This is a genomic window from Paracoccus sp. MKU1, from assembly GCF_001447385.1.
Classification (GTDB): Bacteria; Pseudomonadota; Alphaproteobacteria; order Rhodobacterales; family Rhodobacteraceae; genus Paracoccus.
Window position 1 is genome coordinate 53,503 of sequence record NZ_LLWQ01000206.1, and the last position, 42,866, is coordinate 96,368.

The following is a 42,866-nucleotide window of genomic DNA, read 5'->3' on the forward strand; positions in this document are numbered from 1 at the left end:
TCGAGCCGCTGCCCGACGGCTCCTTCAAGGAGAGCGGAACTGGCGTGAACACCTGTCTGGTGGTGATCGACAAGGTGGCGTGAGTTGCAACAAGTTGCACCCTTATGCTAGAAATCGGTTGACCAACAATCAAGGATGTAGTATAAGGGTGTAACGAAAGGAGGATGCGGTGGCATACGGGTTTCAGATCAGGACGACGGCAGGGTTCGTGGACCTCGGAGATATTCGGTCTCCGCGCCGGGTCTATTCCCATATCGTTGGTGTCAATGACCACGTCACCAATCCCTACTCGTATACCGGCGCGTATAATGCCCCGGCGGGGCAGAATCTCACCAAAGCGAATAGCGTCGTCACCATTGAGGCGCTAGACAACAAGGAACCCCCTTTCTTCCAGCGTTTCTCGAATGGAACCGTGACGTGGCGGGGCGGGGACAATAACTCAAAAAACTTCCGCATCGACTACTGGAAATTCACCTGATGGCATACGGGTTTCTCATCAAGAACAAGAACAACGAAGTCGTCATAGATGATCAATCCGCCTCCCTTCAGGTCTGGAAACAGGTAACCTTGACCGGAACTGCGATAGGGGTCGGCTCATATAGATACGGGAAGACCAACAATAACTTCATGGGAATGCCGTTCATCTATCTGCCGGGAGTCGGGGACTGGGTGGCCTACGATCCGCAATATGGCTACATATCCAATAGGACCACCTTGCGTATCACCACCGCCCGCGCTGTCCGAGACATGAGCGGGGTTCCGGCAGAGCCATACGGGATGGAGGTATATGACCAGAACGGGTTGATTACGTTCAGCACCGCTCGGGATTTGGTTGCGGTAATCGACACCTATATGGTAGACCCCGGCAATATCGTAAACATCCCGACGACAGCCCGGGACTTCTATATCGGGACCGCCTCGCTGTCGTATGAGCAGTTTTCTAGCTCGTCCTTCTTTCAGGATGGGCACGGGATTGAGAGAACGTCCAACGGAATCAAATGCCGTTACGTAGACCTTGGAGACACCCTCGCGCCGTATGGGGAGCTAGAGCCATATCCCTTTTTGTGTCTCGGGGCCGTCATCGTTTGAGCCTTTAACCATACCAGAGGAGACTATCATGGTTAAATTCATCGCCGCCGCCCTTATCGCCATGGCCGCATCTGCGGCGAGCGCGGGCCAAAGCTACACCTGCGTCCCGGCCCCCGCCGAATGCAAGGTTACCTACACGGGCAGCGCCACGCCCGCAGTCGCTGCCGAGTATTTTCAGGACGCCCACGCGGCCATTCGTGAAGCGCGCGGCGTGAGCAAGCTGATCGGCGTCGTCAAATACGACATGGATCGCGGCATCGTGGTCCTGCACCGCGACGGCATCAGCCGGATCAACAGCATCAGCCGGGCCACCGTCTACAAGGTGATGAAGCTGTTCGATGACCGGAACCTGCACATCCGCGAGGTCCGGGTGACGGATCGCCATGCTCGGCAGGTCCACATGCGGATGTTCAACCATAACCGCAAGACGCGCGGCTTGGTCCGGTTCGAGGCGCTGAAAGACGTGGCCTTCCCGAAGCCTGACAACTATGTGCCAGCCGCCGCGAAGTGAAACCGGAGAACGGCGGCGAGAGCAGGCCCCGCTTCGGCGGGGCTTTTTCGTGCAACGGGGTGCAATGATCATACAATTGTGTTGACGCACAAACTAGAGCATGGTATATCTTGGGGGTCAGAGACAGGAGGCCACATGGCGCACATTGATACCACCGGATGGAAGCCCGAGCGGATTGGGCGGCTCAACAAGCTGCTGGATAAACTGATCCGCAGCGAAGGGCAGGTGAAGACCCAGAGGCAATGGATCGAAGACATGCCGGACGACGTCACCAAAGAGGTGATCGACGGCATGATCGACTACAACCGGACCCATTTCAATCGTCTGACCAGCGACCGGGCGCAGCGTGAATACATCGCGCGTCTGAAGGAAAAACGCAACTATGTCGTCGGAGACATGCTGGTTCCGAAGCTGGTGTTCGACGCCGTCCCGGGCGAGATCATCGCCGACGCGGACCGAAAGGGGGCAACCTGATGTTCACGCATCTCGGCCTTGTCGCGGTCCCGGTCCCCTTTCTCGGCATCGCCTATGTTTACGCGCCGCTGCTTGTATTCGTGCGGCTGTGCAACCCGTTGCAACCAAGAGGTATGAAATGAAGGTCTATTCCACTCGCGGGCGCGTGCGAGATCGCGCCGTGTTTCTCGCGGGAGCGATGGTCGTGGTCGGAATGGTGGCCGCCGTTCTGGTTCCTGCCATCGCCTACAACCGCAGCGAGGCTACGGTCACCGCCAAGGTGATCGACAAGGAGCGCATCGTGGAATCGGGTGGCAATGGCGGGGCCACCAGTCGCTATCTGATCTTCGCCGAGGGTGAGACCTTTCAGAACGTGGACAGCGTCTGGCATTGGAAATTCAACAGTTCCGACATCTACGGCGCGATCCGGCGCGAGCAGACCTGCACCTTCAAGGTGGTCGGCTGGCGCATCCCGCTTTTCAGCACATATCGCAACATCATCTCCGCAAGCTGCCAAGGGAGCACCGCATGAACCGCTACGTCCGGGAAAAGAAAGACCATGCCGCCGGGACCGTCACCGTGGAGGCCGTCAACAATGGCGAGGTGATCTGGTCGAAGGTCGTCGGGATCGGCTTCATGGATGAGAAACTGGCCGCGCTGTGCGACGCCCGGCAAGCCCTGCGCAATCTTCGGGTAGGGGGCGCGGATGACGGTGCAGCGGCGGCATAGTATCGTCACGGTCGAGGTGTTCAAGCACCGGCAGACGGATAAGGCGTGGCACGTCTCTCTTGATGGGGACAATGACAAAGCCGTCTGGATACCCAAGTCGCAGGGAGAGATCGAGCAGACCGGCATCGAGACGTGGGAGCTTCAGCTTCCGGAGTGGATCGCCAAGGAGCGCGGGCTTATATGAGCAGACGGGCAGGGCGGGGACTAGACCCGCCCTTTCTCGCACGCTAGACTTGTGCAAAGACACCTTGCAACGGGTTGCACCATGCCCAGCACCAGACCCGAAGTCCCGGACTTCTGCGACGTCAACGACAAGCAAATTTCACCCGACAGCCCTGACCACCACCCTTACACCGTCGTAATCACCTTCGAGGATGAGACCGATTGGGTAGACGATGACGGGATGCCAGTATCCGGCCCGACCGGAACCATGATCGTGCGCACCATGGGAACTGATCTGCGCGATGCGCTGGCAAACGCGGGCCGCAGCATCTTCGTCACCTTGGTTCGGGAATTCGAGGTCAACCCCGAGGGCTTGATCATCGCCTACGAGGCAGTTTTCCCGGGACACATCATCCCGTGCTTTCCGCCGCGCCCGGAAGACGAAGCTGATGTCTTCAAAGCGTTCCCGGCTGGGGTTGATCCCTACCTCTACGATCCGGGCAGCGATCCGTTCTTCTGTGAGAAACCGCATTGACATTCTGTAAAGCGCGGGCTACAGATGTCATATCGACGTCCCTCCCTGTTCGTCGCCAGCCCGAACCTCACGGTCTCCTCCTCCCTGTCTGATCGAGGTTCGGGCACCCTCCTACATAAGTGTTGACGAATAAAACAGCATCTTATAAGATGTCATCGTCAGAGACCGTCATATAGGAGAGACCCATGACGAAGCCGCTCGAAGCCATGCCCGCGCTAGGGTTGGTGGACCCGTTCATCCCCGAAAAGGATCGCTTCTCCTTCATCGACCTGAAGTGCATCGACTTCAACGACGACTTCCGGGTTAGCGGCAAGCTCATGCTGCACGATCAGGACGGGAACTCCCTCGGCGACTTCGTGTTGGAAGGGAAAATCGGCTGCATCAGCCTCGGCGAGGCGCTGCGGATGACGGCGCGCACGGATCGCTATGGTCTGTCCGTCGCGCTGCTGGAAGAGAAGATCAAGCGCGTTCATGGCGAAGAGGCAATCCGCAAGGCCGCTTTGACGGGCGGCTTCACCGTCTTCTGGGTCAAGAAATATGTGCCGAAGGTCACGTCCGCCGTCGAGAAGCAGGGCGCTTCGGCGACCCCGAACGCGCGCACCCGGCGACCCAAGACCAAGGAACCGACGCAATGACTGCCATCGACACATCCGCCGCCCAGTTCGGGCGTGTCTGTGCCGTCGTGGGGGAAGCTGCCGCCAAGCATCCCCCGGTCATTCCGACGCTGATCGAGGGCGTGTCCGAGGATCGTGACTCTCTGGTGGTCGGCATAGTCGAGGCGGCGCGCTGGCCTCTGAACGGCACCATCCGGTTGTCGCGTTCGGTTCGCTGGCGCGGCGTCACCTTCACCCAGACCTTGGAGGTAGCAGGCGGGCCGATCCTCTATGACGCTCCGCTCATGGATTTCCGCCGGGCGGCGCTTCCGCACTTCAACGAGGCTCTGGATCGACACTTCCCGGGCTGGGTGAAGGGGGCCGCAGCATGAAAAAGAGCACCGGGTTCAATGTTCTCGAAGGCGATTTTGTCGTCCTGTCCAGCAAGGGCGTGTTCCAGCAGGTTCCGGTATACGAATGGCAGGGCGGGCTGTTCGCCAAGGCCAAGGGCGGATACATCCGTCTGAACGCCGATGGCAGCACCTCGCATCCAGACGTCAGCCAGCGGTGCCTGTGCAGCGATGTCTCCCTGTTCAAGGATCGCTTCGGGCGGCTCTGCACCGATGCGTCCATGGGCGAAGCGGTGCGTGTCGGGAATGACGGCAAGATCGAGGCGCAGATCGCGCCAGTCCGCGCCCGGAAGGCCCTAACCGCCTGACAAGCTGATCCGGCGTTGCAACGGGTTGCAGGTGAGAGCTTGCAGCCCGTTTCCGTTTTCGCGCGTTGCGTGCGTCAGCTACATATCCTAGACTGGGGGCACACCTTCAAGCCAAGGATGGGCCAAATGGGGAAGACACGCGCAACCGACCGGGTCAGCAAGCGGGAGGCGCGTCCCTCGCGCTATCACGACAAGCAGATAGAACAGGGGGTTTTCGCCGAGGACAGCCAGTCCCCAAAGACCCTGAAACGGGTCGTGGCAAAAACGAATAACCAGATCGCCTATATGAGCGCCTTGAAGGGCAGGGCGCAGGTGATCTTCGTCTCCGGTCCGCCCGGAACCGGCAAGACCTACATGGCAGCCCACGTCGCCGCAGAGATGTTCGCCGCCAAGGACGTTCGCCGGATCATCCTCGCCCGCCCGAACGTGCCTGCCGGGCCGACCCTCGGTCTGTTCGCTGGCACGCTGGAAGAGAAGATCGCCCACTGGGCCGTGCCGCTGATCGAGGTGCTGACCGACGTGCTTGGTCGCTCCAAGGTGGAATACGCGCTGAAGAACAAGCAGATCGACATCGTCCCTTTCGAGACCATGCGCGGGCGGACTTTCGACAATGCTTTCGTCATCCTTGACGAGGGGCAGAACACCACGCCGGGCGAGATGGAGATGTTCTTGACCCGCCTCGGGGAGGGCTGCAAGGTGGTGGTCAACGGAGACATGGATCAGAAGGACATCTCCGGAATGTCGGGCCTCGCTCACGCGATCCGCGTCTCGAAAGAGTTCCAGATCGACGGCACCTGCCACGTCGCCTTCGGCATGGACGACATCGTGCGCTCCGGCATCTGCGGTGCGTTCACCCGGGCCTTCTGGTCTGTCCGTTCTCGGGGACCGGGGCCGTTCGGGAAGATGCAACCAGTTGCACCGATCCCGGTCTTCGACGCCGTATGAAGAAAAGTGTTGACTAACAATATAGGGTGTTGTATAAAGGTCTTGTCAGAGAGGACGAGACCATGAGGCATGACCAGAAGCGCCAGCCGATACCGGCGGCGACCAGAGCGGGGCGTATCGCCCAGAATAATCGGAGACAGGACAGGCCCGCCGCCTCCCTCTCTGACACGTCGGATTGGCGGGCCTTGGGCGCGGAGACGGGGAAACGGTTCTCCGCGCCCGATAATTCCCCCTTGGTGGACGTGGACTATTCGTCGCTTGAGGTCCGCGTTCTGGCGCGGATGGATGCCCGCCGCCGGGATGATAAACGCCATATCCTGAAAGCTCTCTACTCCGGGGGCGAGGGTCGCGCCACAGGAAGAAAACTCTCTAAGCCCGAACCGCAGGATTTGCCATGAGCATTATGATCAAACCCGACGACCTGTCCAAATACGAGTGCTTCAATATCTCGGACAGGCTTGGGAACCACGTCACGATCATGGTCAAAGGCGAGGTTCGCACATGGCGTTTGGATGGACAGACCAGTTTCACCATCAGCCTAAAAATTCTCGGGGACTTCGGATGCTATGAGCATTTCTGGTCTCACGCGGGGGGAGAGGGCGAAACGTGGTGGGGATGGCTCCACAGCACAGATCGGCATTATTTCATGCAGAAACTGGTCGGCAGCAGCGCGTGGGAGTTCGATTGGGATACCTCCATCAAGGAGACCATCCGCACGGTTCGGGAATGGCGCAAGGACGGCACCCTGTCCCGCTCGCAGGCACAGGAGGTCATGGATCAGATCAGGAACAGGGACCACGACACGATGGGCGCGGAAGGCTTCTGCCAGCTTCTCTCCGGGGTGACTTATGAGACCCCGTCCCGAGAGGAGCGCATCCGGAAGGAACGCGAGGATGCGAAGTGGAAACTGAAATGGGCCTTAACCGAGGGTTCGAGACGGGAAGCCCATGGGGCCTTGCGCCGCATCCGAGAGTTCGGCCCGATCAGCGACTTCCGCAGCGAATGCGCCTTCCCGGAATATTACGAGATGACTTGCACCCGTATGAAACCCCGTCTGGTTCAGTTCTGGGACACCATCTGGCGGCCCTTCATCGAACAGGCCAAGGCCACCGAAGGGTTCAAAAAGGAAGTCGCCGCCTAGTAGGGCTGCATAACAGAAACGGAAAGGAGCTTTTCGCATGAGCGAAGACGATCTGAATGCTAATGTCGATCAGAACGCGCTGGCGGTTATCAACATCGTGGACAAAGAGGGGGCCAATCCGCACATCGCGCACGAGGTCGATGGCAGCGTCATCCTACCGATCTTGAAATTGCAGATCGACGCCGAGGGGAAATCCGCCCTGCTGTATAGCCGGGACAAGGAAATTCACGTCATGTCCGAGGACGCCGACTTTGTCGGATACCTGCGGAACGCTTCGCAGTCCGGGCCGTTGAGCAAGTGCTTCGTCCGTCTCATCGACATGGAGTTCGAGTCCGACGGCAAGCGCGCCCGGGGTCAAGTGGTCGGGAAGGTCTATGCCGCTGATGACCCCATCTGGGAGGAATGATTGCAACGGGTTGCACGAGATTGTCATTGACAAACAATCTTGGGGTCGCTAAAGTCTAAGTGTCAGAGAGGGAAGGACGACACGATGGTAGACGCATCCCAGCACACGGATATGGAAGGTCTGGACCTGCGCCAGCGCCTCGCGGAAATCGACAAGACCCATGCCGAGATCAGCAAACTCCTTGCCGAGACCCGCAAGATCGCTCGCGAAGCGACGTGGGTTCCGGTCGTGGTCGGCAGCACCGCCATGACGGCAATAGCCGGTGTGATCGGCGCGGCTCTTGCGCTCACGCTCAAGCTGATCGGGAACTAGGGGAGGGCCGACAGGCCCTTTTCTTTTCCCCTATGTGTTGACAAACAATCTATAACATGGTATTAAGGTCTTGTCAGAGACCGCGCCAACAGGTGCCTTCAAGGAGGGGCAGATGGATCACGCCTTTTTCATTCTTGGTTGCAAGAAGGACAGCCCGGATCGCTTTTGGAACGAGAGCCAGCGTCGATGGGCGGATAAGCGAGCCGAAGCGACGCTCTACGCCCGTCAGGACGAAGCCATCCGCGCGTCGCGCAAGGTGCATCGCAACGGCGAGGCGGCACCCGGCGTCGCCGTCCGCATCAAATACCTGAAGGTCGAGGGGGTGCCCCGTGCTGATTAAGGCGTTACTGATCGACCCCTTCCACGGGGAAGACGAACCTATGATCCGGGAAATCGAGATCGAGAACGATCTGAAGGCGATCTACGCTGCGCTTAGCCATCCGCTGCACCCGGTCAGCGGCATAGCGGTGGTTCGTGGCCCGGCAGGGCACCACATCTTTGTGGACGACGAGGGGCTGTTCAAAGACCCAAAATATTGGTTCGAGGTTCAGGGCTTCCCGCAGGCTCTGGCCGGTCGCGGGCTGGTTACCAGAACCGATGGCAGAGGGGAGACGGTGTCCGCCACCATCCCGGCCAGTGTTCTGGCCCAGACCGTGCGGCGCTATGTCGTGAGGGGGAAGAACGGTGATCGCTAGAGATCGGATCGGAGCCGTGATCGCGCAATCCCCTCGCATCGCCTCTCTACCACGAGACCGACGCGGGCTGCCCATCCCCTACGTTGTCTTCCGGGATGACGCTGGGAACCCGGACTTCATCGTCAATGACATTCGCCGAGTTCTGGAATGCCTGTCCAAGGGCCTGTGCGGCGTCTGTGGGCAGGGAATGGACCGGGACGATGTCTGGATGATCGGCGGGCCGGGATCAGCACTGGACCCGCGCGGGATGTATAACGACGGTCCGGTGCATCACGAATGCGGAGCCGCTTCGCTGCGCATGTGCCCTTACCTCGCTATCCGGCGGCACAAGGGCATGAAGCCCGTTGCCAAGCAATCTGTGCTGTCCAAGATGGTCGAGGACGGAAAGGCGCTCGGGTTTGTTGACCCGACCATGGACCCGAACAAACCGGAGAGTTTCATCCTCGGTCGCGTTGATGGCCTCGCCGCCGTAGGGAGCCAGCATGATTTTCGGCTTATTCCGAACCGTCCCTTCATAGAGATCGAGGAGTGGGCTGGTGGAACGGTGATCCAGCAAGCTCGCCTCGGACAGGTTGGCATGGACGCGATCATGGAAGCATATCGCCTTGACGGTGAGCGGCGGATGAAATCGCGCGGCGAGACGATCTTCAATCTCGCGCCTTTCCAGCTTCTCGCATGGAGTGGCGGTCTGTCGGGTGAATTTCCTTGGACCTGACTCCATTACAAATGTGTTGACGAATAAATTGGAATTTCATATACTGATCTTGTCAGAGAGGAAGGCAGATCATGGATTGCAACTTGTTTCAGATTGCGGATGACCGCGACGAAGAGGGAGGCCACGAGGTCTTCGACTTCAGCCACCCGGAAGATGTCATGTTCGAGGTGGTTGAATATGACCCCCTCTGGAAGAAGTTCGGCTGGAAAAATTTCAAGGTGGACGGGACATTGATTGTCAGCGATGCCGATGTCGTTGGAGCCGCGAGCTACGAGAATAGCTACGGCGGCTTTCTGGACTACACCGTCGAGAGTCTTGCCGATTGCCCGCGCCGTGAAGGGATTTTCGTGCTGGAAGACGTCACCGCGATCTATCGTCGTGGCGATGGCTGGACCACCGACGACGACATGGACTTCGATGCGGGGATCACCCGCCCGGCGACCATCGAAGAGATCGTATCCGACTGGTGCGGGTCCGCTTTCGACTTCTGGGCATCCGAGCGGGAGAACGTGGCGTGAAACCGACCAGAACCCCACGCTGCGAGCACGGCAACAGACACACCAAGGAAACCACGGGTGGGATCGTGACGTCGCGAGTGCCGATGAAGCCATGCAAACCTGTGCTCTGCATCGAATGCCCGCTGCGCCGTGACGCTGCACCCGGTTACCTCGGCGGCTACACGCCGGAAATGTATCTGGACGCGATGCACTCCCCCGCTTCCATCGCCTGCCACATGTCGCCCGGGTTTCAGGACCGCGACGTGAGTCGTCAGCATCATTGCACAGGTGTTGCCGCCTATCGGGCGAATGTCGGTCACATCGCACAGGTCGGAGGCGTTCCCACGCACGCGCACCTGTCCACCCAGATCGCCGGGCAAGCCCCGGACGTTCCGGAGAACGTCTTCTCCTCCCCCGAAGAATTCGTCTCCTATCACATGCCCCATCAGACAGGAGAGCCGCAATGATCATCGCGGGCGCAATCCTTTATGTGCTTCTGGTCCTCCCGCTTTCGGCCTTCATCCATGGCATCGGGGTCATGGCCCTGCGGCCAGCACAGTGCCCTCCGTCTCGCACCATGCGCGGGGCAGGGTGGTTCGCATCAACGTGGCACTACCCACTGGCTGCCGCATGGCCGGTGACATTGCCCCTGACCTACCTTCTGGCGCTGACGGTGATCGTCCGAGAGACCCGCGCCAACATGAAGAAATCCCGTTAACCGTCCGACAGGACATCACCCCAGAGGAGACGCAATGCGACCCCAAGCACTCAACGCCGATGACTACCAGATCGAAGACCGCCCGGACGAAGGGAGGGTCGTGCTGTTCAAGCCGGAAGACGAAGAGCCGCTTTTCAAGGTGGAGATGGCGCACCTCGACGGCCTTGATGACGATCAGACCCGTGGCGTTTTCGAGGCCATGATCGACGCCCTGAATACCGGCGTGCAGATCGGCTACAACGTCGGCATCAACGACGGTGTCGAACACGCCAAGGATATGGTGGCGGGCACACTCGGTCTCGCGAGCGCCCGCGACATCCAGCGTGTCGAAGGCAAGCTCGACCAGCTTCTTCCGCAGCCGGAGCCGCCCAAGGAGGTGACCCCGGCCAACAACCCGACGCCGGTGCGCAGACGCTCGAACCGCAGGGGCAAGAAGTAAGCAGGCAAGGGCACCCTCAAGACTATTGACGTTGAATCTGTATTGAGGTAGGTTGAAGTCCTCCTGACAGTCGATCATCGGGTCGATGGGTGTGCCTAAGTCTCTGACAGGATTGGGAATACAGGAGAGGGTGCAATCCGGTGCAACGGGTTGCACCTTTTTTCTTGCCCAGTCGAAAACTATTGACGAATAATATAAGAAGTGTTATTTAAGAGGCGTTGGAGGATGATCTGATGCCTACAGGTGTAAACCCGACCACACTAGACCAAGCCGCCATGGAAAGATACCAGCAGCTAATCGACGAATTGCTCGCTGGTGGGGCAGGGGGCTTCGATCTGCTGCAAGACAATGACTCGCCTTATTGGATTGCAGCCGTGCCGGGAAACGGCGGGCCAGTGGCGCTGTTCGCGATGGGATGGTGGCTGGACCGAGTCACGATCAATGAGATCATGGTCTTACCAGAGCACCGGAGAAGGGGCATCGCCCGGCGCATTCTCTCGGAAATCCTTGCCAAAACAGACGCTTTGCGACTTACGGTTGAGCTAACCGTGGACCCGCTTGACTCCGGGTCCGGAGGCCCGAGCCGCGACGATCTGTCGCGTTTCTACGCAACTCTTGGGTTTGTCCGGATAGCACCGGGAAGCGATAGAATGCTGCGACGACAACCGCCTATCGGCAACTCCTCCAATGTGCCGTGAACCTGACCAGTTCGGAAAGACCTGCGACCCTGATAACGCCGCATGGATTGCCGAATAAAATCGTCAGTCGTTTACCGTTCAGGGTTGACTGCGACTCTCTTTAGAGGGTAGTTAGGTTAACGTCAGAGACCTGTATTAGTTCCTACACATTGAGAGGCACCCCAATGCAAATCGCGTTGTGTTTCAAGCCACGCACGGCCCATGCGAAACTTCCCACCTATGAGACGGAAGGGGCCGCAGGCTTCGACCTCTCTTTCGACAGCGAAACTACCGAGACGGTCTTTCCGGGGAAGCGTCGTCTCTTGGGCACCGGGGTCTACGTCGGGTTGCCAGTTGGTTACGAGCTTCAGGTCCGCCCGCGCTCCGGTCGAGCCATGAAGGAAGGTCTCACGGTTCTGAACAGCCCCGGAACAATCGACAGCGACTATCGCGGAGAGGTCAAGGTTCTGATCATCAACCATGGCGAAGAGCCGGTGGTGATCCATCCCGGAGACCGCATCGCGCAAGGCGTTGTCTCCATGGTCCCGAGGCTGCCGATGGTTCTGGTTGATACGCTCGACGCCACGCAGCGGGGCGAGAACGGATTTGGATCGACTGGAAACTGACTGTGACCACTATGCAACACATCGTAAACTATTGGCCCGTGACCCTGACAGCGTTGTATTTCATCGCGGGGGTCATTTTCTGGCGCGTGGTGGTCGTGAAGACGCTGCGCGAACAGGCTCTCGGCGGTGACGACGACGCGGCCTTTACCTATCTGGCTGACCGGCAAGGAAGCGTCACGCTGATGGTGATCCGCCTCGCTGTGATCCTGCTATGGGTCTTCTTCCTGTTCTTCGGTCTTGCAACCCGTTGCACGCCTGCACACAATCCGCAGCGGCAGACCGACGAACACTGATCAATGCGGGGCGACGCTGTTCGCCCCTTTTTCATGTCCACCAGACCGACACTTGTAGCCCGGAGTCCGCCATGGATACCATCACACCCAAACTGCTCCTGATCGGGGAGACCGCCGTCAATCGCGACGGCATGACCGCGTTGCTTGAACACGTCGGGGCATACGACTTCAGCACCGACGCAGCCAGCGGCGGCGAGGAAATCGCCGAAGTTGCTGGGCGCATGTGCTACCTGTCCTTCGCGCCCGGTATCAACCCGAACGTGACCCGAGTCCGGGAAGGGAACCAAGCCTATATCGGCAATATCCTGAAGTCTGGACACGGCTCTGTGTTGGAGCACGCGACCGTCAATTTCGCCATCTTGGACGTCACCCCAGTCCTCACCCATGAACTGGTCCGCCACAGCGTCGGCACGGCCATATCGCAGACCAGTGGACGCTTTTGCCGTATCGAGAAGCTGGGCTTCTACTGGCCCAAGGGCTTCGAGATGGCTCGCGGGGCAGGGGAGCTTGACGACGACCAGATCGCCAAGATCGAGGCGGAAGGCGTTGACCTGCTCAACCGCATCGAACTTTTCCAGCGCCGCCTTGGGGAGATCACCGGCATCGACCGGATCGCCAGCTTCGCCATCAAGAAAATCCTGACCTCGGCCTTTCGCCGGTTCGCGCCTTACGGTCTGAAGACGTCGTTGATCTTCTCGGCCAACCACCGCGCTATCCGACACATCATCGCCTCGCGCACCGACATCCATGCCGAGGAGGAAATCCGCGCGTTCACCATCGACCTCGGCCACCTGATGAAGGAACGGTTCCCGGCCATCTATCAGGACATGGCTTTGACGAAGATCGACGCGCCGTGGGGCTGCGACTGGGTCTGGAAATTCGAGCACCACAAGGTATGATAAGCCACATGTGTAGCATCGGAGAAAAAACCATGGGTTCCCCGGACCGCGTCGCCCAGCTTGAAACCGAGGTCGCCATGCTGCGCAAGCAGGTGCCGATCCCGCATCCGGCGCACCTGCCTCAAGGCGTCAGCTTCACCCATCGCGTCTATGCTGTCCTGTCGGCCATCGTTGCCGCCGGGGGAAAATTCGTCAGCACCAGCGACATTTTTGGCGCGGCCTATGGCGACGGCCATCGCACCGATAAGCGCATCATCAAGGTCTATGTCCACAAGCTGCGCCGCGCGCTGAAGGAGCACGGTGTCGAGATCGAGTCCAAGCACGGCAGCGGCTACCGCATCACAGGACTGGCGCTGTTGCGCCTGCAAGGAAAGGAAGAATGGAAATGACTCGCGAACGTCGCATCAAGCCCGATCCGGACACCGCAGCGCAAATCGCCGAAAGCGCGGTCACCGCCGAACCTGTCGTGGATCAGTCCGAGGAGACCGTGCAACCCGTTGCATCGGCAGCGGTTCAGTATCGTGGCCCGTTTCATGCACGCGACGTCTCGGTCCACGATCAAGACGGGCGCATCGTCTGCGTCGTGGTCGCTCCGGACGATCTGAAGGTGCGGAGCCAGTCGGCAATCCTGATCGCGGATGCGCTGACCGCTCACTTGACATAATAAAGGTTATCAAACTTTACCAAGCACCAAAACGTGCGTGAGCCGGACGGCGGATCGAGACCCCTATCAGGTCAGGTCCGCCGTTTCCATTTTGTGTTGACGAATAATTTCTGTTGTGGTATATAAGATCATGCACCGCGCCCGCCGATCATTCTGCCGCCTTGATTGCCTCGACCTCCGGCTCCGGGGGCGTGTCCTCGATCTCGATGGCGCGCGCGCCCGTGGTCGTGGGCCTGCGAAGGGTCGCCTTACGGCGGCGGCGCATCTCGGCGTTGTAGACCACCCGGGACGACAACTTGCCATCCATCGCCGAGAAGATGTGCTTCACCGTGGCCGTCGGCACGTCGAAGAGCGTCGCGATCCGTGTCTGTGTCAAACCCTCGTCCCGCAGGCGCAGCATGTCCTGCACCTCGGCCAAGGTCAGGTCTTCATAGATCACCACGTCCGGGGTCTGTTCGGTCTTCCGGGTCAGCGCACGCTTTTCCGCCGCGCTGGTCTTCTTGTCCGCTTCCAGCACCTCGACGCGGTCGCGATACGGCCCGGTCACCAGAACCAGAAGACGAGGCAGGATGTCCTTCAGCCCGACGCCGGTCGGCAGCAGGTCAGTCAACCGCTTCCGACCATAGATGCCCCGATAGATCGGCTCGTGCTCAAGCGCGTTTTCGACGCGCGTGCGAAGTCTGTCATTCTTGTCGGTCATTATGCTGCCCTGTCTTGCCCTGCCCCAGTTTACCATGCAAACCCAGAGGAGAGAACCATGAACGAAATCACCGTTCGCCAAAGACGCTCGCCGTCAAGACCCAAAGAGACAAATGAAGCCGACACCCCCGGTCGCGGCAATGCCAGCGCCTACGACGTGTCCCGCCGTGTCGGCGACAAGTCCGTCATCCTTGGCCGGATCGTCCCTTCTCCCGAAGGAAAGACCGGGCACGTCCTGCTCGACGGGAAATGGATCGACCTCGGTTCTTTCGCCAACAGCCACGACGCCTTTGCCAAGATCGTCGCCCACTATGACCGCGCGCTCGGGAAACCGGGCTGTGCCTGATCTGCCGGAGCATGTCCGCCTCCTGCCCTTCCGTCTGAACATCGGCTACGCGCCGATGCGCGGTCAGGATCGCGACAGTCTGCGGCGGCTGCTCGGCACATTGAACGTGACCATTTGGGAAGGGCGCGGTGCGGACGCCCCTGACCTACCAAACATTCTCCTTCAGGTAGGGTCGTTTCGCCGACCGCCGGTGATCGGAATTTCGGTTACGGAGCACGAGTTCGCTGTCGGCGTCTTCCTGCCGAGATGGATAGCGAGTCTAGGCGGAAACCTGCGAACAAGTGTGCAACCCGTTGCAACACGCGGATGGGCTACACAAAGAGGCAGGTCCATTATCCTTGACATGTAGGTTAAGCGATTTTACCTTTCACAGTGTAGGCCCATGACTCGTATTGGATGGAGAATAAAGTGGCAGCGAAACTTCGCGCTGAAGAGCGGAGCCTTGTATACGGCGATTTTGCCCCCATGATGCAGGATGGGGAAAAGACCCGGGAAGATATGCTGGATCGGGCAGCTTACGTCTATGTGACGGGGCAGTTCCCCAGTCATCTGCGGAAGCATTACACCGCCGTCCTTCGGGCGATCACGCACTACTTCCGCAAGCCAGTGGCCTTCGACGGAAGGACCGGCAACATCAAGCTCGATGACCGGGTCGTGGAAGACCTCGATCTGGACAAGCACCCGATGGTGAAGGAGGTGCGGAACAAGGTGGCCGAGGGGTATTTCATCCAGCCGTCGCGCGGCTTTGGGACGCGCCGCCCCTTCTGGCGCGTGTTCATGTTCAAGCTGCAAGGCGAGCACATGGTTGACAAGATCACCGTGCAGGCCGATGGGGCCGTAAAGAAAGGCTGGGACTGATGGGTTTTGCCGTGGCTGTCGGTATTTTCGTTCTCGGGTTCATCGCGGGTGCGATGGCCGCTGCCCGGCATCTCCGCGTAAAATATGACCCCAGCGACCTGCTGCGCAGGATCGAGGAGGCGGAAGCCGCGCTGCAACTGGTTGCACCAGAGATCGACGCCGCGCTCTCGGAACATGACGCCGTGAAGGCTGCCGTGTCCCCGCGTGCGCAGCGCGACAGTCGCAGGGAGCGCAGGAACCCGTCTCGCGCTCTTTAGAAAAGTGTTGACAAATAATTTAGTAGTTGCTACAGTCTTACTGTCAGAGACAGGAGACCACCGTGGCAACCATCACCTATTCGGACACACGCGGATGCGCCAGAGACTTCCTTGAGGAGGCCCGCGCCATCGACAGCCAGTTGAAGCGCGTCATCGACGTCGAACGCTTCCGGCACCAAATCGAGACCCGGATCGCCGGATATGCCATCGTTCCGCACCCGGACTTGGTGGCTTCTGATGGTTTTCCGCTGGCTGCATCGCCCGTGGTGGCCCTTGTCGTTGCCGACGACGTCGATCTTGATCGCTTGCGCGAGGAAATCGAAGCCAAGCCCGGCGTTGTCCTGTTCATGGGCAACGCGGCAGGCACCCTGCGCCCGATGCTGGTCATTCCGGCTCGCCCGGGTCGGGTGACCGGCAGGCATTTCCGGGTTGATACCGTGGGGGAAACATCGTCGGTCTTCAGGAACGCCCTCCCCCTGATCCAGACTGATCATTGGACCATCTTCAAGGAAGACGACACGAAGGCGCGGATGCACGTCGTCATTCAGGAAGGGCACGATGATCTCGCGTTCCTCGGCTTCGATCCGCTTCTGATCAACATGAAGCTCTACGAGGAAACCGGCGATTGCCTCTGCCCGAGAATACGGGTCCGGCTCATGGTCGAAGCCGACGTCCCTGAAGGGCAACTGCATTTCCTTGGCTGGAACGATCTCTGGTTGATCGCCCATTGCGAGGGGTCGCCTCGATATTTCGATCACATCCGCAGTCAAGACGCGCGCGTGCAGCCGGGCACCATCACTCGGTCCAAGAACCCGCTCGTCCATAAGCTGCTCCGGGAGAAAGGCCCGGACGTCATCGCCGCATCGCTGAAACCGAAAGCGGGGAAGACGCCCCGCGCGCGGGCGTTCGACTGGACTGGCGACATCCGGTTCAAGATGCCGGACAGCGCCATGGTTTCGGCCTCCCCTTTCCGCGATCTGGCGTTCGGCAAGCTGTTCATGCTCGGACTTACCCCGAGCATGACGGCCTATGTCCCTTTCCGGGCGCGCAGCGTGGAGCGGGCTGGCTCCGAAGCTATGGGTTGCATCGAGCATGAGGAACTTCGGTCCAGTCCGGACAGGGACGCTTGGCTCGCGGCGGAAGGCAGAGTCTTCATCCATCTTCAGCCCGACGCATATCGCTTTCTTTTCGCCCTCCCAACCAACCTTCTGATGTCGATCAGAGGGAAGGTCTGGGGCGTGCAATCCTATCCGGGTTTCTACTGCTTTGGCGTGCAGGTTCCTCTATCGGCTTGCGCCATCAACCGCCCTGTCGTGTTGCGTGGTCTCGGCCCGGACATGACCAAGACCGTGCATTCGGTTCAAGGCTTGCCACAGGCGATGGACATCGCCATGAACGATGTTTCCTTGGTCGCCAGAAAGATCAGGGAGTCTGGCATCGACATGTCCTGCAACCGAGTATGGTCCGTTCGCAGCCCCCTGCCCAAGGGCGTGGTCTTCGCCACCCCCGGATGGGGCCGTGAGGTGGTCACGGAACTGGACGACGATAAGAGATACAGCAGCTATATGCGGTTTGACGCCGTCACAAGGCACGACGCCCTGTGGTGTCTGACGCGGGCAAAAGGAACTGGTTACACCTCCTCCCGCATTGGCCTGCCGTTTTTGCGTCTGATCGAGGTGGTGAAAACGGCGTTCACCGGCCTGTCTGAAAACCTGCTGGTTCCGACGTCCGATGTCCTGATGCAGGCGATGTCTTCGGCGTGCAACCAGTTGCAACGGGTGATCGACTTCGATCCGGAGCACAATGCACCCTTGGCTGCCGCATCCACAACGCGCCGGATGGTCGAACTGGACTAGCTTGAAATGTAGCCTGCGCTCTCGTAAGGTGGCGAAAACCCGTCCATGTGAGAGCGCAGGCCATGTCGAAAACGAGCGAAGTCGGTCGGGAGACCCGTGTGCGCCGTGAGGGCGCTCCTTTGGTCGTGGTGGGGACCAAGGCGGACGCCACCGACCCGGTGCTGGAAAAGGTGATCCGAGGGGAATACGTCTCCCAGCAGATTGCTGATCCGTTCTCCACCAGCACGCTTGGCGGGAACTCCCGACAGATCATCCAGCCGCCGTTCAACTTCGCGGCGCTGATCAAGATGGCCGATGACAACTCGGTTCTGAAACAGTGCATCGACGTCATGGTGACCAACGTCCCCGGCCACGGTCATCGCCTCGAATATGTTGGGGAGAGCGAGCAGCAGGACAGCGCGGAGGCCAAGGCAGAGGCTGAATTTCTACGCCTGTTTATGAAGCACCCGAACGAAGAATACTCGATGACCGAGCTTATGCGCCGGGTGCGATGGGATGTCGAAACCATCGGCAACGGCTACATCGAGGTCGCCCGAGACAAGAAAAAGCGGATTTCTGCCTGCTGGCACGTTCCCGGCCACCTCATGCGCCTGACCGAGGTGGACCGCGACCCGGTTCAAGTCGAGGTCATCATTCCCCGGGCCGACGGCGCGGTCAAACGCAAGGTCTGGAAACAGTTCCGGCGTTATGTGCAGATGCGCGGAACCAAGAAGGTCTACTTCAAGGAATTCGGCGACCCGCGACCCATCGACCCGAGCACCGGGGAGGTCAACCAGAGCCTGTCCTACGAGGACACCGCGACCGAGATCATCCACCGCACGATTTACCACGGCGGGCAGGCTTACGGCATACCGCGCTGGATGCACGTCACTCCGTCGGTGATGGGGACGCGACAGGCCGAACTGACCAACCTCGACTATTTCCGCCAGAACGCCATCCCGGCCATGGTGATCACGGTTGCAGGCGGCTCCATCACCCAAGCGTCGCTGACTGCCATCGAAAGCCATCTGACAGCGGTTCGAGGCCGCATGGCGCAAAACCGCGTGGTGGTGATCGAAGCCTATGGCGACGAAGACGCCGCGTCAGATGACGGCAGCATCCCGCCGCCGCAGATCGAACTGAAGAGCATGTCCGAATACCGGCCAAGCGACGGCCTGTTCCTCGAATACTGCAAGGTCGAAACAGGGAAGATCAGGTCCGCCTTCCGGCTTCCACCGATCTTCGTCGGACTGTCCGAGGACTACAGCCACGCCACCGCCAAGGCATCGCAAGAGGTTGCCGAGGCACAGGTGTTCGGCCCGGAGCGGGTCTCGGACGAAGGCATGATCAACCAACACATCTTCGGTGACTACGACCTGAAGCATTGGGAGATCAGGTTGAACCCGCCGCGCATCACCGATCCGGAAGACGTGCTGAAGGCGCTGGACGCCTTGGAGAAGGTGGGCGGCATGACGCCGAACATCGCCATCGGCATCGCCAACGAACTGTTCGATATGAACATCGCCACGATCAAGGAAGAATGGGGCAACTTCCCGTTCAGCGTGGTCAGGGCGCTGGCGGCGCGTGGCGCGGTAGAGGGCTGGGATGAAATCCTGAAATCCGGCGTTTCTCTTGGCGCACCCGGACAGGCTCCGGGTCAGGCCCCGCAGCCGGGGAATTCCGGGACCAAGCCAAAGGAAGAGCAGGAAGACGACACCTCGAAGTCTATCCGAGACAGCCTTTTGACGATCCGGAAACGCTTGGTGACCGACGAAGCGATCAACGCCAGCGTCCGCCAGCGCGCGCCAAGGGCTGCATAGGTCATGTTCTGGATCGACGTAGATCAAGACCTGCTGGGCGAGCACCAGACCTGCGGAGGCGACCCGGATGTCGGTTGCAACGGGTTGCACGGCCCAGAGCCGGACATCACCCTGAACGACATGTCCGTTCAAGCCACGGCTCTGGCCGTTCGTCGTTCGCAGGGGGCTGCTGCCATGCCGGACAGCGCCCTGCGGTCGTTTGGCCTCGGCCCCGGGGATGATCTCTTCGCTGAATACGAGCTAGAGGCCGCTCTGGCGATGGCTGAAGAGGCCATGGCGCTCGCTCCGGAAATCCGCGCGATCCTGACCCCCCTGCTGACCGAGAACATGCGCGCCGATGATGTCTACGAGGCGATCTACAAGGCGGATCGCCTCTGGCGCGCAAAGTCTTGGCAGAAGGGCACCGCGCAGAGGTTCAGCGAAGCCATGACGAATGCGGTGGCCGCCGGAGTTTACAAGACCAACAGCGCCGTCTTCCTCGACCCGATATTTCGCAACCGCATCATCGACGGCATGGTCCGGGCCGGGAAATACTACACCAACGAGTATTTCAACCGGCAGGCCATGCCCGCCCTGATCTCTGCGGTCGAGCGCGCCGTCAGCGGCGACATGGCCGGGTCTCGCGCCGGATACAAGATCGTCCAAGAGACGCTGAATGCGCGCCTCAAATCCGTGCCCTACTGGCAGGTGGTGGCAAACGTGGCCGCGTCGCGGTCCTATCACTACGGCGTGCTGCGGGCTGGCGTGTCGCTCGGGAAGCGGACCTACCAATATACCGCCGTGATGGACGAACGCACTTCGACAATCTGCGCGGCCCTGCACGGAACAACATGGTCGGTGGACTCGGCCATGTCCCTGATGGATCAGATTGCCCAGCTTGAAGACCCGGAGGATGTAAAGGACATCGCTCCGTGGCCGAGCGTAAAAGAACTGCTGGCGATGTCTGATGACGATCTGCGTCTGCTTGGCGTCATGGTTCCGCCTATGCACCCGCGATGCCGATCCACGATTATCCTGCTCTGATCTGCAACCCGTTGCACCGAGGTTGACGGCTACATTTTCACGAGTTACACATGTAGCCATCGCCACGAAAGCGGGTGCTGCAAATGAAGCCCTCCGACGTCCTTTCAGAATTCAAGCGCCTCCGCGCCGAAGGGTGCCGGAAATCGGTTGACCATGCCGAGACGCAGCAAGTGAAGCGCGTCTGCCCGATCCGTCGGATGGATGACGACGAGCGCCTGATTTATGCAGAGGTCTATGCGCCCTTCGTGCTGGACACCTATGGCGAGTATATGACCCCGGAAGACATCCGTGTGATGTGCCATCGGTTCATGCAGTTGAACCTTTCCGAAGTGATCGACACGAACCACGACAACGTCGCCAACGGGTCTTTCCCTGTCGAGAGCTATATCGCCCGCTCCGGAGACCCGGACTTCACCGAGGGAAGCTGGGTTCTGGTGGTGAAGGTTCCGGACGATACGGTCTGGGGCGCGGTCAAGTCCGGAGAACTGAACGGGTATTCCTTCGAGGCTATGGTGCGCCCGGTCGAAACCATCGCCGAGGTCAGCACAATCCGGGATCATGTCGGGCGCACGCGCAGCGACAAGGGATCGGACCATGAGCACGCCTTTTTCGTGCAGGTGGACGAGCGCGGCCTGATCCGCCGTGGCATCACTTCCCCCGGGCCGGACGGGCATGTGCATCACATCAGGCGAGCGTCCTACACCGAGAAGGCGGGGGCCGACTCCCACTCGCATCGCTTCGATCTGTTTTGAGGAGCTACACATGAAGCGTTCACCGACCACAAAGCACGTCAAGGCCCGCGCGCTCACCGACCCGAAGCCCGCCTTCGTGTCGCTGGTCAAGGCGGGTGCAAACCAAAGACCGTTTCGGACCATCAAGTCGGTCGCGCCAGAGGCCAGCGAAGCGGACGCAATCCCAAAGGAGAAGACCATGTCCAAAGGCATCAGCGCCCGTGAAGGGTTCGACATCGTTTCCCTGCGCTTCACCGGCGCAGCCTTCGCCACCGAAGAGGCCGTTCGCTCGTGGCTGACCGAAGGCGGCTATTCCGACTACGCCCTGAAGGCGGTCGATGGCGGGTTCGAGGTGGAGAACACCAATGCCCAGTTCGAGGAAGGCAGCGTCGAGAAGGTCGATGGTGCGGTGGACGGCGTCACGGCCTTCGTCGGCAAGCTGGCGAAACCGGAAGAGGTCGAGAAGACCGAGGAGGAAACCACCGCAGAGGCGGCCACGGCCAATGCCTCGGCGGTGCAACCCGTTGCAATCACCGGCACCAAGGGCACCAGCGAGGCCGACGAGACCAAGACCGACGACCGCGCGCCCGAGGACAATGCCGAGAAGACGGGCGAGATCGAAGACGCAATGAAGGGCGTCGAACTGACCCTGAAGGGCATGTATGAAACCTCGCAGCTTTACGATGTGCTGCGCACGTTGCGCTGGATGGTCGAAGATGCGGAATACACCGACCTGACCGACGAAGATGTCGCCGCCATCCGCGCGCACGCGAGCGGCCTGATCGTGGTGCTCGGCTCGGCCATGTCCAGCACCCTGTCTGCCTTGGAAGCGGCGTTCCGGGCGAACCTGCAAAAGGACTCTGGGAATATCACCGCCGACAAGATCGCCGACGTGCCTGTTACCGCCGACAAAATCGCCAACGGGTCGTTGAATGTGGACAATCCCGCCGTCGGCACCGTCCCGGCGGAAAAGATCAACCAGACCCCTGCCGCCCCGGCGGAAGAGGGTTCGGACGCCACCACCGAAGCCAAGGCCGATAAGCCCGACTGGCAGGTGGCTGTTGATGCGCTGACGGCGCAGGTCGCGAAACTGGCCGAAGTCGTCACCGCGAAAAGCGCGGCGTCGGAAGAGGTGGAAACGACCACCGAGGCCGACGAAGCGAAGCGCGCCGCGCAGGAAACCCCTGCCCAGTCGCGCAAGGGAAGCTCCGTTCTGGATCAAGACAAGCTGGAAGCATCCGAGACCGAGGCAAAGCAGAAAGCGGAGCAGGCCGCCGCCGCCCGCCGCCTGCGCTCGGCCCTCGGCGTCCAGACGCATGATCGCGCTTGGTCCTGATCACGGCAAACCCTCGCTCACCAACACCCAGACATGAAAAAGGAGACACATCATGTCCACGCCTGAAGCCGTCCGCCGCGCGGACCTCGCCCTCGCCGACCTGACCGCCAATGGTGGTGTGCTCGATCCCGAGCATCAGGGCCGGTTCTTCCAGCGCGTCATCGACGCCCCCACCATTTTCCGTGAAGTCCGCTCGGTCAACATGGGCGCTCCGGAGATGAAAATTCCGAAGATCGGCTTCGGGTCGCGCGTGCTGCGCAAGGCCCCGGGCACCGGCGGCGGTGGCGCGCAGGATGACGGCACCAACACCCGCTACCTGCCTGCGGCGCAGCGGGCGAAGCCCGACTTCGGTCTGGTCGAAATGAAGACCGAGGAATTCATCGCGGAAATCCACCTGCATGATGACCTGCTCGAAGACAACATCGAGAAGGATGCGCTGGTCGATACCATCATGGCGCTGCTGGCCGAGCGTGTCGCCCTCGACCTCGAAGAGCTTCTGCTGACCGCCGACACGTCTTCGTCGGACGCTTTCCTTGCCTCGCAGGATGGCGTGCTGAAGCTGCTGACCTCGAACGTGGTGAACGCCAACGGTGCCCCGATCTCGGCGGCCATCTTCAACTCCATGAAGAAGCAGATGCCGACCCGGTTCCGGCGCAACCTGAACGCGATGCGCTTCTTCACGTCGATGGACGTCGAAAGCGACTACCGTCTGGCGGTCGCCTCGCGTGGCACCGATCTGGGCGACGCGATCCTGACCGGCAACGCCCCGCTGCCGGTGCTGGGCGTTCCGCTGAAGGGCGTGGCCCTGATGCCGGAACAGAACGGCCTGCTGCTGAACCCGCAGAACATTCTGTTCGGCATCCAGCGGAACATCCGCATCGAGCGCGAGCGCGACATCCGCGCCCGGTCGTGGATCATCGTGCTGACCATGCGCGTCGCGATCCAGATCGAGGAAGAGGAAGCGGCGGTGAAGCTGGTCGGCCTCGGCCAGTAACCTTCGCGGCGTGAGCGGGATTGACCTGCTCACGCTACACCTGTAGCCTGCGATTTAGGAGATCAGCATGTCGATCAAGATGAACCGTCAGGGGGAGATCGTGGGCGGAACCCACGCCAACCCCACGCAGATTTTGCACGCCATCGCCCGCAAGGTCTTCGGCGAGGATGCTCAAGGGGTCATCACCATCCCCGAAGCGCATGAACCCCTGCCACCGGACGAACCCCTGCCGCCGGACGAACCCGAGGGCGGGGAATAAGGACACCGGATCGCCCCCTCGGGGGCTTTCCCAGTAGTCGCCCAGTTCTGGGCGAGGATCGAAACCCCGTGAAATGGCAAGCACAAGGATGGACGCCATGACCAACAAATACAGCGCGACGCTCGTTTCGGGCAAATCCTACACCATGATCTTTCCGGGCACGGACCCCAAGCATCCGACGGAACTGACCTTCAAGCGCGGCGTCCCCCGGGATGTCACCGAAGCGCAAAAGGAAGAACTGGAAGAGAAGGCGGTGGACGAGATCACCCTGACCTACGGCGGCGAGACGCGCACCGAAACGCGCGCCAAGTTCGCGTTCGCTCCGGCGTCGGATGACCCTGCGCCCCGGAGCCGCGCCAAACCGGCGGCCTGACACGGGGACCGTGAGAAGGACATGGCCGGGGACATCCCCGGCCTTTCTTTTAGAACAGGAGAAAGCCGTGACCCGCCCTCTCATCACCCTAGCAGAAGCCAAGGAGTTCATTGAGCTTCGCCCCAACAATGTGCAGCATGACGCGGTGATCGAGGGCCTGATCCTTGCCGCGACCGAGGAGCTTGAGCAAGCCACGCGCAGGCGCTTTGACCGCCACGAGATCACCGATGACTTCGACACGAGGCACACATACCAAACCGATGTAGACCTTCTGGGATGCAGCGAAAGCGGCACCGTTGTCCGGTCGAGCCGACAGACCTTCACCCTGACCGGCCTCTTCCCGGATCAGACCGAAGGTGCGCAGGTGTTCTACGATCCCAAAGGGGCATTCGGCCCTGACACCGAAGTTGATGGCGCGCTGTTTCGTATCGACTGGGTCACGGGAAAGTTCGACCTGCTGCGCGGCACCATTCAAACCGTTCGCGGTCTTCGCGTCGTTTATACGGCGGGCATAGAACCCGACAACGAGGGCACACTTTCAGGCACCGCGCCCGATGCGCTGAAGCTGGCCTGTAAATTCCAGACCGCCTTCCTGTTCAAACGTCACCGCGCCGACAATGTCGGCCTGACAGTGGATCGTGGCGTCGTCTCCGAGAAGACCGCCGTCGCCACCGGGCGCTGGAACGTCAGCACCGGGCTTTGCCGAGAGGCGCAGGGGCTGGTCCGCCGCTTCCGGATGCCGATCCTCGGCAGAGGCTGACCATGCACCAAATTTCTATCCAGATCGGCAAAAAGAGCTTCGCCAATTTCGAGGCCGGGCTTCGACACGCCGAGACCGCGCTTGAGACGGCGGTGGCATGGGCCGCACAGCCGGTATCCGCCGAACTGAAGCGCGCGTTGCAACTGGTTGCACAAAAAGTCCGGGCCGAGCACGGGCAGCCTTGGAACGGCGGCGTGGTCAATTTCTCCGAGCGCCTGCAAAGCCGCAGCGGCGAGGCACTGGCTGCCATGGACAAATCCGTCAAGGTCACCGGCGCGCGACGACTCGACAACGTCTCCGGCTCGATCTCTTCCGGCTTCTGGGCCATCCATGAGACCGGCGGGGTGATCCGCGCCAAGTCGAAATACCTGACGATCCCGCTGCCAGCCGCCATGGACGCGCGCGGCATCCCCCTGAAGAAGCGAGCACGGGACTGGCTCAACACCTTCGTCGCCAAGTCCCGCAAGGGAAACCTGATCATTTTCCAGAAGCGCGGGCGGAAGGACATCGCCCCGCTCTACCTGCTGAAGCCAGAGGTGCGGATACGCCCGCGCCTGAACATGCAAGACACCATCGAGCGCGTCGCGGTCCCCTACTTCGATCAAAAAGCAATCGAAGTGATCGAGCGCGTGATCACGGAAAGGATGGGAGGATGACCCCAGAACCGACAAGGCATACCGTCCGAGAGCGGATCATGCAGGCCATTCAAGCTCGCTTCGAGTCCGCCCCGGCACAACCCGGCGACATCTCGTGGGGGTTGGTGACCAGAAAGCCGATCACCAAATCGGACATCGCCAACGAGAACTTCGCCCTCGGACTTTACGACACGTCCGAGCGGATCAAGGAGGGCACCGGCTGGGAGATGCACTTCCTGAATGTGGTATTGGAGTTCCATGTCCGCATCCACGAAGGCGACGAGCCGTCCACCTTCCTCAATCATTGCCTCGGGCAGGTATCGACCCGGATCGGCGAGGACATCACATGGGGCGGCCTTGCCATCAATACCCGCGAAAGCGGCTCTGAACTTGACATCGACGGAGCGTTCGACAAGTATGTGTCGGGAATTCTTGTGGTCGATGTCAGCTACAGGTGTCGCCCTAATGACCCCTACACCCGTGTCTAAGGAGTAAGAAAGATGCCCGGTGGACTTCTCACGAAACGGGGGCTGGTGCTGTTCAAGATCGAGACCCAAACTGGTGTTGATCCTGTTCCGACGGCAGCCCAAGACGCCATTCTGGTCGGCAATCCGAACTGGACCGCCGACCCCCAGATCATCGAACGCGACTTCGTCACCACGGACCTGTCGAATTTCGAGCACCGCGTCGGTCGCGTCGTCTCGGGCTTCAGCTTCGAGGTCGAGCTTCGCGGCAACGGCAAGCAACATTCCGGCCTTGTGGCCGACGCTTCGGCTTTCGCCAAGCTGATCCGCGCTTGCGGTTACGCCCTCGGCGCGAACAACGGAGCAGCGGCACAGGCCACCTCGGATGTGATCCCGGTTCGCGGCAATACCGGCCCGGCCATCACATGGACCAAAAGCGGCAACACCACCATCACTTCCCCGGTTCTCTACACGCTGGAAGTCGTTACCGGCGGTGCTTCCGGGACGGCACAGGTGATCTGTCGCAACAACAACCCCGAGGCAGGGGGCGCTACCAGTGCGGCCCGGGCCATCACCACCGGGCAGGCGCAGCAGCTTGGCGACTCGGGCATCTCGATCACGCCCACCTTCTCTGGCAACCTTGTCGTTGGCGACAAGTTTCAGGTGCAGGTTTTCCCGCGCGGCGTCATCGCCAAGCCGGTGTCCGAGGGCCACTCCACCGGAACCATCTACATGTGGAAGGACGGAAACCTTCACAAAGGCCACGCCGGGATGGGCAGCTTCACCATCGAAGCGCAGGCGGGCGACATCGCCAAGGCCACGTTCAACTTCACCACGACCTATGTGAAGCCCATCGCACAGGCCATGCCCGCGAACCCGGTCTACGAAGACCTGATCGCTCCGCAGGTGGAACTTTCGCTTCTGACGTGGGGCGGGAACCGCGACATGATTGCCGAAAGCTGGTCCTTCGACGCTGGCAACGACATTCAGGCCCGGATGGACGTCAACGCCGCGCAGGGCTATCTGGGGTCGCGCATCGCTGGCCGGGAGCCGAAAGGGGGTTTCACGCCTGAAGTGCAGCTTGAAAGCGATGAGCCGTTCTGGGCCGACTTCGCCGAGGCGAAATCGAAGACCTTCACGGTTCGCGTCGGCACCGAGGCGGGAAACCAGATCGCCATCTTCGGCCCGCGTGCGCAGACCTCCGAGCAATCCTACACGGACCGCAACGGCATCCTTGCCTACGACAAGTCGATCCTGTTCAAGCGCGGCCTGACGGGCGACGACGAAACCATCTTCTGCTTCTGCTGAAGCCTTCGCGCCCCGGTCATTCCGGGGTGCAACCCGTTGCAACGGAACCCACCATGAGCAAACCCGGAGACAGCCAAGACGACGCATCCGCCCTGCTGCGGACGGTGAAGCTCTATGTGGTGTTCCAACGCCTCTTTGCCGTCAGAGACGGCAGACCCAATCTGCGCATCATCGACGCCAGAACCTCGCGATCCGAGGCCGAGCAGGTGGTGCGCGATACCCCGGGAACCTTCATCGAGAAGGTGATCGGAACGCGCGGCGGACGTCATCCCCGCTATGCACTTGACAGCCATCTAGGAGCAAAAAATGGCAATCAAAGCAATCGACCTGCACACCACCAAAACCGTCGTTCACCCGGACGACAAGGACAATCCGACCAAATGGATCATCGGCGCGGTTGACAGCCGGGTCTACGGGCAGCTTTCCGACCGCTCGCTTGTCGTGGCGGTGGACCCGCAACGCCCGGACGAAGAGGCTGGCGTCAAGCTGGCGAAGAACCAGCTTGCCTTCGAGGTGGCGCAGTTCGGCCTGAAGGGCTGGGAAAACTTCCCCGGAGAGAACGGCGAGCCGCTGCCCTATGCCACCCAGAGCGAGACGGTCGGGTCGCGGGTCTACAAGGTCGCCAAGGGTGATCTGGTCGCCCGCATCCCCGGCAAAGTCCTGCGCTGGCTGCACCAGCAGATCGTGGACATGAACAAGCTGGATGACGAAGAGGGAAACGACTAAGGAGCGCCGTGCTGGCGATCCGGCTTCTGCCAGACTACGACTGTGCCACCTGCACGGCATCGCAGAAACTGGATCGCGGATGCACCCAAGACGCTCCGATCCCCATGCTGTTCGACGGGCGCGAGACAAGGAGGTGTCCGCGCCGCGTCCTCCACCCAGACGAAGGAAATACCTCTGGCCTCGCCGACCTCTTCTGGTATTATGGCCGCTACAAGTGTGGCTTTCTTCCCGAGCACGGCGGATTGAACGACCAGTGCGCCAAGCTGATGCAGATGTTCCGGGTGATTGACGAGGCTAATGCCGCGTGTGACGCCAAGGAGCATGAAGAGCGGACGCGGCAAGCGCGCGCCCAGTCGGTGCAACGCGGTGCAAAGGGAAGGCGGTCACGACCCGCATAAGCTGGGAGCGCACCGTGGCTACGAACAGAGACATCACCTTTGTCCTGAAGATGAAAAACGCTGCCCGGGCCGCCATGAAGCGGCTCGGGATGGACTGGCGGGATGTCGCAACCCGCACCAAGGAAGCGCAGAAGGCCGCCCGAGACGCCGAGAAGCAGACCGACCGCGTCCGGAAATCCTCCGAGGGGCTGAAGCGCGCTCAATCCGTTGTCAAGCAGCTTCAGGATCGGTTCGCCGGTCTCCGGAAGGAGGTTCTGTCTGCGGACGGGGCGATGAAGAAAATCCATGGCAGCGCGGCCAAGGCGGCGGTTGGCGTCGCGGCGGGCATATCCGCAGGGGCGGTCGCCAAAGCGACGGTCGCCAGCTATGCTGGGTTCGCGGACCAGATGGCAACGGTCAAGGCGGTCACGAGCGCCACGGCTACCGAGATGCACGATATGACCGAGGCCGCGATCCGCATGGGTTCGACCACCCGGTTCACGGCAACGCAAGCCGGTGGCGGCCTTGAGGAACTGACCCGTGCCGGTTTCGACGCCTATCAGGCCATCGACGCCCTGCCTGCGGTTCTGAACCTCGCCACCGCCGACAACCTCGATCTTGCCCGGTCCTCGGAGATCGTGGCGGTCACGCTTCAGCAGTTCGGCCTTGGGGCAAAGGATGCCGACCATGTCGCCGATGCGCTGGCGCAGACCTCTGCCAGCACCTCTGCGGGCATTCTCGATCTGGCCGAAGCCATGAACTACGCGGGCACCATCGCCTCGCAGCTTGGCGTTGATGTGGACGAAGCCCTTGGCGCACTCGGCGCGCTGTCGAACGTCGGTCTGAAGGGTAGCATCGCGGGCACCGCAGTCCGGGCAGCCCTGCTGGACTCGACCATGATTGCTCTCGGCCAGAGCACCAAAAAGGCACAGACCGCCTTCGACGCGCTGAAGATCGACCCGAACAAATTCAACCCCGAGAAGGTTGGCATCGTCGGCATGATCAAGGCCCTTGTCGATGCCAACGCCCAGACCGACGACCTCACAGCCCTGTTCGGTGAACGCGGGGTCAGTCCGGTTTCGGCGCTGATGGATGCCTATCGTGACGGCAGCCTCGAAAAACTGATCGCGGAGAACGCCACCGCCATGGGCCGCGCCGCGCAGATGGCTTCGGACCGGGCTAACAGCCTCGCCGGGGATTGGAAGGCGCTGGTCTCTGCCGTGCAGACACTCGGCATCCGGATCGGACAGGCCCTCGACCAGCCCATGCGCGCCATCGTGCAGTTTGCCACGGCCTTCGTGCAGGCGCTGCAAGGCATGACCCCCACCACGGCCCGCTTTGCCGAGGCGGCGGAAACCGCTGTTCAGGTGATCAAGACGCTCGGTATGGCAATCGGCGTGGTCGCAGGGTCTCGGGTGCTCCTCGGGTTCCTGTCGTTGGCGCGGGCGGGCTTCACGGGCGTCACCACCGCCGCCGCTGCGATGCAGACCGGGGTGGGTAAAATATCCTCGGTGTTCAGCGTCCTTTCCCGTTTCTCGATCCTGATCCGTGGCGTTGGCGCGGCCCTGCGCGCTGTGCCTTATGTTGGCTGGGCCATGCTTGCCGTTGACGCGATCCGCCGGGTCATGGCGATCACCTTCAACTGGAAGGGCACCACGATCAGCGTCATGGACGTGATGAAGACCCTGTGGTCGCGCTTCTCGACTTGGGTCACCGGCGCGGTCGAACGGGTCAAGACCGCGATCAACGGTCTGAAAGACCTCTGGGGCGAGTTCGTCTCGTGGTTCCAAAGCAGCGGCATTCAGGAAGGCGGCACCACCTTCCTGACCCGCCTTGTCGATGAGGTGACCGAAGCCCGGGACAATGTGAACGATGTTCTGAATGGTATCATCGGGGCATTCGCCGCCCTCCCCGCCGCACTCGATGTCGCTACCAGCAACATCCCCGCAACGCTGGAAGCCGTCTTCGTCATGGCGATGAACTCGGTGATCGACACCGTTCAGGCAGGCATCAACTCGGTCCTGACCAGCATCCGGACGTTCCTGTCGTCCATCGACGGGTTCACCGCCGGAACTTGGGCCGAGACCGACTTCGCCAGCAAGATCGGCTCCATTGACCTCTCCAAATACCGGCTAGAAGCGTCCCATGAGGCGCAGGAGGTCGGAGACCGGCTGAAGGAAGCCTTCGCCGGTGCGATGGACGTGGACTATATCGGCGGTCTTGCGGCCAAAGCCGCAGAAGTCGCCAACGACGCTGTCGGCTCGATCCTAGACGAAACCGCCGCCCGGCGCGAAAAGGAGCTTTGGCGGCTTGAACACGACAAGGGCGGTATCACCGGCAGAGTTGACAAGCCAGTGAAGAAAGCCGTTGACCCGGATGGACCGGATCGACCCGGGGACGATGACGCGGGAGGTGGCGGCTCCAAGAAATCCGGCGGCTCCGGCAAGGAGGAGAAAGACCCGCGCGCCGAGTTCCGCAAGAAAATCGCCGACGAAACCAAGAGCATTCAGCTTCAGATCGCTGCCGCCAAGGAAGCGACCTCGATCATGCGCGAATACGGCCTGACCAAGGATCAGGCCACGAAAGTCGCCGAGATCGTCGCCGAGGCCGAAGCTCTTGGTCTTGCCAAATCCGAAGTCGATGCGCTTCGTGACTCCTTCGCCGATCTGGCGCAGCAGCAAGCAGCGGCTGCCCTTATCGGGACCGACTTTGTCACCCAGTTCACCAGCCAATTCGCCGACTTCCGCCAACAGGTTGTGGACGCTACCCAACTCGCCTCTGGCGTGGTGCAAAGCCTCGGCGACGTGACATCCAATTTCCTCGACAATATTTTCGAGGAACAGATGTCGGTGATGGACGCTCTGAAATCCGCTGTGGGGGACACGTTCAAGGAAATCGGCAAGATGATCATGGACTACGCCCTGAAGGTGATGGTCTTCAAATACCTGCTGGGCGGTCTCGGGTTCGGGGTGTCGAACACCGGCGCGGTCACCATGCCGAGCGCCAAGGGGAACGCTTTTACCGAGGCAGGAGAAGCGGTCAAGTTCGCCAAGGGCAGCCCATTCGCCAATAAGGTTGTGACGCAACCAACCTTGTTCACCTATAGCGACGGCGGCAAGCAACGGCTTGGGGAGATGGGCGAGGCCGGAGACGAGGCGATCATGCCGTTGGCCCGGGACGGTTCCGGTCGCCTTGGTGTTCGCACGGTAGGGTCTCGCAGCGAGCAGAGCACCACCCAAGGAGACACGCACATCCATGTCTCCACCAGCGTCACCATCCCCGGCGGCGCGGGCAGCGGCGGGTCCACCAGCCCGGACGCCCAGAAAGCGTTGGCGAAGTCGCTGTCGAACGAGATCAAGACCACCGTCATTGAAGTGGTCCACAAGGAAATGCGTCCCGGCGGGGCGCTCTACGGGAAGAGGTGAGCATGGCATCCGTATTCAATCCCCCTGTTAACCCCAGTTTCCCGCTTCAGGTCGATGAGACCCACCGGGTAAAAACGATCCGCTTCGGAGACGGCTACAAGCAGGACGGCCCTGATGGGCTGAACTCGCATGTCGGGACCATCAGCCTGAAGTGGGAGGGGCTGACCGAGAGCGAGAAAGAAACCATCGTGGCTTTTCTGCGCGCCCGGAAGGGTATCGAGGCTTTCCGCTGCCCATTCCTGCGCACACCTTGGAATGGGGCGAAGTTCACCTGCGCCGAATTCTCGCAGAACTTTTCCAGCGCCGGGAACTGGGAAGTCACCGCAACGCTTGAACAGGACTTCGCACCATGAGCAAGATCGTCCAGCACGCCCGGTCCATGAAGCTCGATGCGCGGGTGATCCTGTTCGACATCGACCTGCGCGAAAAAGGCGGTGCGGTGCAACGGGTTTCACCGATGACCAACGAGATCGGGGATGGCCGGGTATGCACCTTCTCCTCTACCGGGGCGGCAGGTATCGCGACTCTGCCTCTGGGCCAGAGCGAACTGACCACGCCCGGCAGCACGGCGCTGTTCCGCTTCGCTGTGCGCCGGAGCGCATCCACGCGACTTGTCTCGTTGACCTTCAAGGGCGCGGGAACCAATCAGGTTGTCGTCCAGTTCTCGCAGAACACCGCCAGCCAGCAGCCCACCACGGCGGTCACCGGCGTCACCGGGGCTGTTGAGGCGGCCTCTGTCTATGCCGGAACGGACTACCTGATCATTGCCGTGTCCATGCCCACAGGAGCGTATCTGCAAAACGTCATCGTCGGCTTCAGCGCCGACGGCACGGGAGCGCGATCCGTCAGCTTCGTGAAATTCGGAGCTTGGGCGGAAAACAAGCGTGCCCGGCTGGATATGGTCGATCTGGAACTCGAAAGCCTGTCGGCATCGCACGCGCAGGCCACGGTTCAGGTCGTTGCAGACGAGGCGATCTATCGTCCAATCCTCTGGCGTGGGCAGGTTTATGAGCCTCGCCCGGTCGAGGCAGAGGGCTTCGAGATCACCTCGAACGGCTCCCTTCCGCGCCCGACGTTCCGCATGTCCAACGTCATGGGCGAAGGGTCGCTCCTGCTGAAAAACCTCGGCGATCTGTCCGGGGTCGAGATCACCCGCTGGGTCACCTTCCGGCGCTTCCTTGACGATGGTCCGAACGCCGATCCGAACGCGCACTACCCCAAGGAAATCTATGTGATCGACCAGAAGGTCAGCCATACGCGGACCATGATCGAATGGCAGCTTGCCAGCGCCATGGATCAACAGGGTATCCAGCTTCCGGCCCGGCAGGTGCTGCGCACCGGATGCCAGCTTACCTATCGGACTTTCAACGCTGACACAGGCATGTTCGACTATACCAATGTCTCCTGCCCCTATGTCGGCAACAGCTATTTCAACGACAAGAACGAACCCGTAACCGAAGCCCGGCTGGACAAATGCTCGCAGACCCAGAAGGGGTGCCTTCTGCGCTTTGCCGGTCAAAAGCGGACGCCCTTCGGCGGGTTCCCGGGTGCAGGAAGGATCAGCCGATGAGACCCCCGTATGACAAAGGTCCGTTTTCCCTCTCCATCTGGGAAGACGCTATCGCCCACGCGCAGGAAGCCTTTCCCGAGGAAAGCTGCGGGCTGGTGGTGTCCGGTCGGTATGTGCGCTGCCGGAACGTGGCCGAGGAGCCGGAACTTGACTTCGAGATCGACCCGGAAGACATGCGCGCTGCGCTGGCTCAAGGCAGCTTCGAGGGCGTGATCCATTCGCACCCGAACGGTGAAGCCGCGCCGTCCGAGAGCGATATGCGCGGTCAGATCGACACCGACGTTCCTTGGGGCATCGTCATCTTGGCCGGGGGCCAGTTTGCCAAGCTGCTGCACTGGGGAGACCACCTGTTGGATGAACCCCTGCTCGGGCGGCAATGGGTGGCCGGGGCCTTCGATTGCTTCGCCCTGTTCCGCTCGCACATCAAGCAGACCCACGGCGTCGTCATGCCGGACATCCCGCGCACCGATGACTGGGCCAGCCTCGACACCTATGCGACCTACGCCAACAACCGGGCGCGCTACCCGATGCTGGAAGACATCCCATTGACCGAGATGTCGCAAATACGGGAAGGCGACGCGCTGATCATGGCGCTCATGTCGTCCACCCCGAACCACTTCGCCATCTATGTCGGGAACAACCTGATCCTGCATCACCCGGCAGACGGTCTTTCTTCGCGTCGTCCGCTGAACACCCTGACGGCCAAAGTCACGCATATCCTGCGGTTCAAAGAGAAGGAGAAATGAGGTGCAACAGGTTGCAACTGCCAGCCCCGCCATCAGGGGCGTGAAGCTCTACGGTCGCCTGAAGAAAGAGTTCGGCGAGACCTTCCCGGTGGTGGCCGAGAACGCCGCCCGGGCGCTGCATATCATGGAAGCCAATTTCATCGGTCGGTTCCTGACCGCGATCCGGGAAGGCGAGTTCTTCGTCTGGATCGAGGAGGAGTGTGGCAAACGCAAGAAGAAGCATCCGATCACCGACGAGTCCGGTTTCCTTTCCACGGTCACCAGCGGCGTGCTCCACATCGCGCCGCGCGGCAAAGGCTCCTCGCGTCGCAAGGGCGGCCTTATGGCACTTCTCGGCGCGGTGCTTGTCGGCGCTGCCCTGATCTTCTCCGGCGGCATGGCGGCAGGCGGCCTGCAATCAGCGTTCGGAGCCATGCAGGGCACTTTCTGGGGCACAGTCGCGCAACTTGGCGTCGGCATGATGCTGTCCGGTATCGGCATGATGTTGTCACCGATGCCGGGCATGGAAGAAACGGACGACAGCCAGTCCTATACCTTCTCGGGGGCGACCAACACCATGACCGAGGGTGGAGCCATCCCGGTCATCTACGGAGAGCCGTTCGTCGGCTCGACGGTCATCTCTGCTGGTATCAGTATCGAAACGCTGAAGGGCGGCGCGTAACCGCAATCAACCTTGCTTGATGGAGTGTCAAAAGCTACACATGTAGCTGCATTCCATCAGTGGGGTTCAGCCATGCCGCGCGACGAAGACAAACTGCGCCCGATCTCCGGTTCCGGTGGCGGTAAGAAACGCACACCGAAAGAGACCAAGAACAACCTGATCTCCAAGGCAGTCGCGCGCTTTGTTGATCTGATCGGCGAAGGGCCGAACGTCGGCCTCGTGAACGGCGCGAAGTCGATCTATATCGACGGAACCCCCCTAGAAAACGAAGACGGCAGCCGGAACTTCTCGGGCATCGAATTCCATGAGCGGCTGGGGACTGTCGATCAATCCCCAATCCCCGGGTTCTCGGCAGCCGAGACCGAGGTCACGGTCGGCATCACGGTCCAGAAATCCGTTGGCCCCATCACCCGGACCATCAACAACACCGGCCTGACCGCGATCCGCGTCCGCATCAACATCCCGGCGCTCATGGCGATGGAAAAGGACGGTGACATCGTCAACCATTCGGTCACCTTCCGGATCGAATATCGGCAGGTCGGGATGCCGTTCTCGACGTTCGGCGGCGAGGACATCACCATCCGGGGTAAGACGAACTCGCTCTATGAGGCGGCGTATCGCATCCCTCTTGAAGGGGATGGGCCTTGGGAAGTTCGCGTCACGCGGGTTTCCGATGACGAAACCGAGTCGAAAAAGCAAAGTGACATCGTCTTCGCCGGTTACACAGAGATCACGGAGAAGAACTTCACCTACCCCTACTGCCACCTGATCGCCCTTGAGGTGGACAGCGAGCAGTTCTCCGGTGTCCCGAACCGGCTCTACCACGTCCGGGGCCGGATCGTGGAGGTTCCGTCGAACTATGACGCAGCCACCCGAACTCTCTCCGGCTTCTGGGATGGCACCTTCAAGCTCGCGTGGACCAACTGCCCGCCGTGGTGCTATCGCGACATGCTGAAGAACATGCGCTACGGCCTCGGGGCGGCCTTCCGGGACGTCTATATTGACGATGCGACGCTCTATGCCCTGACCCCCTATTGCGACGAACGGGTTGACGACGGCTATGGCGGCACCGAGCCGCGCTTCAGCCTGAACGTCGCGATCACCGAGCAGCAGGAAGCCTATGACCTGATCAACAATCTGGCCTCGGTCTTCCGGGCGCTCACCTTCTGGGCATCGGGAACGATCACGCTGGCGCAGGACAAGCCGACCGATCCCGAGATGCTGGTGACCAATGCCAACGTCGAGAATGGAGAGTTCAATCGCTCCGGGACGTCGCTTCGTTCGCGCGCCAACGCCGTGATGGTGGCCTACAAGGACAAGACCAATCTCTATCAGGACGCCATCGAGATCGCACAGATGAACGGTCTGGTGGCGCGCTACGGTTACCGTCCCAAGCAAATCACCGCTTTCGGATGCGACAGCCGGGGGCAAGCGCAACGCCTCGCACGCTGGCTCCTCTATACCGAGCAGTTCCAGACCGAAGTCATCACCTATCGGGCTGGTGATGACCATGCGTGGGTCAAGCCGGGGTCCGTCATTCAGGTGGTGGACAATGACCACATCGGCACGCGCTGGGGCGGGCGGGCCGTCTACTACCAAGGCAATCTGGTCATCGTGGACGGCATCAGCGACGTCGCCTCGGTGCAACTTGGATGCCAGTTCCGCTACCTGACCAATGACCATGCGGTGCAACAGGTTGCAATCAACGCCGTCACCACCAACACCGACGGCACGGTGAGCCTCACGCTGGCCCAGAGCCTGCCGAACGACCTTCCCGACGGCTTCGTCTGGGCCGTGCTGATCCCGGGCGATCTGGAACCGGAAACCTACCGCGTGTTGACCAAGGCCGAGGTCGAGCCGGGCATCTATGAGATCAGCGCGCTCAACTACGTCGCCGACAAATACGCGCAGGTCGAGGACGGCATTGACTTCGAGAGCATAGAAGACCCGACCCGGATCGGATCAGCGCCGGGCACGCCCAGAAACCCGAGCTTGATCTTTTCGGCACGGAATGTTCCGGGCACCGAGCAGGACATCAAGGCGCTGGTTTCGTGGACCCCGTCCAGAGAGGGCGCGGCAGTCAGCGAATTCATCGTGGAAGTGCGCGTAAACGGCGGGGCCTACGCCTTCGCCGGAGAATTCGGCACGTCCAATGCCGAGATCGGCTATCCCTTCTTCCTTCGCGGCGACGATGTGCAGTTCCGCATCTGCGCACAATCTGCGTCCGGTCGCAGGTCTGAATGGGCCTATACCCCGCAGATGACGGTGACGGGGCGCAGCACCAGCGCGCGCCCGATCACGGCGGCAGGGGTCACTAACACCACCAGCGGGCCTGTGCTCTACTGGGCATTGCCAGAAGACGAGCCGGGCCTTGCCCGCGTGGTTATCGCCCGAACCCCGATGGAAAAGCTGGTGCCCGCCGCCGGGGACATCATCGCGCGGCTTGCGCCTTGCGATACCTATACCGACAGCGACGGCCCCCTTGATGTGGATCAGAAATACTGGTTCCGGACCACGGTCCACGATGCGGATGTTCCCGCTTCGCCATGGGTCGGCCCCGTAATCGGCAAAAAGCTGGCGCTGGAACCGGAGGATATTTCCGACGTCTTCAAGGACTGGCTGGATGGGTTGAAGGCAATCCGATCTGTCGCTGTCCTGCCCCCCACGGGTGAGCTTGACGAACTGGTATGGCTGATCCCCGAGAAGCGTCTGTATCGCTGGAACGGCGAAGCATGGGAGCGCGCGGTAGCGGATTTCGAGCCGACCCCAGAAGACTTCCCGGAAGACCTGCGCCCGGTCGAGGTGGTTCACGAACTACCGACCGAAGGCAATTTCGACGGTCGGGTGGTCCTGCTTCTCTCGGACGGCAAGATTTACCGCTACACGGGCGGAGAATGGTCCGCTGCCGTCGAGGCCGTCGATATTACCGGCAAGGTCGTTGCAGACCAGATTGACGACGGCGCGATCAGCATCGCCAAGTTCGCAACGGGCCTGCGCCCGGTCGAGATCGTGTCGGCGCTTCCCGGCCCGCCTCACGTTTCTGGTCGGACGGTGGTTCTGACCACGGACCATCAGCTTTACAGAAACGACGGGTCCGGATGGACCAAGGCGATCAACGCCGAGGACATAGCCGGTCAGCTTCAAGCCGCGCAGATCGCGGCTCTGGAAGCCTCCAAGATCACCGGCCAGATGACCAGCGAGCAGATCGCTGACCTAGACGCGGTAAAGCTGACCGGGCAGGTGGTCGCGGCCCAGATTGCCCAGAACGCCATTACAGCGACACATGTAGCGAACAACGCAATCACCACCGCGAAAATCGCCAACAACGCCGTCGCCTCGGCCAAGCTGGCCGCCAACGCGGTGACGTCCGAGAAGATCGCGGACGCGGCCATCACGACGGCCAAGTTCGCTGCTGGTCTGCGGCCTATCGAGATCGTGTCCGCGCTGCCCGGAACCCCGCATATCGAGGGCCGAACGGTTTTCCTGACCACGGATGGCAAGCTCTACCGGAATACCGGCGGCGGCTGGACGGCGGCTATCGCGTCAGAAGACATCGCAGGCACCATCGCCTCGGCCCAGATCGAGGCGCTTGCTGCATCCAAGATCACCGGCCAACTGACCAATGCCCAGATCGCGGCACTGGACGCGGCAAAGCTCACCGGGCAGGTGGTCTCTTCGCAGATCGCCAACAGCGCCATCACGGATGCCAAGATCGCCGGGCTGGCGGCGTCGAAGATCACGGGGCAACTTACGGACGCCCAGATCGCGCAGGTGGCCGCTGCCAAGCTGACCGGACAGGTGGTCGCCTCGCAGATTGCGGATGCTGCGATCACTACCGCGAAGTTCGCCTCGGGCCTGCGCCCGGTCGAGATTGTGTCCGCTCTGCCTACCTCGGGAAACGTCGCGGGTCGCACGGTATTCCTGACCACCGACGGCAAGATGTATCGCCATACCGGAAGCCCGGCAGGTGCCGCTGGCTTCACCGCAGCAACACCTGCGGCTGACATAACTGGGCAGCTAACGAGTGCCCAGATCGCCTCTATCGAGGCGGCAAAGCTGACGGGACAGATCACCTCTACCCAAATCGCCAATAGCGCCATCACCGACGCGAAGATCGCGGGTCTGGCCGCGTCCAAGATTACCGGGCAATTGACCGATGGTCAGATCGCTGCTCTGGATGCCGCGAAGCTCACGGGACAGATCACCTCGGTTCAGATCGCCGACAGCGCCATCACCGATGCGAAAATAGCGGGACTGGCTGCCTCGAAGATCACCGGCCAGTTGACCGATGGGCAGATCGCGCAGGTCGCTGCTGCGAAACTGACGGGACAGGTTGTTGCCACCCAGATTGCGGACGCCGCCATCACGGTGGCAAAGTTCGCCTCGGGCCTGCGCCCGGTAGAAATCGTGTCTTCGCTGCCGGGGACCGGGAACTTCGCGGGCCGCGTCGTTTTCCTGACCACCGACGGCAAGCTCTACCGACACACCGGATCGCCTGCTGGTGCAACGGGTTTCACCGCTGCCACCCCGGCAGGGGACATTTCCGGTCAGCTTTCCAATGATCAGATCGCCGCAATCGAAGCGGCAAAGGTGACGGGACAGATCGTGTCCGAGCAGATCGCGGCCAGCGCGATCACCGCGACAAAGCTCGCCATCGGCGACATGACCAACCTGATCACCGATCCCAACTTTGTCGAGCTTGGCACCTACTGGACGCCGAGTGCCGCGACCCTCTCGCCAATCGTCCCCACCGATCCCGCAAGATGGCTGTCGAACCGCATCATCCTGATCGCCGCTGATGCGAGTTGGGGTCAGGCCATCAGCCAGACCTTCAGCGTAGACGCGAATACCGAATATTTCCTGTCTGCACTGACCACCTCCTTCGGCGGCCCGGGAGGCCCGGAAAATTCGACGGCTAGACTCACCATCAACTGGCTCCTCGCCGATGGAACGTGGACGGGCGTCGTTCTCGTCGGGTCGGCCATCACTACTAGTTGGAACCCCACGCTGCTGTCTGGGAGCGTAACCGCTCCGGAGACCGCCATTGGCGCGCGCGTTCAACTGCAAGCCACCGGCGCGACCGGCGCGGTGGCGCGCTTCTCCAATCCGACCGTGCGCCGCAAGAGCAGCACGGAAATGATCGTTGACGGTGCGATCAATGATCTGAAGCTCGCGTCCAACGCCGTCACGGCGGCCAAAATCGCTGCGAACGCCGTCGGCAGCACCAATATCGCTGACAACGCGGTGTCCACGCCCAAGCTGGTCGCCGGATCGGTCGAGACGTCGAAGCTGGCCGCAGGTTCCGTCGTCGCCGACAAGCTGTCCGCCAATGCGGTGACGTCGGAAAAGATCGTGGCCGGGGCCGTCACGGTCGGGAAGATCGCCGCCAACGCGGTGACCGCGACGGAAATCGCGGCGGGAACCATCGTCGCCGCCAACATCGCCACCAATGCTGTCACCACAGCGAAGATCGCGGCTGGTGCCGTGACGGCAACCGAGATCGCTGCTGGGGCAGTCGTTGCCGACAAGGTAGCCGCCAACGCCGTCACCACGGCCAAGATTGCCGCAGGCGCGGTGACTGCAAACGAAATCGCAACCGGGGCGGTTACCGCTGACAAAGTTGCTGCCAACGCCATCACCGCAGGGAAGATCGCAGCGGGGGCCATCACCGCCGCAGAAATCGCTGCCGGGGCGATCACGACTTCCAAGCTGCTGATCTCGGATACCACCAACCTGTTCCCCGACTACGACGGTCTGGACCTCGGCCTCTACTCTTCCAGCGCCAACATCTCGCAAATCGCGGCGATTGTAGCCGCCGTTGGTCGATACGAAATCTCCGTCTCCAACGCGGACACGTCGGTTACCACCGCATGGTTCCCGCTGGAAGCCGGGACGGAATACCTCGCGAGAGGGGCCTGCCGCGTGGGGTCCGCCGGAGCCGGGAGGAACGTCACTCTTAGCATCGAATTCGGCTCCCTTGATGCTGCTGGCGCGGTCACCCCGACCCGTCAGGTCCAAATACAGCAACGGCTCGGATCGTCGTCGCTTGTGCCTGCGACCGTTGCGGTGACGACAGGTTCGACCGAACGTCGCTTCAGATTTGTCATGGTGTCGGAAGGTGTCGCCGGGACCGGGACCACGGCCCGCATGAGCGGCTTGAGCCTGCGTCTCCGCATGGCAGGAGAGCTTATTGTGGACGGCGCGATCACGTCCACGAAGATCGCCACCAATGCGGTGACTGCCGATGCCGTCGCCGCCAATGCGATCACCGCCAATGCCTTGGCTGCCAATTCCGTCACGGCGGGAAAGATCAGCGCGGGTGCGGTGACCGCCGCCAAGGTGGCTGCCGGGGCTATCGAAGCTGCCAGCATCGCCTCTGGTGCGATCACAGCAGACAAGTTGTCCGCCAATGCGGTGACTGCCGACAAAATCCAAGCCAACGCTGTGACCACGGCCAAGATCGCGACGAATGCTGTCACGGCCAACGAAATCGCGGTCGGGACCATCATCGCCGAAAACATCGCGGCCAACGCCATCACCACCCCGAAAATCGCGGCGGGCGCAGTCGAAACGGCCAAGTTGGCCGCCGGGTCTGTGGTCGCCGACCGTATCGCCGCAGGCGCGGTGACCGCCGACAAAGTGTCGGCCAACGCCGTCACCGCAGACAAGATCGCGGCGAATGCGGTGACCACCCAGAAGATCGCGACAAACGCCGTCACGGCAAACGAGATCGCCGCTGGAACTATCGTTGCGGCTAATATCGCGTCGAACGCTGTCACGACTGCCAAGATCGCGGCGGGTGCTGTGACGGCCAATGAAATCGCCGCCGGGTCGATCACCGCCGATAAGGTCGCAGCCAATGCCATCACGGCGGGAAAGATCGCCGCTGGGGCCATCACTTCTACCGAAATCGCGGCCAACGCCATCACGGCAGACAAGGTGCTGATCGGCAATACCGCGAACCTTCTGGCCGAACCCGACTTCAATGCAGGTGGCGCGGGTTGGACTGGTGTCCCCAGCGCCAACTTCAACATCGTCAGCGGGATAGGCCCGCAAGGCAACATGATCAACATGCTGCGGGCCACCCCAACAGCGGCGGACGTCAGCGTCAACAACAGGGATTGGCGCGTCACTACGCAGACGCTTCGCCAAGTCGTTCCGGGGTCGGCATTCCGATACACGATGACGGTTCGCCTTGTGAGCGGGAATTCTGGCTCGATCCGCATCAACCTAGTTGAGCGCGTGACCCCGGATGGATCGAACAACTGGATCAATCCGGTTATCGCCGACGCCGCGACCATGACGCCCGGAGAATGGGTCACCCTGACCGGAGAGAGGGCATTGCCGTTTGCCCGGGGCTTCATGGGCCTGCGTGTCCAATGCTCCAACGCGGTCGGGACAGTTTTCGAGGTTGCCGACGTCTCCATGCAAATGATGGGGACGGGGGAATTGATTGTTGACGGGGCCATCACCTCGCTCAAGATCGCCACCGGCGCGGTTACCGCAGACGCTGTTGCGGCCAATGCGATCACCGCTGACAAGGTTGCGGCCAACGCCATCACGGCAGCCGCCATTTCGTCGGGCGCTGTCACCGCTGCCAAGGTCGCGGCTGGTGCCATCAAAACGGCCAACTTGGCCGCCGGGGCTGTGAAGCCGACACTCTTGCCGCCAMCGCCGTCACCGCAGACAAGATCGTATCCAATGCGGTGACCACCGCAAAGATCGCGGCGGGCGCTGTCACGGCGAACGAAGTCGCGGCCAATGCGATCACCGCCGTCAAGATCGCGGCGGGCGCAGTCGAGACTGCCAAACTGGCCGCCGGGTCGGTTGTGGCAGACAAGCTGGC

At 61.3% G+C, this 42,866-nt stretch carries 55 protein-coding genes (1 of these 55 running past the window's edge); 54 read left to right on the plus strand and 1 reads right to left on the minus strand.

Annotated features, from left to right (window positions below):
- The 30 genes from AQY21_RS20510 to AQY21_RS20650 all read left to right on the plus strand — a co-directional run.
- Positions 1-83 carry the 3' portion of an N-6 DNA methylase gene (locus tag AQY21_RS20510; protein WP_058099448.1) on the plus strand. It extends 670 nt beyond the left edge of the window, so 83 of the gene's 753 nt are visible here — the last part of the coding sequence; the start codon falls outside the window, past its left edge; the stop codon is at positions 81-83.
- Positions 84-169: 86 nt separating this feature from the next.
- A complete protein-coding gene (locus AQY21_RS20515) occupies positions 170-478 on the plus strand; it encodes a hypothetical protein (protein ID WP_058099449.1) in 309 nt (102 codons plus the stop codon).
- On the plus strand, positions 478-1,089 hold the full coding sequence (locus tag AQY21_RS20520) for a hypothetical protein (RefSeq protein ID WP_058099450.1): 612 nt from the start codon (positions 478-480) through the stop codon (positions 1,087-1,089). The genes AQY21_RS20515 and AQY21_RS20520 overlap by 1 nt, the downstream gene beginning before the upstream one ends.
- 28 nt (positions 1,090-1,117) lie before the next feature.
- Positions 1,118-1,600, plus strand: a complete 483-nt coding sequence (locus tag AQY21_RS20525) for a hypothetical protein (RefSeq protein ID WP_058099451.1) — start codon at positions 1,118-1,120, stop codon at positions 1,598-1,600.
- A 135-nt stretch (positions 1,601-1,735) separates the two neighbouring features.
- A complete protein-coding gene (locus AQY21_RS20530; protein ID WP_058099452.1) occupies positions 1,736-2,074 on the plus strand; it encodes a hypothetical protein in 339 nt (112 codons plus the stop codon).
- On the plus strand, positions 2,074-2,196 hold the full coding sequence (locus AQY21_RS30045) for a hypothetical protein (RefSeq protein WP_255374815.1): 123 nt from the start codon (positions 2,074-2,076) through the stop codon (positions 2,194-2,196). The genes AQY21_RS20530 and AQY21_RS30045 overlap by 1 nt, the downstream gene beginning before the upstream one ends.
- Entirely contained in the window at positions 2,193-2,585 is a 393-nt protein-coding gene (locus AQY21_RS20535; protein ID WP_058099453.1) for a hypothetical protein, read from the plus strand. Before AQY21_RS30045 ends, AQY21_RS20535 begins: the two co-directional genes overlap by 4 nt.
- A complete protein-coding gene (locus AQY21_RS20540) occupies positions 2,582-2,782 on the plus strand; it encodes a hypothetical protein (RefSeq protein ID WP_058099454.1) in 201 nt (66 codons plus the stop codon). The genes AQY21_RS20535 and AQY21_RS20540 overlap by 4 nt, the downstream gene beginning before the upstream one ends.
- Positions 2,760-2,966 (plus strand): hypothetical protein, encoded by a 207-nt coding sequence (locus AQY21_RS20545; RefSeq protein WP_058099455.1) that lies wholly within the window; start codon positions 2,760-2,762, stop codon positions 2,964-2,966. The genes AQY21_RS20540 and AQY21_RS20545 overlap by 23 nt, the downstream gene beginning before the upstream one ends.
- Positions 2,967-3,047: 81 nt before the next feature.
- Positions 3,048-3,479, plus strand: coding sequence for a hypothetical protein (locus AQY21_RS28800; RefSeq protein WP_152988299.1), 432 nt, complete (start codon positions 3,048-3,050; stop codon positions 3,477-3,479).
- A gap of 185 nt (positions 3,480-3,664) precedes the next feature.
- On the plus strand, positions 3,665-4,114 hold the full coding sequence (locus AQY21_RS20555; protein WP_058099457.1) for a hypothetical protein: 450 nt from the start codon (positions 3,665-3,667) through the stop codon (positions 4,112-4,114).
- Positions 4,111-4,464 carry a hypothetical protein gene (locus tag AQY21_RS20560; protein ID WP_058099458.1) on the plus strand — a complete coding sequence of 118 codons (354 nt, stop codon included), beginning with the start codon at positions 4,111-4,113 and terminating at the stop codon, positions 4,462-4,464. The genes AQY21_RS20555 and AQY21_RS20560 overlap by 4 nt, the downstream gene beginning before the upstream one ends.
- A complete protein-coding gene (locus AQY21_RS20565) occupies positions 4,461-4,790 on the plus strand; it encodes a hypothetical protein (RefSeq protein ID WP_058099459.1) in 330 nt (109 codons plus the stop codon). Before AQY21_RS20560 ends, AQY21_RS20565 begins: the two co-directional genes overlap by 4 nt.
- Positions 4,791-4,829: 39 nt before the next feature.
- Positions 4,830-5,735: a PhoH family protein gene (locus AQY21_RS20570; RefSeq protein WP_152988300.1), complete on the plus strand. Its 906-nt coding sequence runs from the start codon at positions 4,830-4,832 to the stop codon at positions 5,733-5,735.
- A gap of 394 nt (positions 5,736-6,129) precedes the next feature.
- The gene (locus tag AQY21_RS20580; RefSeq protein WP_058099462.1) at positions 6,130-6,876 is read left to right on the plus strand and encodes a hypothetical protein; all 747 of its coding nucleotides are present in this window, start codon (positions 6,130-6,132) and stop codon (positions 6,874-6,876) included.
- A gap of 37 nt (positions 6,877-6,913) precedes the next feature.
- Positions 6,914-7,282, plus strand: coding sequence for a hypothetical protein (locus AQY21_RS20585; RefSeq protein ID WP_058099463.1), 369 nt, complete (start codon positions 6,914-6,916; stop codon positions 7,280-7,282).
- A gap of 84 nt (positions 7,283-7,366) precedes the next feature.
- Positions 7,367-7,594 (plus strand): hypothetical protein, encoded by a 228-nt coding sequence (locus AQY21_RS20590; RefSeq protein ID WP_203416593.1) that lies wholly within the window; start codon positions 7,367-7,369, stop codon positions 7,592-7,594.
- A 112-nt stretch (positions 7,595-7,706) separates the two neighbouring features.
- Complete coding sequence (locus AQY21_RS20595) at positions 7,707-7,934, plus strand: hypothetical protein (RefSeq protein WP_058099464.1); 228 nt, start codon at positions 7,707-7,709, stop codon at positions 7,932-7,934.
- Complete coding sequence (locus tag AQY21_RS20600) at positions 7,924-8,289, plus strand: hypothetical protein (protein WP_058099465.1); 366 nt, start codon at positions 7,924-7,926, stop codon at positions 8,287-8,289. Before AQY21_RS20595 ends, AQY21_RS20600 begins: the two co-directional genes overlap by 11 nt.
- A 16-nt stretch (positions 8,290-8,305) precedes the next feature.
- Entirely contained in the window at positions 8,306-9,004 is a 699-nt protein-coding gene (locus AQY21_RS20605; RefSeq protein WP_152988301.1) for a hypothetical protein, read from the plus strand.
- A gap of 71 nt (positions 9,005-9,075) precedes the next feature.
- Positions 9,076-9,522 carry a hypothetical protein gene (locus AQY21_RS20610; protein ID WP_058099467.1) on the plus strand — a complete coding sequence of 149 codons (447 nt, stop codon included), beginning with the start codon at positions 9,076-9,078 and terminating at the stop codon, positions 9,520-9,522.
- On the plus strand, positions 9,519-9,968 hold the full coding sequence (locus AQY21_RS20615) for a hypothetical protein (protein WP_152988302.1): 450 nt from the start codon (positions 9,519-9,521) through the stop codon (positions 9,966-9,968). The genes AQY21_RS20610 and AQY21_RS20615 overlap by 4 nt, the downstream gene beginning before the upstream one ends.
- Positions 9,965-10,219: a hypothetical protein gene (locus tag AQY21_RS20620; protein ID WP_058099469.1), complete on the plus strand. Its 255-nt coding sequence runs from the start codon at positions 9,965-9,967 to the stop codon at positions 10,217-10,219. The genes AQY21_RS20615 and AQY21_RS20620 overlap by 4 nt, the downstream gene beginning before the upstream one ends.
- Positions 10,220-10,253: 34 nt before the next feature.
- Positions 10,254-10,658, plus strand: a complete 405-nt coding sequence (locus tag AQY21_RS20625) for a hypothetical protein (protein ID WP_058099470.1) — start codon at positions 10,254-10,256, stop codon at positions 10,656-10,658.
- Positions 10,659-10,891: 233 nt separating this feature from the next.
- Complete coding sequence (locus AQY21_RS28065) at positions 10,892-11,356, plus strand: N-acetyltransferase (protein WP_082658196.1); 465 nt, start codon at positions 10,892-10,894, stop codon at positions 11,354-11,356.
- 164 nt (positions 11,357-11,520) lie between these two features.
- On the plus strand, positions 11,521-11,961 hold the full coding sequence (dut, locus tag AQY21_RS20630) for a dUTP diphosphatase (protein ID WP_058099471.1): 441 nt from the start codon (positions 11,521-11,523) through the stop codon (positions 11,959-11,961).
- Positions 11,962-11,972: 11 nt separating this feature from the next.
- Entirely contained in the window at positions 11,973-12,254 is a 282-nt protein-coding gene (locus AQY21_RS28805; protein WP_058099472.1) for a hypothetical protein, read from the plus strand.
- 71 nt (positions 12,255-12,325) lie between these two features.
- Positions 12,326-13,153 carry an FAD-dependent thymidylate synthase gene (gene thyX / locus AQY21_RS20640; protein WP_058099473.1) on the plus strand — a complete coding sequence of 276 codons (828 nt, stop codon included), beginning with the start codon at positions 12,326-12,328 and terminating at the stop codon, positions 13,151-13,153.
- Between the two features lie 32 nt (positions 13,154-13,185).
- Entirely contained in the window at positions 13,186-13,542 is a 357-nt protein-coding gene (locus tag AQY21_RS20645; RefSeq protein ID WP_058099474.1) for a helix-turn-helix domain-containing protein, read from the plus strand.
- Positions 13,533-13,817, plus strand: coding sequence for a hypothetical protein (locus AQY21_RS20650; RefSeq protein ID WP_152988304.1), 285 nt, complete (start codon positions 13,533-13,535; stop codon positions 13,815-13,817). The genes AQY21_RS20645 and AQY21_RS20650 overlap by 10 nt, the downstream gene beginning before the upstream one ends.
- 148 nt (positions 13,818-13,965) lie before the next feature.
- On the opposite strand, the gene AQY21_RS20655 is transcribed toward AQY21_RS20650, so the two are convergent.
- Positions 13,966-14,517 (minus strand): hypothetical protein, encoded by a 552-nt coding sequence (locus tag AQY21_RS20655; RefSeq protein ID WP_058099476.1) that lies wholly within the window; start codon positions 14,515-14,517, stop codon positions 13,966-13,968.
- Between the two features lie 57 nt (positions 14,518-14,574).
- Between AQY21_RS20655 and AQY21_RS20660 the strand changes: the two genes are divergently transcribed.
- The 24 genes from AQY21_RS20660 (at position 14,575) to AQY21_RS20770 (ending at position 42,730) form a co-directional block, all read left to right on the plus strand.
- A complete protein-coding gene (locus AQY21_RS20660; RefSeq protein ID WP_058099477.1) occupies positions 14,575-14,862 on the plus strand; it encodes a hypothetical protein in 288 nt (95 codons plus the stop codon).
- Between the two features lie 408 nt (positions 14,863-15,270).
- Positions 15,271-15,720: a hypothetical protein gene (locus AQY21_RS20665; protein WP_152988305.1), complete on the plus strand. Its 450-nt coding sequence runs from the start codon at positions 15,271-15,273 to the stop codon at positions 15,718-15,720.
- Entirely contained in the window at positions 15,720-15,977 is a 258-nt protein-coding gene (locus AQY21_RS20670; protein ID WP_058099479.1) for a hypothetical protein, read from the plus strand. Before AQY21_RS20665 ends, AQY21_RS20670 begins: the two co-directional genes overlap by 1 nt.
- A gap of 62 nt (positions 15,978-16,039) precedes the next feature.
- Positions 16,040-17,833: a hypothetical protein gene (locus AQY21_RS20675; RefSeq protein ID WP_058099480.1), complete on the plus strand. Its 1,794-nt coding sequence runs from the start codon at positions 16,040-16,042 to the stop codon at positions 17,831-17,833.
- Positions 17,834-17,895: 62 nt separating this feature from the next.
- Positions 17,896-19,632: a phage portal protein gene (locus tag AQY21_RS20680; RefSeq protein ID WP_082658199.1), complete on the plus strand. Its 1,737-nt coding sequence runs from the start codon at positions 17,896-17,898 to the stop codon at positions 19,630-19,632.
- A 3-nt stretch (positions 19,633-19,635) separates the two neighbouring features.
- Complete coding sequence (locus tag AQY21_RS20685; protein WP_058099482.1) at positions 19,636-20,655, plus strand: phage minor head protein; 1,020 nt, start codon at positions 19,636-19,638, stop codon at positions 20,653-20,655.
- A gap of 83 nt (positions 20,656-20,738) precedes the next feature.
- A complete protein-coding gene (locus tag AQY21_RS20690) occupies positions 20,739-21,407 on the plus strand; it encodes an XkdF-like putative serine protease domain-containing protein (RefSeq protein ID WP_058099483.1) in 669 nt (222 codons plus the stop codon).
- A 10-nt stretch (positions 21,408-21,417) separates the two neighbouring features.
- Entirely contained in the window at positions 21,418-22,722 is a 1,305-nt protein-coding gene (locus AQY21_RS29090) for a hypothetical protein (RefSeq protein ID WP_058099484.1), read from the plus strand.
- Positions 22,723-22,774: 52 nt separating this feature from the next.
- A complete protein-coding gene (locus tag AQY21_RS20700; protein WP_058099485.1) occupies positions 22,775-23,716 on the plus strand; it encodes a phage major capsid protein in 942 nt (313 codons plus the stop codon).
- Between the two features lie 67 nt (positions 23,717-23,783).
- A complete protein-coding gene (locus tag AQY21_RS20705) occupies positions 23,784-23,975 on the plus strand; it encodes a hypothetical protein (protein WP_058099486.1) in 192 nt (63 codons plus the stop codon).
- Between the two features lie 97 nt (positions 23,976-24,072).
- On the plus strand, positions 24,073-24,348 hold the full coding sequence (locus AQY21_RS20710) for a hypothetical protein (RefSeq protein WP_058099487.1): 276 nt from the start codon (positions 24,073-24,075) through the stop codon (positions 24,346-24,348).
- A 67-nt stretch (positions 24,349-24,415) separates the two neighbouring features.
- Entirely contained in the window at positions 24,416-25,108 is a 693-nt protein-coding gene (locus tag AQY21_RS20715; protein ID WP_058099488.1) for a phage head-tail connector protein, read from the plus strand.
- Positions 25,109-25,110: 2 nt separating this feature from the next.
- Positions 25,111-25,764: a hypothetical protein gene (locus tag AQY21_RS20720; protein ID WP_058099489.1), complete on the plus strand. Its 654-nt coding sequence runs from the start codon at positions 25,111-25,113 to the stop codon at positions 25,762-25,764.
- The gene (locus tag AQY21_RS20725) at positions 25,761-26,231 is read left to right on the plus strand and encodes a hypothetical protein (protein WP_058099490.1); all 471 of its coding nucleotides are present in this window, start codon (positions 25,761-25,763) and stop codon (positions 26,229-26,231) included. The genes AQY21_RS20720 and AQY21_RS20725 overlap by 4 nt, the downstream gene beginning before the upstream one ends.
- A gap of 12 nt (positions 26,232-26,243) precedes the next feature.
- Positions 26,244-27,515, plus strand: coding sequence for a phage tail tube protein (locus tag AQY21_RS20730; protein WP_058099491.1), 1,272 nt, complete (start codon positions 26,244-26,246; stop codon positions 27,513-27,515).
- Positions 27,516-27,568: 53 nt separating this feature from the next.
- Complete coding sequence (locus AQY21_RS28815; protein WP_152988306.1) at positions 27,569-27,916, plus strand: hypothetical protein; 348 nt, start codon at positions 27,569-27,571, stop codon at positions 27,914-27,916.
- Positions 27,822-28,241, plus strand: a complete 420-nt coding sequence (locus tag AQY21_RS20735) for a hypothetical protein (protein WP_058099492.1) — start codon at positions 27,822-27,824, stop codon at positions 28,239-28,241. Before AQY21_RS28815 ends, AQY21_RS20735 begins: the two co-directional genes overlap by 95 nt.
- A gap of 8 nt (positions 28,242-28,249) precedes the next feature.
- Positions 28,250-28,639 (plus strand): hypothetical protein, encoded by a 390-nt coding sequence (locus AQY21_RS20740; protein ID WP_058099493.1) that lies wholly within the window; start codon positions 28,250-28,252, stop codon positions 28,637-28,639.
- Between the two features lie 14 nt (positions 28,640-28,653).
- The gene (locus AQY21_RS20745; protein ID WP_152988307.1) at positions 28,654-32,043 is read left to right on the plus strand and encodes a phage tail tape measure protein; all 3,390 of its coding nucleotides are present in this window, start codon (positions 28,654-28,656) and stop codon (positions 32,041-32,043) included.
- Positions 32,044-32,045: 2 nt separating this feature from the next.
- Entirely contained in the window at positions 32,046-32,396 is a 351-nt protein-coding gene (locus AQY21_RS20750) for a phage tail protein (RefSeq protein ID WP_058099495.1), read from the plus strand.
- On the plus strand, positions 32,393-33,613 hold the full coding sequence (locus AQY21_RS20755) for a phage minor tail protein L (RefSeq protein ID WP_058099496.1): 1,221 nt from the start codon (positions 32,393-32,395) through the stop codon (positions 33,611-33,613). The genes AQY21_RS20750 and AQY21_RS20755 overlap by 4 nt, the downstream gene beginning before the upstream one ends.
- Positions 33,610-34,359, plus strand: a complete 750-nt coding sequence (locus tag AQY21_RS20760) for a C40 family peptidase (RefSeq protein ID WP_058099497.1) — start codon at positions 33,610-33,612, stop codon at positions 34,357-34,359. Before AQY21_RS20755 ends, AQY21_RS20760 begins: the two co-directional genes overlap by 4 nt.
- Position 34,360: 1 nt before the next feature.
- The gene (locus tag AQY21_RS20765) at positions 34,361-35,020 is read left to right on the plus strand and encodes a tail assembly protein (RefSeq protein WP_058099498.1); all 660 of its coding nucleotides are present in this window, start codon (positions 34,361-34,363) and stop codon (positions 35,018-35,020) included.
- Positions 35,021-35,092: 72 nt separating this feature from the next.
- On the plus strand, positions 35,093-42,730 hold the full coding sequence (locus tag AQY21_RS20770; RefSeq protein WP_058099499.1) for a phage tail protein: 7,638 nt from the start codon (positions 35,093-35,095) through the stop codon (positions 42,728-42,730).
- The last annotated feature ends 136 nt before the right edge of the window (positions 42,731-42,866 follow it).

Bases quoted from the DNA above. Each gene is read 5' to 3' on its own strand.
- AQY21_RS20540 (WP_058099454.1), top strand. From the start codon at position 2,582: ATGAACCGCTACGTCCGGGAAAAGAAAGACCATGCCGCCGGGACCGTC.
- AQY21_RS20730 (WP_058099491.1), top strand. From the start codon at position 26,244: ATGCCCGGTGGACTTCTCACGAAACGGGGGCTGGTGCTGTTCAAGATC.
- AQY21_RS28065 (WP_082658196.1), top strand. From the start codon at position 10,892: ATGCCTACAGGTGTAAACCCGACCACACTAGACCAAGCCGCCATGGAA.
- AQY21_RS20720 (WP_058099489.1), top strand. From the start codon at position 25,111: ATGCACCAAATTTCTATCCAGATCGGCAAAAAGAGCTTCGCCAATTTC.
- AQY21_RS20530 (WP_058099452.1), top strand. From the start codon at position 1,736: ATGGCGCACATTGATACCACCGGATGGAAGCCCGAGCGGATTGGGCGG.
- AQY21_RS20725 (WP_058099490.1), top strand. From the start codon at position 25,761: ATGACCCCAGAACCGACAAGGCATACCGTCCGAGAGCGGATCATGCAG.
- AQY21_RS20625 (WP_058099470.1), top strand. From the start codon at position 10,254: ATGCGACCCCAAGCACTCAACGCCGATGACTACCAGATCGAAGACCGC.
- AQY21_RS20735 (WP_058099492.1), top strand. From the start codon at position 27,822: ATGGCAATCAAAGCAATCGACCTGCACACCACCAAAACCGTCGTTCAC.
- thyX (WP_058099473.1), top strand. From the start codon at position 12,326: ATGGATACCATCACACCCAAACTGCTCCTGATCGGGGAGACCGCCGTC.
- AQY21_RS20595 (WP_058099464.1), top strand. From the start codon at position 7,707: ATGGATCACGCCTTTTTCATTCTTGGTTGCAAGAAGGACAGCCCGGAT.
- AQY21_RS20655 (WP_058099476.1), bottom strand. From the start codon at position 14,517: ATGACCGACAAGAATGACAGACTTCGCACGCGCGTCGAAAACGCGCTT.
- AQY21_RS28800 (WP_152988299.1), top strand. From the start codon at position 3,048: ATGCCCAGCACCAGACCCGAAGTCCCGGACTTCTGCGACGTCAACGAC.
- AQY21_RS20590 (WP_203416593.1), top strand. From the start codon at position 7,367: ATGGTAGACGCATCCCAGCACACGGATATGGAAGGTCTGGACCTGCGC.
- AQY21_RS20645 (WP_058099474.1), top strand. From the start codon at position 13,186: ATGGGTTCCCCGGACCGCGTCGCCCAGCTTGAAACCGAGGTCGCCATG.
- AQY21_RS20585 (WP_058099463.1), top strand. From the start codon at position 6,914: ATGAGCGAAGACGATCTGAATGCTAATGTCGATCAGAACGCGCTGGCG.
- dut (WP_058099471.1), top strand. From the start codon at position 11,521: ATGCAAATCGCGTTGTGTTTCAAGCCACGCACGGCCCATGCGAAACTT.
- AQY21_RS30045 (WP_255374815.1), top strand. From the start codon at position 2,074: ATGTTCACGCATCTCGGCCTTGTCGCGGTCCCGGTCCCCTTTCTCGGC.
- AQY21_RS20685 (WP_058099482.1), top strand. From the start codon at position 19,636: ATGTTCTGGATCGACGTAGATCAAGACCTGCTGGGCGAGCACCAGACC.
- AQY21_RS28815 (WP_152988306.1), top strand. From the start codon at position 27,569: ATGAGCAAACCCGGAGACAGCCAAGACGACGCATCCGCCCTGCTGCGG.
- AQY21_RS20690 (WP_058099483.1), top strand. From the start codon at position 20,739: ATGAAGCCCTCCGACGTCCTTTCAGAATTCAAGCGCCTCCGCGCCGAA.
- AQY21_RS29090 (WP_058099484.1), top strand. From the start codon at position 21,418: ATGAAGCGTTCACCGACCACAAAGCACGTCAAGGCCCGCGCGCTCACC.
- AQY21_RS20545 (WP_058099455.1), top strand. From the start codon at position 2,760: ATGACGGTGCAGCGGCGGCATAGTATCGTCACGGTCGAGGTGTTCAAG.
- AQY21_RS20535 (WP_058099453.1), top strand. From the start codon at position 2,193: ATGAAGGTCTATTCCACTCGCGGGCGCGTGCGAGATCGCGCCGTGTTT.
- AQY21_RS20580 (WP_058099462.1), top strand. From the start codon at position 6,130: ATGAGCATTATGATCAAACCCGACGACCTGTCCAAATACGAGTGCTTC.
- AQY21_RS20660 (WP_058099477.1), top strand. From the start codon at position 14,575: ATGAACGAAATCACCGTTCGCCAAAGACGCTCGCCGTCAAGACCCAAA.
- AQY21_RS20620 (WP_058099469.1), top strand. From the start codon at position 9,965: ATGATCATCGCGGGCGCAATCCTTTATGTGCTTCTGGTCCTCCCGCTT.
- AQY21_RS20555 (WP_058099457.1), top strand. From the start codon at position 3,665: ATGACGAAGCCGCTCGAAGCCATGCCCGCGCTAGGGTTGGTGGACCCG.
- AQY21_RS20710 (WP_058099487.1), top strand. From the start codon at position 24,073: ATGACCAACAAATACAGCGCGACGCTCGTTTCGGGCAAATCCTACACC.
- AQY21_RS20670 (WP_058099479.1), top strand. From the start codon at position 15,720: ATGGGTTTTGCCGTGGCTGTCGGTATTTTCGTTCTCGGGTTCATCGCG.
- AQY21_RS20700 (WP_058099485.1), top strand. From the start codon at position 22,775: ATGTCCACGCCTGAAGCCGTCCGCCGCGCGGACCTCGCCCTCGCCGAC.
- AQY21_RS20755 (WP_058099496.1), top strand. From the start codon at position 32,393: ATGAGCAAGATCGTCCAGCACGCCCGGTCCATGAAGCTCGATGCGCGG.
- AQY21_RS20650 (WP_152988304.1), top strand. From the start codon at position 13,533: ATGGAAATGACTCGCGAACGTCGCATCAAGCCCGATCCGGACACCGCA.
- AQY21_RS20750 (WP_058099495.1), top strand. From the start codon at position 32,046: ATGGCATCCGTATTCAATCCCCCTGTTAACCCCAGTTTCCCGCTTCAG.
- AQY21_RS20560 (WP_058099458.1), top strand. From the start codon at position 4,111: ATGACTGCCATCGACACATCCGCCGCCCAGTTCGGGCGTGTCTGTGCC.
- AQY21_RS28805 (WP_058099472.1), top strand. From the start codon at position 11,973: ATGCAACACATCGTAAACTATTGGCCCGTGACCCTGACAGCGTTGTAT.
- AQY21_RS20680 (WP_082658199.1), top strand. From the start codon at position 17,896: ATGTCGAAAACGAGCGAAGTCGGTCGGGAGACCCGTGTGCGCCGTGAG.
- AQY21_RS20760 (WP_058099497.1), top strand. From the start codon at position 33,610: ATGAGACCCCCGTATGACAAAGGTCCGTTTTCCCTCTCCATCTGGGAA.
- AQY21_RS20610 (WP_058099467.1), top strand. From the start codon at position 9,076: ATGGATTGCAACTTGTTTCAGATTGCGGATGACCGCGACGAAGAGGGA.
- AQY21_RS20520 (WP_058099450.1), top strand. From the start codon at position 478: ATGGCATACGGGTTTCTCATCAAGAACAAGAACAACGAAGTCGTCATA.
- AQY21_RS20565 (WP_058099459.1), top strand. From the start codon at position 4,461: ATGAAAAAGAGCACCGGGTTCAATGTTCTCGAAGGCGATTTTGTCGTC.
- AQY21_RS20525 (WP_058099451.1), top strand. From the start codon at position 1,118: ATGGTTAAATTCATCGCCGCCGCCCTTATCGCCATGGCCGCATCTGCG.
- AQY21_RS20705 (WP_058099486.1), top strand. From the start codon at position 23,784: ATGTCGATCAAGATGAACCGTCAGGGGGAGATCGTGGGCGGAACCCAC.